The sequence below is a fragment of the Anaerolineales bacterium genome (assembly GCA_003105035.1).
GTDB lineage: Bacteria > Chloroflexota > Anaerolineae > Anaerolineales > UBA4823 > FEB-25.
In genome coordinates this window covers 57,672-115,342 of the sequence record PQAL01000014.1, presented here as the reverse complement: position 1 = coordinate 115,342, position 57,671 = coordinate 57,672, and the positions used below count along the sequence as shown (strand labels likewise).

Annotated in this window: 36 protein-coding genes (1 of these 36 only partly in view); 15 read left to right on the top strand and 21 right to left on the bottom strand. The window is 49.5% G+C overall.

The genetic code is table 11. The features are described 5' to 3' along the window. The 9 genes from C3F13_06935 to C3F13_06895 form a co-directional block, all read left to right on the top strand. Nucleotides 1-1,117, top strand: partial view of a hypothetical protein gene (locus tag C3F13_06935; GenBank protein ID PWB54482.1) — the 3' portion only. It extends 440 nt beyond the left edge of the window; the window shows 1,117 of its 1,557 coding nt (coding positions 441-1,557); its start codon lies beyond the left edge, outside the window; its stop codon occupies nucleotides 1,115-1,117. A gap of 293 nt (nucleotides 1,118-1,410) precedes the next feature. Beyond that, complete coding sequence (locus C3F13_06930; protein ID PWB54481.1) at nucleotides 1,411-1,644, top strand: hypothetical protein; 234 nt, start codon at nucleotides 1,411-1,413, stop codon at nucleotides 1,642-1,644. Between the two features lie 304 nt (nucleotides 1,645-1,948). After that, the gene (locus C3F13_06925; protein PWB54480.1) at nucleotides 1,949-3,454 is read left to right on the top strand and encodes a hypothetical protein; all 1,506 of its coding nucleotides are present in this window, start codon (nucleotides 1,949-1,951) and stop codon (nucleotides 3,452-3,454) included. Beyond that, nucleotides 3,444-5,348, top strand: a complete 1,905-nt coding sequence (locus C3F13_06920) for a hypothetical protein (GenBank protein ID PWB54479.1) — start codon at nucleotides 3,444-3,446, stop codon at nucleotides 5,346-5,348. Before C3F13_06925 ends, C3F13_06920 begins: the two co-directional genes overlap by 11 nt. After that, the gene (locus tag C3F13_06915) at nucleotides 5,341-6,309 is read left to right on the top strand and encodes a glycosyltransferase family 2 protein (GenBank protein PWB54478.1); all 969 of its coding nucleotides are present in this window, start codon (nucleotides 5,341-5,343) and stop codon (nucleotides 6,307-6,309) included. The genes C3F13_06920 and C3F13_06915 overlap by 8 nt, the downstream gene beginning before the upstream one ends. Further along, nucleotides 6,291-7,424 carry a hypothetical protein gene (locus C3F13_06910; GenBank protein PWB54477.1) on the top strand — a complete coding sequence of 378 codons (1,134 nt, stop codon included), beginning with the start codon at nucleotides 6,291-6,293 and terminating at the stop codon, nucleotides 7,422-7,424. The genes C3F13_06915 and C3F13_06910 overlap by 19 nt, the downstream gene beginning before the upstream one ends. A gap of 47 nt (nucleotides 7,425-7,471) precedes the next feature. Then, nucleotides 7,472-8,914, top strand: a complete 1,443-nt coding sequence (locus C3F13_06905; protein ID PWB54476.1) for a B12-binding domain-containing radical SAM protein — start codon at nucleotides 7,472-7,474, stop codon at nucleotides 8,912-8,914. A 37-nt stretch (nucleotides 8,915-8,951) separates the two neighbouring features. Then, a complete protein-coding gene (locus C3F13_06900) occupies nucleotides 8,952-10,559 on the top strand; it encodes a hypothetical protein (GenBank protein ID PWB54475.1) in 1,608 nt (535 codons plus the stop codon). Between the two features lie 487 nt (nucleotides 10,560-11,046). Then, a complete protein-coding gene (locus C3F13_06895) occupies nucleotides 11,047-20,976 on the top strand; it encodes a hypothetical protein (protein PWB54474.1) in 9,930 nt (3,309 codons plus the stop codon). A 443-nt stretch (nucleotides 20,977-21,419) separates the two neighbouring features. On the opposite strand, the gene C3F13_06890 is transcribed toward C3F13_06895, so the two are convergent. The 15 genes from C3F13_06890 to C3F13_06820 all read right to left on the bottom strand — a co-directional run bounded on the left by C3F13_06890 (nucleotide 21,420) and on the right by C3F13_06820 (nucleotide 37,089). Beyond that, nucleotides 21,420-22,751 (bottom strand): anaerobic sulfatase maturase, encoded by a 1,332-nt coding sequence (locus tag C3F13_06890; protein PWB54473.1) that lies wholly within the window; start codon nucleotides 22,749-22,751, stop codon nucleotides 21,420-21,422. 7 nt (nucleotides 22,752-22,758) lie between these two features. Further along, the gene (locus C3F13_06885; protein ID PWB54472.1) at nucleotides 22,759-24,636 is read right to left on the bottom strand and encodes a sodium-independent anion transporter; all 1,878 of its coding nucleotides are present in this window, start codon (nucleotides 24,634-24,636) and stop codon (nucleotides 22,759-22,761) included. Between the two features lie 28 nt (nucleotides 24,637-24,664). Further along, nucleotides 24,665-25,780 carry a hypothetical protein gene (locus C3F13_06880; GenBank protein ID PWB54471.1) on the bottom strand — a complete coding sequence of 372 codons (1,116 nt, stop codon included), beginning with the start codon at nucleotides 25,778-25,780 and terminating at the stop codon, nucleotides 24,665-24,667. Between the two features lie 300 nt (nucleotides 25,781-26,080). Next, a complete protein-coding gene (locus C3F13_06875) occupies nucleotides 26,081-26,914 on the bottom strand; it encodes a hypothetical protein (protein PWB54470.1) in 834 nt (277 codons plus the stop codon). After that, nucleotides 26,911-27,579 carry a hypothetical protein gene (locus C3F13_06870; GenBank protein ID PWB54469.1) on the bottom strand — a complete coding sequence of 223 codons (669 nt, stop codon included), beginning with the start codon at nucleotides 27,577-27,579 and terminating at the stop codon, nucleotides 26,911-26,913. The genes C3F13_06875 and C3F13_06870 overlap by 4 nt, the downstream gene beginning before the upstream one ends. 67 nt (nucleotides 27,580-27,646) lie before the next feature. Next, nucleotides 27,647-30,016, bottom strand: a complete 2,370-nt coding sequence (locus C3F13_06865; GenBank protein PWB54468.1) for an arylsulfatase — start codon at nucleotides 30,014-30,016, stop codon at nucleotides 27,647-27,649. 122 nt (nucleotides 30,017-30,138) lie between these two features. Continuing rightward, nucleotides 30,139-30,324, bottom strand: coding sequence for a hypothetical protein (locus tag C3F13_06860; GenBank protein PWB54467.1), 186 nt, complete (start codon nucleotides 30,322-30,324; stop codon nucleotides 30,139-30,141). Nucleotides 30,325-30,547: 223 nt separating this feature from the next. After that, nucleotides 30,548-30,847, bottom strand: a complete 300-nt coding sequence (locus C3F13_06855) for a hypothetical protein (protein ID PWB54495.1) — start codon at nucleotides 30,845-30,847, stop codon at nucleotides 30,548-30,550. 258 nt (nucleotides 30,848-31,105) lie between these two features. Then, the gene (locus tag C3F13_06850; protein PWB54466.1) at nucleotides 31,106-31,432 is read right to left on the bottom strand and encodes a hypothetical protein; all 327 of its coding nucleotides are present in this window, start codon (nucleotides 31,430-31,432) and stop codon (nucleotides 31,106-31,108) included. Nucleotides 31,433-31,444: 12 nt separating this feature from the next. Next, complete coding sequence (locus C3F13_06845; protein ID PWB54465.1) at nucleotides 31,445-31,876, bottom strand: hypothetical protein; 432 nt, start codon at nucleotides 31,874-31,876, stop codon at nucleotides 31,445-31,447. Nucleotides 31,877-32,002: 126 nt separating this feature from the next. Continuing rightward, complete coding sequence (locus tag C3F13_06840; GenBank protein ID PWB54464.1) at nucleotides 32,003-32,305, bottom strand: hypothetical protein; 303 nt, start codon at nucleotides 32,303-32,305, stop codon at nucleotides 32,003-32,005. 71 nt (nucleotides 32,306-32,376) lie between these two features. Next, nucleotides 32,377-32,925 carry a hypothetical protein gene (locus tag C3F13_06835; protein ID PWB54463.1) on the bottom strand — a complete coding sequence of 183 codons (549 nt, stop codon included), beginning with the start codon at nucleotides 32,923-32,925 and terminating at the stop codon, nucleotides 32,377-32,379. Between the two features lie 139 nt (nucleotides 32,926-33,064). Next, on the bottom strand, nucleotides 33,065-33,493 hold the full coding sequence (locus C3F13_06830; GenBank protein PWB54462.1) for a hypothetical protein: 429 nt from the start codon (nucleotides 33,491-33,493) through the stop codon (nucleotides 33,065-33,067). Between the two features lie 175 nt (nucleotides 33,494-33,668). Next, nucleotides 33,669-34,283, bottom strand: coding sequence for a DNA-binding response regulator (locus C3F13_06825; GenBank protein PWB54494.1), 615 nt, complete (start codon nucleotides 34,281-34,283; stop codon nucleotides 33,669-33,671). Between the two features lie 19 nt (nucleotides 34,284-34,302). After that, entirely contained in the window at nucleotides 34,303-37,089 is a 2,787-nt protein-coding gene (locus C3F13_06820; protein ID PWB54461.1) for a hypothetical protein, read from the bottom strand. A gap of 475 nt (nucleotides 37,090-37,564) precedes the next feature. Here C3F13_06820 and C3F13_06815 point away from each other — a divergent pair, with 475 nt between their 5' ends. The 6 genes from C3F13_06815 to C3F13_06790 all read left to right on the top strand — a co-directional run bounded on the left by C3F13_06815 (nucleotide 37,565) and on the right by C3F13_06790 (nucleotide 43,897). Then, a complete protein-coding gene (locus C3F13_06815) occupies nucleotides 37,565-38,338 on the top strand; it encodes a hypothetical protein (protein ID PWB54460.1) in 774 nt (257 codons plus the stop codon). Nucleotides 38,339-38,378: 40 nt separating this feature from the next. Further along, the gene (locus tag C3F13_06810; protein ID PWB54459.1) at nucleotides 38,379-38,753 is read left to right on the top strand and encodes a hypothetical protein; all 375 of its coding nucleotides are present in this window, start codon (nucleotides 38,379-38,381) and stop codon (nucleotides 38,751-38,753) included. Between the two features lie 136 nt (nucleotides 38,754-38,889). Then, the gene (locus tag C3F13_06805; GenBank protein PWB54458.1) at nucleotides 38,890-39,630 is read left to right on the top strand and encodes a hypothetical protein; all 741 of its coding nucleotides are present in this window, start codon (nucleotides 38,890-38,892) and stop codon (nucleotides 39,628-39,630) included. Between the two features lie 249 nt (nucleotides 39,631-39,879). Further along, nucleotides 39,880-40,545: a potassium uptake system protein gene (locus C3F13_06800; protein PWB54457.1), complete on the top strand. Its 666-nt coding sequence runs from the start codon at nucleotides 39,880-39,882 to the stop codon at nucleotides 40,543-40,545. After that, nucleotides 40,542-41,948, top strand: a complete 1,407-nt coding sequence (locus tag C3F13_06795; protein PWB54456.1) for a potassium transporter — start codon at nucleotides 40,542-40,544, stop codon at nucleotides 41,946-41,948. Before C3F13_06800 ends, C3F13_06795 begins: the two co-directional genes overlap by 4 nt. 68 nt (nucleotides 41,949-42,016) lie before the next feature. Further along, complete coding sequence (locus tag C3F13_06790) at nucleotides 42,017-43,897, top strand: hypothetical protein (protein PWB54455.1); 1,881 nt, start codon at nucleotides 42,017-42,019, stop codon at nucleotides 43,895-43,897. 8 nt (nucleotides 43,898-43,905) lie between these two features. Here C3F13_06790 and C3F13_06785 read toward each other — a convergent pair whose 3' ends face one another. The 6 genes from C3F13_06785 to C3F13_06760 form a co-directional block, all read right to left on the bottom strand. Continuing rightward, complete coding sequence (locus C3F13_06785; protein ID PWB54454.1) at nucleotides 43,906-47,856, bottom strand: hypothetical protein; 3,951 nt, start codon at nucleotides 47,854-47,856, stop codon at nucleotides 43,906-43,908. 220 nt (nucleotides 47,857-48,076) lie between these two features. Then, entirely contained in the window at nucleotides 48,077-49,510 is a 1,434-nt protein-coding gene (gene pyk, locus C3F13_06780) for a pyruvate kinase (GenBank protein ID PWB54453.1), read from the bottom strand. Between the two features lie 98 nt (nucleotides 49,511-49,608). Further along, nucleotides 49,609-50,919 (bottom strand): 4-hydroxybutyrate CoA-transferase, encoded by a 1,311-nt coding sequence (locus C3F13_06775; GenBank protein ID PWB54452.1) that lies wholly within the window; start codon nucleotides 50,917-50,919, stop codon nucleotides 49,609-49,611. A gap of 3 nt (nucleotides 50,920-50,922) precedes the next feature. Beyond that, a complete protein-coding gene (locus C3F13_06770) occupies nucleotides 50,923-52,017 on the bottom strand; it encodes an alanine dehydrogenase (protein ID PWB54451.1) in 1,095 nt (364 codons plus the stop codon). A gap of 65 nt (nucleotides 52,018-52,082) precedes the next feature. Continuing rightward, nucleotides 52,083-53,285: an ornithine--oxo-acid transaminase gene (gene rocD, locus C3F13_06765; GenBank protein PWB54450.1), complete on the bottom strand. Its 1,203-nt coding sequence runs from the start codon at nucleotides 53,283-53,285 to the stop codon at nucleotides 52,083-52,085. A gap of 522 nt (nucleotides 53,286-53,807) precedes the next feature. Next, nucleotides 53,808-57,665, bottom strand: a complete 3,858-nt coding sequence (locus C3F13_06760) for a hypothetical protein (GenBank protein PWB54449.1) — start codon at nucleotides 57,663-57,665, stop codon at nucleotides 53,808-53,810. Between the last annotated feature and the right edge of the window lie 6 nt (nucleotides 57,666-57,671).

Here is a 57,671-nt window from a genome sequence, read left to right as displayed (position 1 = left end):
CAGCGAGGCGGGGGTGAACATGATCGCAATCATCGACCAACCGCCGACCTGGGCAGGTGATCAAACAAGCTGCGAACGGTTTACGATAGCCCATGAAGCAGAGTATCTACAATTTCTAACCCAGGTTGTTACGAGGTATCGCAAGCCGCCTTACAATATCAAAACCTGGGAGATCTTCAATGAGCCAGATAATTGTTACGGAGGAGATTATTATCCACTTTATGTCGAATTCTTACAAAAAAGCTTCCAAAAAATAAAAGAAATCGACCCGAGTGCGACGGTCTTGATGGGTGGAATCGCGTATGATTGGTTTAAAGGTGAAGGAGACCCAAAAGCACCATTTGACCGCTATTTCCCCGACAATGTCATGCTTTTGGATGGGGGAGGCTACATGGATGCGTTTAATTTCCACTATTTCCCTGATTTTGCTCCTGAATGGGAACGCTGGAACATTCCACCCCGGCCGACCTGTTATGAAGACGGTATCTCATACACCGCTGGCGGAATTGATATTTTAGCCAAGAGGAACTACTTCAACAATCGGATGAACACCTGCTATCAGGTATACAAACCCATCTGGTTAACAGAGACAGGCCAGCACGGATATACTGGCGATGAGGGCTCACTGAGAAACCAGGCATATTATGTAATTAAAGGGTACACGCGCGGCCTTGCAGCCGGGATAAAGAACATCACCTGGTACGAATTAGCAGATAACCTGGATGGCTTCGGCCAGAGCCTGTTGTATCCTGATTTATCAATCAAGCCGGGATTCACCACCTACAAGACGATGGTAGAGGCCCTTAAGGGCTACCGCTACCTGCGGACGCTAGATATCTCCGGAGGCGAAGGATATGTGTTCAGCAATTCTTGCGGCCAGGAGAAAATCTTTGCTTGGGGCAGTGATGTCCCCATGATCATCCCCCAGGCGAAGATGGTAAAAATCACCGATTATCTCGGACAGGTGACTCAAATTTGGGATGGAGGACCGGGAGACGGTGACAATAAAACAAACGGCGCGATACAAATCCAGCTAGTGCAGGATGATATGGCGGGATCTACCCATGTGACGGGTCCGGTCCCAATCCCGGTGATCGTGTACGTAGCTTCGAAATAAAAGCATAATGGTGGACTACTTGAAACTTGGGAGAGCAACATCATTTAGCTAAGATACAGCGATAAGTACCCAGGTGGTAACCTACAACCGAATATCTTAATGGTAAATGAGTGACGGCCCTTAATGTTATAATTCTAGCTGCACCCGGATCTACATTGGGGTATAAAAATAGACCGCATCGATAATGCATTTACCAACCGTGTAAATGGAGGCAATTGAACTTTACCTGATGTGATTACTGCAGGTTTACTGCCAGCATTTCTCATGTGTCGCGTGGAAGCAATCACTCAGGTATGATCAAGAAAAATTTATCAATGGATATCCAGCTCATATACACCAACATGAAATTAGATCTGAGCAACAAACCGTCAGGTCTTCAGCTTGGGCTAAAGCGAGCTGGATTTATGTTCATCGCCACATCGCTGGTGGCTGCGATCAACTATTTTGTGCACTTTGCGGTGAGCCGGATGCTCGGCCCGACGGAATACGGCGCGTTTGCATCGCTGAACAGCTTTTATACACGCTGATCTATACACCGCTAGGCATTCTATATTTTAGAACTGATCCAAAACATGATTCAGCGAAGGAGCGCTGGTATCAGTCTGTAACCGACTTGAGTAAATATTCTTGGAAGATGGTTGCCCGAATATTTGAAACAAATACTGGCCCAATTGGCGATGATCGTTATGATTGATATGGCTGGGGTGAACCAAGATTATCAACACCATGAAGTAACCCGAGCGACGACCAAACACATCGTCAACTGATCATCGCTTCGCATTGTATCAAGGCAAAAGTTTTTGAGATAGATAGATTTCAGAATATCAGAAAATGCAACGAGATAACTATCGCGCTTCTTTGTTCGTCGGGCTAGGTTTCCTGGCTGCAACGCTGACTGGCTTTATGCGTCAGGTTTTTATTGCGCGTTTCCTCGGAGCGAGCCGAGTAGCTGATATTTATCTGGTGGCGTTTGCAGTCCCCGAGTTTTTTTTCATCGCCTTACCCATCATCATATCTCCGGCGTTTCTGCCCATATTTACCAAGATTCGTCAAGAAGAAGGTGAGGCGAAGGCGTGGCTGTTTGCGAAGAGGGTATTCCTGATCCTCGGTGTTGCGTTGTTCTTATTAACCATTCTTGCAGCATTACTAACCCCATTTTTCCTTAAATGGCTGTCGCCCGGTTTTTCTGCTGCAGAACAAGAACAAGCAATTTCCTTGTTCTACCCAATGTTGCCGGGCATTCTATTCATGGGTCTCGCCACTCTACTCGCAACTATTTTGCTGGTTTATCGACGATTCTTCCGCTCAGTGATCATCACTTCGGTATATAACCTGGTTTTCATCATCTCGCTGGGTTTCCTGCCTATTTCACAAGTTGAATTACGGGCCTCATGGGCAGTAACGATTGGCGCTGGGGCAGCTTTGCTTTGCCTTTTACCATTCTGGTGGACACAAACCCACACACACGTCATATCGACTACATCTGAGCTAAAAGCCCAAATTATACAGTGGGGTTACTTTACTTCTCAGCTCATTGTCGGATATGGCGTTCACCATGCCATTATATTTATCGATCGTGCGATGGCCACTTCACTTGGGACGGGTGGCGTGGCTGCACTAAGTTATTCCAATCAATTGACCCAGGTGATCATTACGTTGAGTGGTCTGGCGATATCAACTGCGCTGTTTCCAAGCCTGGCTGAGCAAGTGGCTGGTGGAGATTTTCAAACAGCTGGAAAGGAGCTCACTGGGGCTTTAATTCTGGTGTTTAAAATTGCCTTACCTGCATGTGCGGGTCTGGTCTTATTACGCACTCCTATCGTTCAAGTTCTTTTTGAGCATGGCGCTTTTGATGCACAAGCCACGAGCCTCGTGAGCGCACCAATTGTTTGGTATAGTCTGGCCGCACTCGCAGATTCCCTTTGTCAGCCTTTATGGCGGATTGTTTATATAAATCGTTCGGGATGGATGGTGGTTGGAATTAATGGCGTGCAAACCACAATTCGCGTAATCCTAAATTTGTTATTAACTCCCTGGTTAGGCTACATCGGCCTGGCGGTTTCAGCTGCTGTCGGTTTAGCGGTACAAGTAGTCGTCCTAGCATGGTGGACCAGGAGTACCTATGGCTTTAAACTTTCTATTCAAAATCGACGAGAAATTACTCGGACCATTCTCGCTGCATTCTTAGCCTTAAGTGTTTCTTTTCTGCTTTATAATGCTACGAAGTCTATCTCTTCGATATTAATTATCCTAATTTGCTCCATAACCGGAGCGCTGGTATATTTTCTAAGTTTATATTTATCACATAATTTTCGGAGAAGTTTTTATGGAAGCTGAGAAAATAACATCGACAAATAGTAAGCTAATTAACTGGTTAGAACTAATCATGGCAATTGGCTTATTTATTTTCTTAATTGGTTTACCATTCCAGCTGGTTATAAAATCCTTAATTCCAGGCCCTGTGGGTACGTATTGGAAAGAATTTCTATTAGGCGTTTTGCTTTTAATCTGGGCAATACTATCTTTATCGAAGCGCAAGCTCATGTTGAGTGGAACTGCCATGGATTTAGCCTTGTTGGTTTATATAGGCTATGTGATTGTGCTATTAATCGTCGATCGATTTGGATATCAAACCTGGTGGGGCTTTTATTCAGCAATTATGTATCTACCCATATTTTGGGTAGTACTGAGTGTTTTACGCAGATTTCCTGATTGGTTCGAAAAACTCATATGGTTGATCATTATTCTTGGATCAATCGTCGCATTTGGAGGGGTACTAGAATTTATACTCAACCGCTCTCTATGGCCTTCTAGCGAAATCATCCAACGACAGGGTTTTCCAGATGTTTTCATATACGGAACCCACCTAAGGCGAGTGTATTTTGTTTTTGATTCTCCAACCACCCTGGCGAATACATTAGCCCTGATTTTCCCGTTGTCCTTAGCGATGATCTACGCTTCAAAGAATATTACTCTCAAGATCCTGGCAGGTGCTGCGACCCTCATCATGATTACTTGTATTGGTTTAACCTTTAGTAGAGGGATCTGGGTGGCGTCTGCTGTCGGCTTGGTGGTAATTGGTCTGTTGGCAGGTATCTTCCAACAGAATAAAAAATTGACATTGAGTTTGGTTGGGCTGGTCATTTTTGGCCTGGTTGCTTGGGTCGTTATTACCTCACTACGGGCCAACCAATTACCCTCTGTACGCACTGGATTGGTTGAACTCACCTCAACACAATACCGGGATGCACCCGCGCTGGATGCCAATCAAAACATTCTACGAGTAAAACCCACTTATGGAAATTCGGAGCTTCAAACCTGGACGATTTTCGATCCCCTCCAAAACCAGAATGATCAGCGCACTGTCATAAACGAACCTGCAAATAATAGTGGTAAATCAGAGGTGATTTACCCAATCACAGTTCCTGATTCGGGGGCATTGAAACTGGCAATCGCACTTGACCCTCAAGTATGGTCACCAGAGAAAGGTGATGGAGTCGATTTTCAGGTGTACGTTACTCCTGTCGATACGCCAAATAATGGCCAATTCTTGCTAGACCGCTACATCAATCCAAAAATCAATCCAAGCGACCGGCGATGGAGAAATTACTTGTTGGATCTATCTCCGTGGTCTGGGAAAAAAGTCAATATTAGTTTGATAACTGGTTGTGGTCCAGCACAGAACTGTGATTACGACTGGTCAGGTTGGGCAGATGTGTCTGTCGTCAGCTTGCCTCAAGGGTACTTTAGCACCAAAATAGATTCAAATGAAAATATCATCCTCAAATACTTTCGCTCAATATCTGATTGGGCGCGTGATGAAACCAACTTAGATCGGTTAGCTGCCTGGAATCTTGCTTTTGATTCCTGGAGAAAATCACCTATCCTAGGTACCGGTCTGGGCTCGACTGGGTTTGCTGCATTGCGCTCGAATCCAACCTCTGCCTTCGTCACGGAGAGTCAAGTACTTAAAGTATTAACTGAGATGGGGCTTCCCGGGATTATTTTATGGGGTTTTGTCTGGTTTGCTATTGTAAAAATTGGTATTCAGACGTTTCCCCGTCCTCTAAGCTCAAGAAACAAAGCCATCCTGATTGGCATCCTTACCAGCCTTATAATTATTTTTATCGAAGGTTGGGTGTATCAAAATATGGAAGCCAAGCAAGTCAATGCTTTGTTTTGGACATTAACAGGGATGCTTGCATTTATCTCAACGACTAAGTATGAATGAAATCTCCGTATCTATCGTCGTCGTCAGTTGGAATTCACTCCCCTTCTTGAGGACATGCCTGGATTCTATACTTGGGCAAGTTTACCGACCAATTTCGGTTGTTGTGATCGATAATGCATCTGAAGATGGGACTCAAGAATGGATAACAAAAAATTACCCGGGGATTCTACTGAAGTGTTGCGATAAAAACCTGGGGTTTGCTTTTGCACTTAATGAGGGAATCCGGACTACTGATGCGCCATTCATCTTATCAGTGAACCCCGATGTTATCCTGCGACCTGATTGCTTGGGTCATTTAGTCAAGGTTATGCTTGAAGCGCCTAAAGTTGGGATCATAGCCCCCAAGCTCCTTCGTTCGGAAAATAACCAGGTGCTTGATTCTACCGGGCTATTTATCAACCGGTCCCGCTGTCCTTATGATCGTGGGCAGGGTGAGCTTGATCACGGGCAATATGACCAGAGCAGGAAGATCTTCGGTGCTTGCGGTGCCTTAGCTCTTTATCGAAGAGAAATGTTTGAGGAGCTGGCAGTTAACAACGAATACTTCGATGAAGATTTCTTTGCCTATTATGAAGATGCAGACCTGGCATGGCGAGCCCAATTGTGTGGTTGGCAGGCTATTTATGAACCTCTTGCTGTGGGTAGCCATGTGCGCGGGTGGGGCGATTCCCTTCGTAAACAGCGGAAGAAAAACCCTACAGGTCCTCGATTAGCCTTACGCAACCGGTATCTGATGTCTGTTAAGAATGATCGCGTTTCATCTTTTATTATTGACTTTCCAATAATTTTCGCTTCCGAGGTACCCAGGCTGCTTTATGCTGCCATATACATGCCTCCTGTTCTACTCGGGATTTTTGACTTTTTTAAACTATTTCAGAGAATGGTGCAAAAGAGGCGATACTTATGGGGTAAGGAAATGGTTAAGAAGTCAAATTTTCGGCCTTGGATAATGGAATTGTAGGGAATATCTTGAAGATCCTTCAGGTGTACTACGAACCCATGATTTCTGGGCAGACAACGCATGTTTTATCGCTTTCCAAGGAGCTTGTCTTGCGTGGGCATGATGTGACCGTTATCTTCCCAGATGCTATTCGAGAGGCACACAGAGAATTCAACGCTGCAGGAATTAAAGTTATAATACTCCCTATGGGGAAATTAATCTGGCCGATGCAATCCATGCGGGAATTCATGAGAGTAATTCAGCAAGAGAGATTTGAAATTATCCATGTACATAGCCAGGAGGCAGGGATCATTGCCCGATGGCTGTCAAAGGTAGGAAATGCTCCTAACATTTTTTACACACCGCAAACAATAGATATTCGACAAAGACGCTGGCACAAGCTATATATGATCTTTGAGCGGATGTTCGCTGGGATAACCACGCAGATATTTTCAGTCAGTCAGGTAGACGCTGCGCGCATGATTAGCTGGGGTATACCAGCTAAAAAGATCCAAGTTGTGCCAAATGGAATTGACCTGACGCAATTTGATAACTTGGAGGCACGTGATACGATATGTGGTCGATTGAGCTTAAGAACAAATCGCCCAGTGATTCTTCAAATCGGTAGGCTCAGTCCTCAAAAGGACCCGCTAATGTTTCTAAAAGGAGCTGGTCTTATTGTTTCAGGTAATTCAGAAGTGCAACTGGTCTGGATTGGAGAAGGTCCTCTATATGACCATGTAAAAACCGAGGTAGCGTCTTTACAGCTACAAGAGAATATATTCTTCTTGGGGCGAATTGAAAAAGCATATCGGTATATACCTGCTGCAGACGTAGTGACCTCTACCTCCCGCTGGGAAGGCTTGCCTTACTCAATTCTTGAAGCGATGGCTTGCTCAAAACCGGTAGTATCAACAGCTGTGAATGGCTGCGCAGAGGCTGTAATTGATGGTTCCACTGGTTATTTAGTCGATGCAGGTGATGTAAATGGTTGGGCAGAATCGGTTCTTCGACTGATAGCTCATCCTGATCAAGCCAAGTCAATGGGAAATTCGGGCAGGAAATTATTAGAAGAGCAATTTACGCTATCCAGGATGGTTACCCAAATTGAACAAACTTATACTGATTATCTCTAGGATCGAAACATAGGACTCAGGGGTTTAATGTGACCGGAGTTACTGGTATGAACATATATATACTTAATCCACCATTTCATCATAGATTTTCTCGCTCGCAGCGTAGTCCGGCGGTGATTAAATCCGGCGTGATTTATTATCCAATTTGGCTGGCATATGCAACCGCAGTCCTGGAAAAGGCAGGATTTACTGTCCGCCTGGTTGATGCCCCTGCGCGGGGATTTGATTTAGAAGACATTATTCATCAAATTGATGAATTCAAGCCAAGAGTAATTGTCTTAGATACAAGCACACCAAGTATTGAGAACGATATAGGGGTGGCAGAAGCAATCCACAACAGGTATCCTAAAGCATATATCGTAATGGTTGGTCCTCATGTCACCGCATTACCTGAGGAGGTGCTTAATTCCAGCTCGGCAGTCAATATCGTTGCCAGGGGTGAATATGATTATACATTGCGAGATCTTGCAATCCAATTGGATGGCAATGATGATCTCAGTTCCATTGATGGTATCAGTTACCGGAACAACGACGGATCCGTAGTCCATAATCCTCAACGAGAGTACATCAAAGAACTTGATGAGATCCCTTTTGTGAGCAGTGTATACAAACGACATTTGCATGTAGAAGACTATTTCTACTCGATCACGCGATATCCGGAAGTAGCGATACTCACCGGCAGGGGATGCCCTTATCAGTGTTCATATTGCTTATGGCCTCAAACCCTTACCGGTCATGGTTACCGCAAACGGAGCATTACCAATGTAGCGGATGAATTTGATTACATATCCCAGGAGCTTCCCCAAGTAAAGGAAGTATTTTTGGAAGACGATACATTGACAGTCGATCAGAAAAGATCTATTTCCCTGTCACAGGAATTAATCCGGCGTGGAAATCGATTACCGTTCACCGCCAATTCCCGAGCCGATGTAAGTTACGAAACCCTTAAGAACCTGAAAGAGGCTGGCCTCAGATTGGTGTGTGTTGGCTTTGAGAGCGGTGATGAATCGATATTAGATAACATTCATAAAAATATAAAAGTGGATCAGTTTTATCAATTCTGTGCATCGGCAAAGAAAGCAGGCGTTCGGGTGCATGGATGCTTCATGGCCGGGAATCCAGGAGAGACACGGCAGAGCCTGGATAAAACACTTCAGTTAGCAAAGCAGCTTAACCCAGATACGGCTCAATTTCTTCCAATCATGGTTTATCCAGGTACAGAAGCTTATGATTGGGCGAATGCAAATGGACTTCTAGATACGAACCATTTTCAAGATTGGCTGACTACAGATGGTCTTCACAAAAGTATTGTTTCACATCCAGGTTTATCTTCGGAAGACATAGTAAAATGGTGTGATGATGCTCGACGATCATTTTATCTTCGCCCAAAATATCTATTAGACAAGTTTTTGGAAATAATATATCATCCAGGTGAAAGGTATAGGATAATCAAATCAGCCCATAGTCTATTTCATTATATATTTCGGTAGGCTTTACGCAAGTAAGGAACAACGGAGAATACGAACGATGGGGTTAAACTTTCCCAAGATTTCAGTCATTGTACCTGCATATAACTCACAGAATACGATTTCATCTTGTTTGAGTGGACTTCTAGACCAAACAAATCTAGATGATTCCTATGAGATTATTGTTGTCGATGACGGATCTAAAGATAAAACCAAGGAAATTATCGAATCCTATCCCGGTGTCCGCTACCTCCAAATCACACATGGAGGTCCTTCAGCCGCAAGGAATGCGGGTGCGAATGTGGCAGCAGGGGAGATCCTGGCTTTCACTGACGCTGATTGTATCCCCTCTCAAGAATGGCTTTCCCAGCTGATACTACCTTTCCAGGACCCCGAGATTGTTGGCGTAAAAGGAGCTTACCGTACTCATCAATCTAGTATCGTCTCACGCTTTGTTCAACTAGAGTATGAATCAAAGTATCTACGCCTGCAAAGACAGAAATACATTGATTTTGTTGACACTCATTCTGCTGCTTATCGTAAAGATATCTTCATAGAAAATGGTGGATTTGATACAAATTTTAAAGTTGCCTCAGTTGAAGATCAAGAATTTTCGTTTCGCCTTGCCCGAAAGGGTTATCGAATGGTATTCAAACCATCTGCAATCGTATATCATCAACATGATAAGAATCTGCAGGAGTATTACCATCGCAAGTTTAATATCGGCTTCTGGAAAGCGTACATGTTACGCTGGCTACCTGAAAAGGGTATAAAAGACTCTCACACTCCACCTTCTGAGCGATGGCAAATTGCATTTTTAGGGATAGCATTACTTTTGCTCTTGCCTTCTGTACTTTGGCCAAATTTGTTATGGGTTAGCGCTGTATCAATGGTTTTATTATTTCTTACAACCATGCCATTTTTATCCTTCTTGTACCATCGAGATAAAAGCTTGCTCTTTCCGGGGATTATTCTCCTGATTATTCGTTCCACCGCTCTTGGCGCTGGTTTAATATCCGGTTTTATTTTTTCACCTGCCAGTATTACCGAAAATAAAACTTTATCGATTACCCAATGGATCATCAAACGTAGCCTTGATATATTGATATCTTTGCTTGGTATGATTTTGTTCATCCTACTATTCCCTTTCGTAGCAATCGCCATAAAAATTGATAGCCATGGCCCCGTATTATTTTTCCAAGAAAGGGCGGGAGAAAATGGGAAACCATTTACGTTAATAAAATTCCGTACGATGGTCAATGGTGCGGAAAAAATGTTAACGAAACATTTAAATCCTTACGACTTGAAAGAACCTGTATATAAAATTCCAAATGATCCAAGAGCAACCCGGGTTGGTAAATTCTTACGGCGATGGAGTCTGGATGAAATTCCCCAATTTTGGAATGTTTTGCGAGGCGATATGAGCCTTGTTGGCCCGCGTCCAGAAGAGACATGGCTGGTTGCTATGTATAACGATGAACAACGTCAGCGCCTGATCATCAAACCCGGTTTAACCGGTCCGATGCAAATCTCAGGTCGAGGTGAACTCACCTTATCTGCGAGAATACAACTCGAACTTGAATACATACAGAATTACTCTCTTAGAAAAGATTTCGTAATAATATATAAATCTATCCCTGCAGTAATTCGGGGTAATGGCGCTTCCTGAAGGAAATTTCGAGAGGGTTCTCTTTTTTTATTTTATAGGGTGGAGAAATCATAATACGTTAGTTTTCGCAGGAAATTTCTCTATTTTCCTTGTTGACTCTTAACTAATTATCTTTATAATTATTAACTAGGAATATGAGTTTTCCAATTAATAAACATTTCTAAATAACCGAAATCCGAGAGGCATCGTCAGTTCGCATTTTACTGGTGGGTCTCAGGCGCTTCAGGGGAGCGAGCTGGGTCAACAGAAAAATTCGGCTTATTTGGTTTTCCCCTAAATTATTCTTATCCCGACAAAACAATAGCTGTTCGCTTCCTTTTACAAGTGCCTTTAGACGGTAGTGTGAGTGAGGATATCAGCATCCATGCACAATCTTGTTTTTATGTTTTAAAAAGGAGGTGCGAATAATACACACGTAAATCCTAATGTTCTGACCATAGGAAATTCATTGTTTTCTGGTTTTTATCATGATACTGAGGAGAATCGTATGAAAAACCATGCAAAGCATCGTATATTATCAATCACCCTGATCCTTGCCTTCCTATTTTTCCTGTTTCCTGCTGCAGCGTTGGCAGATAGTGATTTTTCATCGCTGCACTTCAAAAACGATATCTTCTCCCCCGGCAAATCTTTAGATACACAAACGGGGGGATTGGTCAATGTCGAACAAGCCGTGATTGAACAAATGGAGACAAAAGGCAGCGCGGGGTATATGATCTATTTCCGCAGCCAGTCCAGCCTTGCAGCAGCAGAGCAAATGGACTGGATCGATCGCGGCCGTTTTGTCGTCCAACAGCTGCAATTCGTGGCTGAGAGCTCGCAGATGAACGTGCGAGCTTACCTGGATAGCATGGGTATCAGCTACCAGAGCTTCTGGATCGACAATATCATCATCGTCGACCAGTCAGACACAACGGTGCTCAACAGCATCACGAGCTTTCCTGAAGTGAGCGCGATCCGTGAACGCCGGACTGAAATGCTTATCGAGCCCACGGAAAAGGACCCCTTCAACACGGTTGATGGGATCTTGAGCATTGAGCCGAACATCGCCCATGTACAGGCACCTGATGCCTGGGCCTTGGGCATCAACGGGGCGGGCAGCGTGGTGTCGAGTATCGATACAGGCGTACGCTACACTCACCAGGCCCTGGTGGGAAAATACCGCGGCAACCTGGGCGGTGGCAGCTTCAACCACAACTACAACTGGTGGGACCCGTACGGCGACCACCCGACTGCCCCTGCCGATGACAACGGCCACGGCTCGCACACCATGGGCACCACGGTCGGCGATGATGGCGGAAGCAACCAGATCGGCATGGCGCCCGGTGCCAAATGGATGGCTTGCCGGGGCTGCAACACCAGCAGCTGTACCGATGCGGCACTGCTTGAATGCGCCCAATTCATTGCAGCCCCATGGGATCTGAACCAGGCCAATCCAAACCCTGACATGCGCCCCAATGTGGTCAACAACTCTTGGGGAGACTGCAGCCAGAGTTACGACCCTTGGTTCCGCGGCGTCGTTGATAGCTGGCGCGCCGCAGGTATTTACCCTGTCTTTTCCAATGGCAACAGCACAAACTGCGGCTATACATCCCCGCCACCCTGCGGCACGGTCGGCAACCCGGCGCGGTATGGCAATGTGTCAGGCGTCGGAGCTACGGGGCAATCAAACGGGGCCTACGCCACCTTCTCCAACCGCGGCCCAACTGATAACGTGGATACAGAGAATGGCGGTGACTTCCCCACCATCAAGCCTCAGGTGGCTGCCCCTGGAAGCAACATCCGTTCTTCGGTGAACACGAGTGACACCGCGTATGAAGGTGGCTGGAGCGGCACCTCGATGGCCGCACCGCATGTCACGGGCCTGACTGCCTTGATCTTCCAGGCAGGACCCTGCCTGGTAGGCAATTTCACCGCGGTCGAGAACATCATCCAGCAGTCTGCCGCTATAGCAAGCGGCGTGCCTGGCACATGCTCGGGTGAAGGTCCCGGGCAAGTACCCAACCAGTCCACCGGCTGGGGCGAGATCCGTGCCCTGGCGGCGGTGCAGCTGGCCTTGACCTCCTGCGGTCCAATGGGGACGCTCGAGGGCACGGTGACAGCTGCAGGCAGTGGTACCCCAATTGCCAATGCAATGGTCCAGGCAGTCGGCACCGAGCGCACCTTTGAAACCAGAACCGACGCAGCAGGGCAGTACTCCATGAGCCTGCCTGTAGGTACTTACACCATCAACGTCTCGGCGTATAGCTTCCTACCAGCGAGCATCCCGGGTGTTGTGATCCAGGAAAACCTGACTACAACCCTCAACGTAGCTCTTGACCCGGCACCCAGCTACACGGTCTCCGGTAAGGTCTGGGATCCAGCAGCCGGTTGGGGATTATATGCCAAGATCACCATCGGCGGCTACCCTGGGGTACCCATCTGGACTGACCCAGCCACCGGCAACTACAGCATCTCACTTGTTGCGGGACAGAACTACACCTTTAACGCGGAAGTATTCAGCGCAGGTTACCTGCCTACGGCACTCGATACCGGTGTGCTGGCAGGAGACCTGGTGCTCGACATCCCCGTGCTGGCAGATAACGACAACTGCGTGGCACCCGGCTACGTACTGGACGTTACAGGTGTGTACGAGACTTTCGAAAGTGCCACCTTCCCGCCCGCAGGCTGGACTGTGACGCAAAGCGGCGGCAACTGCACCTGGGTGGGCAATGACCCTGGTGTGCGCGGCAACCTGACCGGTGGAACAGGTCAGTTCGCCATCGCCGACTCCGATAATTGCGGTAGCGGTACGACGATGGATACGACCTTGACCTCCCCGGTCATGGATGTATCCACGCTGGTTAATGTCAACCTCTCCTATAACTACGATTACAACAACCTGGTCTCGACCGAGTCGGCAGACCTGGATGTGAGCGCGGATGGCGGCGCAACCTGGACCAATGTCCATCATTGGAACACCGACATGCGCGGGCCGAACACCTTCACCCAGGACCTGACTTCCCTGCTGGGCGGCTCGACCCAGGCCCAGCTCCGCTACCACTACATCGCTCCCGGATGGGACTGGTGGTGGGAGGTCGACAACGTCTTCGTGGGCGAGAAGGTTTGCCACCCGATCGGGGGAGGTGGTTTGGTGGTTGGCCGCGTGGCCGATGCCAATGACAACCATGCCCTGGTCGGTGCCAAGGTGACCGGTGATATTAGTGGCGAAGCCACTGCGGCTGCCACGGCTGACCCGGCTATGGGCAACTTCTATGCCCTGTTCCAATCAGCTGGCAGCCATACGCTGACCGCTACGATGCAGAAATATAGCCCGGCGATAGCTTCGGTGAGCGTCCCGACAGGCAGCACCATCCGCCAGGACTTCGCCCTGCAGACCGGGCACCTGACATATACGCCGGCCTCCATCAGTGAGACGCTCCCAGCGGGTAGCACCACAACCGTCCAGGTAACCGTCAATAACATCGGTGGTGGTGCTGCTTCGTTCGAGCTGCTCGAGCTGGACAAGGGTTCGGTGCCTTTCGGACCAATTGAAGATTCCCCGGCGCTTCTCGAAGCCAGCCAGCAGAACTCGGCCAACGCCGTAGATCTGGGTCTCCCCGCAGCACCTGAGATGGAACCCATGGCGGCAGGCGATATCCTCCAGAGCTGGCCTACCGGCATGGCGACCCCATGGGGCATCGCCTTCGACGGCCAAGATGGGACGGTCTGGATCGGTGACGGCTGGGGCACGCTGGACGCCGTCAAGGAGTATGCCCCTGACGGGACAGCTACCGGACGACAGTGGTCCTATAACTGGCCGACGACCAACGGCCCGGCTGACATGACCTACAACTGGAACACCGGCATGCTGTGGACGATGAACGTCAACACCGGCGTATCCAACTGTATCTATGAGATCGACCCGAACAGCGGCCCCACGGGCAACACGATCTGCCCGGGAGGCGGGACAGGTTTCAGCACCTCACAGAGAGGCCTGGCTTATGATCCCACTACCGACACGTATTATGCCGGCAACTGGACCGATCTGACTATTCATCATTTCGATTCAACTGGAACAATCCTATCCAGTGTCAACGTGGGCATCTCCATAGCTGGTCTGGCTTACAACCCGGAAACAGAGCACTTGTTTGTGGTCGATAGCGCCACGACCAGTAAGGTCTACGTGTTGGATGCGGTCAATAACTATGCACCGCTTGGCCAGTTCACCATCGCAGGCTTTGGAAGCGGTGGTGCAGGCATGGAACTCGACTGTGAAGGCAACCTGTGGCTGGCCAGCCAGAGCGATGATAAAGCCTACCAGGTCCAGTCAGGTGAGACTGCCAACCTGTGTGCTGGCGCAGACGTGCCCTGGTTAAGCGAAGCTCCAACGACTGCAACCGTCCCAGCGGGCGGGAGCGTGACGGTGGACGTCACCCTGGACAGCACATTGGTGGCACCTGGAGTGTATAATGCCCAGCTCAAGTTCTTGCATGATACACCCTATGACGTGCCCAACATGCCGGTGCAGATGACCGCCAGCATCCCGCCCACTATGGGCAAGCTGGCTGGCCATATCACGACCAACGGCTACTGCGATTCGAACCCGGCCGCCTTACCGAATCTACCTGTGACGGTCAACAGCGCTGCATTCACTGAGCCGCTGGTGCTGAGCACCGACGAAAACGGTTACTACTACGTCTGGCTTGACCAATCAACCAGTCCATTGACCGTAGATGTCGATGCGGGTGCTGACTACGCCACTGGCAGCGCAACCGGCGTGATCTTGAATGGTGGGCAGACGACCATCCAGGACTTCACCCTGCGCTACTTGCAGCCGTGCCTCAACGCAGCACCTCCCAGCATCCTGACAGAGATACCCTTGGGTACCAGCACAACCAAACCACTAACGCTGTGGAACCTGGGTGGCGCGGAAGCTGTCTTTAACTTCGTTAACACGGCCACTGGTTACACAGCACCCGCTGGAGGGCCGCAAGGTGGACCGACTAACCTGGTCACCATCGGTGACGTGGGTTTCAGTCTCAATCCTAATCCGCCCACCAAGAGCACCGATCCGAACGCAGGCTATGCGCATAAGGTCAACGCAGGCAGTACCACCATCACGCAATCCAACAGCCAGACGATCACATCCGGCAACTCGGTATCGTGCAATAATGGCGTTGCTCACACAGATAACCATTACCTGCGGGTGTTTGACTTGCCCACCTTCGGCATCAACGGCGACTTCGCCATCACCAATGTGTCGTTCGGCATCGAGACATCCGCTCCTGCTGGCGCGACCCAACCGGTTGAGGTACGCCTGTTCACCCTGAACGGTGCGTTCCAGTTTGCCAACCTGACCCCCATCGGCAGCGCGACCGCAGCCGTGGCAAGCCAGACATTGACGATTCTCGATGTGCCGGTGACAGGTACCGCCCCAGCGGGTTCATTACTGGTGGTGGACATCTTCACCCCCAACGGCCAGGCAGCCGGCAACTTATTCTTCATCGGTTCGAATGGCCTGGGTGAGACCGGCCCCAGCTACCTGGCAGCCGCAGACTGCGGCGTGACTGAGCCTGCGACTGTAGCCTCCCTGGGCTTCCCCGAGATGATGATCGTGATGAACGTCACGGGGATGGCTGGGGGTGGTATGGGCGGCCCGGCAACCTGGCTGAGTGAAGTGCCTGCTGAAGGCACAGTTCCTTCCGATGGTATGCAGCCCGTAGTGGTGACCTTCGACGCCAACATGGTGAACAAGCCTGGCACGTATAAGGCCTCGGCTACTGTGAACAGCAACGACCCACAGAACCAGGCGATCGACGTGCAGACCACCATGGTGGTTACCGCCCCAGCCAACTGGGGTATCCTAAAGGGCACCATCAGCAGCCTGGGTTACTGCGATGCAAACCCCGCCCCGTTGAGCGAAGCAACCCTACTCGTCACCGGAGCGAACGGGATGACCCGCACGATGACGACCGGGGCTAACGGCACTTACGAGTTCTGGCTACCTGACTATGGCAGCCCGTATACAATACTTGCGACTGAAGCCGATCATCTACCGGCAAGTGCCAGTGGCATCGTCGTGACCGGCCTGGGCACCACCACGCAGGACCTGAGCCTGCGCTGGATGGAGCCCTGCGTCACCGAGACACCCAGCCCCTTGAGCGCCACGGTGGAGTGGCAGCAATCCGCCACCTTACAGATGACCCTGGCGAACACAGGCGCAGCAGCCACACCCTGGAAGATCACCGAGATGTCCGGGACGTTCGTCCCCATGGGTGTTACGGGCAACCAGATCCTGATCGTCAACGATGGCGGCAGTAACGCCAACCCGACCAACGCTTTCAAGACGGCCATGGATAACCTGGGTTACACCTCTGACGTGGTCAGCTCGTCGTCCAGCACAGGTATCCCTGCCAACCCGTTGGATTACCTGGCGGTGCTCTACGCTGGAGTGCCAAGCACGGGTGCCGAGCAGAACCAGCTGGTTGCCTACCTGGATGCAGGTGGGCGCCTGGTGATTGCTGACAACGACTTTGGCTACAGCGACAAGACCACAATTCTATACCAGACCTACTTCCAAGCGACCTATGTCGCAGACTCCGGCTCGGATGGCGTGATCCACGGCGTGGACATCGAGGCTGGAACAGACGCAGATATCAGCAGCGACCCTTACCCCGATAGCTTCAAAATCGGCCCGGATGCCGTGGGTATCTTTGCCAACACCGCACCGAAGGTAGATTGGGCGGGCATGCGCATCGCTCGCAACGCCTACAAAGCGGTCTACTTCGCCTGGGACTATCACTATGCAGGCGGCAGCGCAGTAGGTGACGCGATCGAGACCGAGATCATGAGCAAGGTCATGCCATGGCTGACCGCCGCGGACGTTGACTGGCTCAGCGCAACACCCGACCAGGGCAACTTGGATGCCAACACCGGGTCGCAGGTCGTCCAGGTCACGCTCAACGGTGCAGCACCCAGTGTGCTGCAGCCGGGCACCTACACCGCCCAGCTGAAGATCGAGAGCGAAGACCCGCAGAACGACATCATCCTGGTGCCAGTGAGCATGGTGGTGAACCCCTCGCCGACGTATGGCAAGCTGTGGGGCACGGTACGCACTTTAGGTGCCTGTGACCTCAATCCAGCCCCGCTGGAAGGTGCCATGGTGCAGATCGTGGTGGATGCTCTACCAGTCATCGAGGTCGAAACCGATGCGAACGGCTATTTCCAGTATTGGGTTACTGCCGAGTATGTGACACTCGGTGTGAATGTATCTGCGTCTGGCCATTTGGGAGAGTCTCGAGCGATCTTCTTCTGGCCTGGAGCGGACCCGCGTAACCAACAGGACTTCGACCTGCACTGGCTGCAGCCTTGTGGCGCACTTACGCCCACCTCACTGGAAGCCACAGTTGAGCTCGGACAGAGTGCGACACTACCGGCTGAGATCACCAACACCGGCTGGGCTGCGCTCAACTTCAGCCTGCGTGGTCAAACCACCGGCTTTATCCCCATGGGTGGCACGCAAGCAGGCGAAGACGTCCTGCTGGTCGACAGCAACTCGACGGCCACGGATGCGTTAGCCGCTTCACTGACCCGCCTGGGCTACACCTACAACCGGGTATCATACTCCGCGCTGCCGCCTGTGGGGACGTGGACTGATTATGCCGCGGTGGTGTGGTCTGGCAGTCCGAGCGGAAGCACCAACACAGGGTATATCAAGACCTACCTGGATAATGGTGGCAGCTTCCTGATCGCCTACAACGACCTCGGTTACTTCTACGGCTCCGACCTGTTGTACACCGACTATCTCGAAGCTAGTTACACGGGTGTTGACGCAGGGTCGGATGGCTGGATCACTGGTGCAGACATCATGGCTGGTTTGCACATGGATATCAGCGCAGATCCATACCCCGACAGCTTCACCATCACCGGTGCGAATGCGGTAGCCATCTTCACCAACGACGCACCGAAGACCGATCTCTCCGGCCTACGCATTGAGAAGAACGCCTACAAAGGGATCTACTTCGCCTGGAACTTCAACTACACCGGCACCACCGATGCGGATAAAGACGCCGTGCTGGGCAGGGCGATGGGTTACCTGGCGGGTGCAGCCACGTGGATCGTGCCCGTACCGAGCGCCGGCACAGTGCCCGACCATGCAAACCAGGCAGTGGACGTCACCCTCACATCAGCTGTGCCTGAGATCAGCCAGCCGGGCACCTACCAGGGTCAGCTCAAGATGAGCAACAACACGCCTGGCAATGGGATGAACTCCATTCCGGTGACGATGACGGTCAATGCACCAGCGACCTGGGGTAAGCTGCAAGGCACAGTCAGTGGCCTGGGCTACTGTGATAGTGATCCAGCCCCGCTGACAGACGCCCTGGTGACCGTCACCACGGCAGGTGGGGCGTTTGTTGAGCTGACTACCGACGCCAACGGCTACTACTCCTACTGGTTCGACGAAGCAGCCAGCCCGGTGAGCATTGCTGTGAGTGCAGCTGACCATCAGGAAGGCAGCGCCACAGCGACCATCGTGGGCGGGCAGACCACCACGCAGGACTTCGGCCTGCGCTGGCTGAAGCCATGCAGCTCGGTCGATCCAACCTCCTTCAATGTCACCGTCCCGTTGTATGACACCCTGGACGAAGGGTTGACGCTCTTCAACCACGGCGCAGCTGCTACGGAATGGGAGATCGTAGCCATCCCGCACAACGAGTTCGCCCTGCCGATCAGCACGCCTCCGGTGGCCGGTGCTTCGCACAATGGTGCCGAACTGATGGCGGTCAAGGCGCTCGGCGAACCGAACCCGATCAAGGCGGGAGACTATACTCCGCAGGGTCCGATCCAATTCACATTGGATGATGGCTCAGCCGAGAACTCGATCGGCGTCACCGACGGTGTATCATCCTACCAGTTCATCTGGATGAACCGCTTCACCCCCAATGCGGCAGACTTCCCCTTCAACCTGGATGATATCTCGATCCTGTGGCCTGCAGGCCAGGTGTCGGTGGGTCTCCCGATTGAGTTGGTGGTCTACCAGGACGCGGACGGCGACGGTGACCCGAGCAATGCCGAGCTAATGGCGAACTTTGACGCAACCATCCAATACGCTAATGGCACAACCTGGGACGTCTACACCCTGGCTGACCCGCTCATACTGGGCGGCCCGGGAGATATCTTGATCGGTGTCATCAACCGCTGGGTTACCAGCGCAGTGACCCCCGCCCAGTGGCCTGCCAATATCGACCAGACAGCCAGCCAGGGCCGCTCGTGGATCGGTTGGTGGAATACTGACCCACCCGCACCACCAGCCTTACCGCCCGATAACACCTGGGGCACGATCGACTCACTAGGTTTCGCGGGTAACTGGATGATCCGCGCCAGCGGCACCACGGCATCCGGCGTAGCCTGGCTGAGCGTTGATCCGGCCTCTGGCAACCTGGCTGCTGACAGCCAGCAGGCTGTCATCGTACACTTCAATGCCGCAGCAGAAGGTATCGTCACTGGCGTGTATGAGGCCACCTTGAGGTATAACACCTCCGACCCGGTCCACCCAACCGTTTCTATCCCGGTCACCATGACCGTTGGAGACCTGCTCAGCCTCACCAAGACAGCCCTCGACCCGGCCTACTTCATGCCTGGCGAGACACTGCACTACTCTATGGTGGCGACGAACGAAGGCAACCGCGCGTTGACCGGCGTTTCGATTAGCGATCCGATGCTAGGCGCACTCACCTGCACGCAACCCGTCGACCTGCAACCTGGCCAGTCGCTGACCTGCACGGGCAACTATACGACCCAGGCCTCTGACGTCAAAGCTGACTTCACGGGTGCGGTGGTGAACACGGCCACAGCTGATGCTCTGAGCGGAACCAACCCCGTCTCTGCAACAGCCTCGGCCAGTGTGCCACAGACGACAACCCGCTTCGAGCCGACCTCGATGACCTGTGCGCAGTTCGCCGCTTCAGGCAACAAGGCAGGCCTGACGGAGCTCACCTACACGGTTAAGAAAGGCAAGATCAACGCGGTCACCCCCGGGACGATGACATTCTACGAGAAGTTCACCGCAACCGAGGCGGATTTCCCCTTGGTGATCGGCCAGTCGAACACCGGTGTGTGGGTGCCGTTAGCGCTTCCCAAGGGCACTGCAGTTACCCTGTATAACGCGAACTGCACCAAGTCGAGCGCGCTGGGTTCGGTGAGCTACAACCCGGCCAACGGTGCGCTCACGATCAACGTGATCGGGGCAGCACCCGACGCAACCTACTACGTGGCGGTGAAGTACAATCCAAACAGCCTGGTTGGAACACCTATTACCACTCCCAACCCGACTGTCACCTACAATTTCGTGACCAGTGCCGACGGAGTACATCTACCGACAGGCGTGGTCAACTTGATGGTGAAACCGAAAGTAATCACCACCGTATCACGCTAGTCCAGTATTGAAACCTGGGGAGCCTGGATGGCTCCCCAGGTAATTTTAATCGGTAAATCTTACGGAAGTGAAATTACAGTAGACCCAAGGAATAAGTCACCGGTCACCTACGGTGGCGTGATAATAAGAATTCGAGCAAATGGGACGATGAGTTACTCAAGCAGAACGGGACTGATCGAGATCTAAAACAAAATGGGCATTGCATCGGTCCGCGTTGTATATAAAAGGTACCCATCAGTATCTATAGAAGACCCCCAAGCAAGTGAACCAGCAATATTGGATGCGAGTCCCGTCAGGCAGCTTTGGGCACATGAGAAACCTGGCGAGGATTCCTTATCTACCTAGGGAAATTCTTGTAGACGGGAGCAATCAGCTCTGCTAGTTGCTATAAGTTTTTTTCTATATAGGTAAAAAAGAGATCTATGGGGTAATTTTATCCTGCCCTATTCGACCAACTTCCCGCGGCTAGAGCTTTGCAGCTCCTCCTGAGCCAGTATTTGCATCACCTCGTCAGCATAACGTCCTCGGCGGAGTAGATCGGCCATGATTCGCATGGGGCGATCGATATGCTTGAAGAAGGATTTATAGCCTGCGCATAGATAGTTCAACCCGGGCTCACCATCGGGCGTGTTGACAAAGCGATTGCGCGGGCATTCTCCGTAACAGGCAAACAACACTTCACACTGCCGGCAATATTGGGGAAGCTTATCGAACTTATCCTGGCCGAATTTTTGTTGTTTCTTCGACGCTACCAGGTCAATCATATGGGTATCGGTGATATTACCCAGCAGAAAGGTGGGCTCGACAAAGTGATCGCAGGCATATAAATCACCATTGTGTTCCAGGGCAAGCGCGGTACCGCAAGTGGGCTGAAAAATGCACAAGCTGGGCTGGCCCACCCAATTGGCCAATGCTGAGTCGAAGTATTGCACAAAAACCTGGCCCACATCCCTCCCTACCCATTCATCAAAGATGGAAATGAGGAAACGCCCAAATTGCTCTGGGTGTACCGAACGCTCGGTCACCAGATTGCCTTTTTGAGTATATAGTGGACGGTCACTTCCGGAATTCTCGCTCCAACCCTGGTTTGCCAGGGGTAAAGTGGCAGCAGTCACCCGCTCGACGATTGGGATGAATTGAATATACTGCGCTTTGAGCTCATCGCGGAAGTAGTGATAGATTTCCAGGGGGTGATCTGCATTAGCCGCATGGACTGTGCACAGGATGTTTGTATCCACCCCATGCCTGATCAGTGCTTCTCTACCTTTCATCACCTGGTGGAAGCTGCCCTGTCCACCTTTATTCACCCGGTAGGTATTATGCAGCTCTTTAGTCCCGTCCATGCTTAACCCGACCAGGAAATTGTGCTGTTTGAAAAACTTTGCCCAATCATCGTCAAGCCTTGTGCCATTTGTCTGTATCGAGAATTGTACCTGCTGCCCTGTCTTTCTGTACTTCTCCACGTATTCCACAGATCGTTTGAAAAAATCCAGGTCCATCAAGGTCGGTTCACCACCTTGCCAGGCAATGGTTACTTCAGAAATCGGCTGGGATTCGAGCAACTGTCGGACATAGGTCTCGAGCAGCTGATCGGTCATACGGAACTGGCTACCCGGGTAGAGCAGCTCCTTGGAGAGAAAGAAGCAATATTTGCAGTCAAGATTGCACACCGCGCCGGTCGGCTTAGCTAATAGGTGAAATGCCAGCGGAGTAGTCGGAGAACTCGACTGAAATGGCGAAGCCTTGGATGGCTTAATTTCGTTTATATCAACCATATCGGGTTTATTTTATTGAATTTAATTTAGTAGCCTTTAGCATTTCTGCCAGTTTTTGATGATAATTTTCCAAAACCTCCCGTCGCTCTTCGGTTGGATTTGTGAGCAGCTTTTCAATCACATCCTGGGTCATCTTCAATCCATCTCTTACCACTTCAATATCCTCAAATCCATCGATTATGTCTGCGGTAAGATACTCAAGCATACTATCGAGATTCCGAGGCCGAACGTTTTTAAGGTTGATCTTTTGGAAGAAATTTCCTCGTTCGAGAGCCCTGCGTACTGGTCCATGCAGCCTAGATAACCACATATCGATGTTTCGGTTTACTAGCTCCTCATGAAGCTCTACCAGCATGTCCATTGAAGGTACATCCAGCTGGTTACTCATTTCCAGGTCGAGCAGGACGACCTTGACGGGTGGCTGTGCAGAATCTACAAGAGTAATGATCTCGTTTCGGAGAGCATCAGCATTGGCGAAGAACAAGCCTTCATCTGGCCGCAGGATCATCAATCCTGGTATGGTGTGATTATCCGGATGCCAGCGATTATCGCTAAAGATAAGTCTGCCAGGTTCACGACCAAGGACGCTTAATTTCGATTGACTGGCACGCCATACCAAGGCTAACAGGGATAGGATCACAGCGATCATTAATCCTTGAAGTGCCTCAAAGGTGAGAACTCCGAATATCGCCACGATTGCCAGCGTAAAATCCATGCGGTTCAAGTGGTAGAGACGGCGAATTGCTTTAACTTTTATCATTCCAGTTATAGCAACCACCACCACAGCAGCAAGCACCGCTTCAGGCAGGGGGGCAAAGAGCGGGGTAAAGAAAAGCGCCACAAAGATTGTCAAAAATGCGCAAACAATCAAGGCTACTGGTGTCTTTGCTCCGGCTCGGTCATTGGCAGCCGACTTGGACAGGCTTGAACCGATTGAAAACCCTTGGAAGAATCCAGCACCTAGATTGGCAGCTCCCAAGCCAACTAGTTCCTGGTTAGCGGATATTTCATAACTATGCTTGGCAGAAAAATTACGTGCTGGACCGTACGCTTCTGCGAAGTTGACCAACGCCAGCCCGAGTGCGGCTGGAATTAGCAGTAACCATTGGTCCAAAGCTAGACTTGGCAGTATTGGTGGAGCCAACCCAGCTGGGATGTCGCCCACCACCTTTATTCCTAGCGCTTCAAAAGCAAAGAGGCTGGATAAAATGATCCCGAGTACCATGACAATAAGCGCAGCAGGTAGCTTGTGGAAACGGTGTTCCAGCAAGAAAATCAAGGCGATTGAGAATAATCCCACGACTAAGGTTAATAAGTGTGTTTCGTTCAAGTGTATGATAATCTCGTACAGCCGCTCCCAGAAGTTTCCTGCCCCACCTTCGAGTCCGAACAGCTTGGGCACTTGCTTGATGGCAATTGTCAAAGCCAGTCCAGTAACAAAACCAGCCAAAACTGATTCAGAGAAGAACGATGCGATGCGGCCGAGCTTGAAAAGCCCTGCAAAGATAGAGACCAAGCCTGCCAGGATAGCCAATCCAGCGGTCAGCGCGGCATATTCCGGTGAACCAGATGCCGCCAGCGGCCCAATTGCTGCTGCTGACATTGTCGCAATGGCTGCAGAGACAGCTACCACAAGCTGACGTGAAGTTCCGAAAATGGCGTACATCAACAAGCCAATCGGTGCAGCATAAAAGGCAGTTTGGGGGGGCATACCAGCAATTTCAGCATAGGCCATACCCTCAGGGATCAACAAAGCCAGCACGGTCAAACCAGCCAGGACATCCCCGCGCAGCCATATCCGCTGGTAATTGGGAAGCCAGCTCATGATCGGTAAGAAACGGGTGATGCTTAATCGATTTTTATTTCTTGTCGCTTGAGAGGCCATAGTTTATCCTCATGACATAAATAATGAATCACTCACTGGTATCTTTCTGCTCACGCGAAGGGATAATTGTCCCCTTTACCTTTTCCCAAAGGCTGCCAACATGCTTTGCGGCTTCTTCCCTTTCCTCTTTCTTCTCCCCACCGGTATAACGCATAAGGATGGCCACAGGCCGGGTACCTTCAAAATTCTCCATAAAGATCAGCACTAATAGCGTCATCGGCACAGCCAGAATGGCGCCGATCCCGCCTAGGAGATATCCCCATATGAGTAAGCTGACGAATACAACGACCGGGGATATTTTTAGCTTATCTCCCATGATCTTCGGTTGGACAAAATTTTGAATACCGCCATTAATGAGAACATAAACAATAAAGACAATCACAGCAGTCTTCAGACCATAAATTGCATACGCAAGAAGAACAGGGGGAATCAGGGCGATCCAGAAGCCAATGGACGGGATATAACCCATGAACCATGCGAGTAATCCCCAGAGTAATGCATAAGGCACGCCCATGATCCACAAGAATATCGTATTACCTATGCCTACCAACAGATTAATAAAGGTGAGGGTGGTCATGTATTTACGGACATCTTCGGTGAGGGATGACACCCGACCAATGATTGGAGTAGTCGGGTCCAGGCCTAAGCGTGAGGGGGTGGGTAATGCCATGGCAGCACTGATCATAAACAGGAAAATCACGAGCGCTAATCCGAAAGAGACCAGCAAGCCAAGTGTGGTTTCCAGCAGCCCCTGTGCGACTGTTCCCAGACCGGCAGTGACTTGTGCAATTTGGACATTTAACGATGTACCTTCGGGCGCCGAGAGCTCCTGGCTGGCTTCAGCCGCACCACTTGCCAGGTATGTTGGCAATTCTGTGCTTAGCTTAGTTACTGAGAAGAAAACTGTGGCAATGACCGCTCCCAAGATAACAACGACTGATAGGATACTCAGGACTAATGCCAGCCAACCGGGCATGCCGCGTTTTGTCAGCAGGCTGGGTAGCGGTAAGACCGTGATCGTTATTACAATAGCCAGTAATATTGGGTTGATGATAGAGGCGGATGATCGCACACCAAATAAGATCACAAATACGGAAGCAAATCCTACCAGATAAATAACCAGCCGCCCTCGAATTTCATTCATGACATTCTCCTAATAAATAATCTCTCCTGATTATCGCATATTTCAGCGCCAATGCCAGCCCAGGAGGTGGCATGTCTCTCGCAGAATGAGTCAGTCACAATGCCAAATAAGCAGGTACCCGCGTATAAAATAATTCGATTATAGCCATACCGAAATTGTTGGCACATTCACAGACAATAAGGAAAAGAATGCAACAAACAACAGAGCTCTTCGTTTAGCGGTAAGTGCCCCGATCATCATTGTTGAAACCGGTATTGCAGTTGGAAGTAGTGGATGTAGCAGTCAGGCAACCAGTATTAATTACCTGTCTCCTGGTTCATCCTTTTTTTCTAAGAGTTGGCGGATGGCAGCCAGCTCATTTTTGACCCCAGCCAGTTCCTGTTCGACTGAAGAGGTAGCAATGATCGAACTCTCTGCTTGAGGAGCTGCTTTCTCTTCCTCAGCTGCTGACTGACCTCCGACAAGCACGCTGGCGAGAATACTGGCCAAGGCACCGATAATCCCAACGCCCATAAACATGATGAATAAGGCAGTAATGCGACCCGCTGGCGTGACCGGGTAACGGTCACCATAACCTACCGTGGTGATGGTCACGATTGAATACCAGAAAGCATCACCTCCGCTCTTGATGTTTGCATCGGGTGATTTACTTTCAAATTGGAGTACTAGCACACTGGATATGGTCAACACGATGATCGTCAGTAAAATCGTCAGAAATGTGGCATACCGGCTGCGGTTAGTGAGGATATCATTCAGCAGCGCTTTTTTATTTTCGCCACGCAATAAACGGGTAATGCGTGCGAGGCGGCTCAGGCGAGCCAGGCGTAATAAGCCTGCGTATTTACCAACATTGCTCAAAAGACCGAGCGAAGGTATCGATCCAAGTAAGTCGAGCCATCCGCGTTGCCCGATAAAGTAGTCAGATTTTTTAGGGGAGTTTTTAAGGTTCAGAAAAAAATCGATCAGGAAAATGAAGCAGATAAGGTTGTCGTAGAATGTAAGCAATTTGATCGTTTCGGAAGATAATGGCAACAATAAGGCCACCATCACGAGTAAAGATAAGACCGTGAGCACCAGGATAAATATATTGTACGAGTTGCTGTGTTTCCGTGGAGATGTTTCTTCCTTTGTCATAAGCTCACCTTCATATTAGTTTTTAGATTTGACCACAGGATATGAATGCTGATCAATAACACCCACATCGGAAATAGCAGCGAGGCCCAATCAAAAAAGCTCATGCTTAATAATAAAAATAATGCCAGTCCGATCCCAAGGTATGCCATCCAGCGCGGGATAATCCCGGTACGGATTGACAGGGTACTGGTGGAGATCATGAACACCCCGGCCATTTTCATTGTATATACCGTCATTATCATAAAAACGATCGTACGGCCCAGAGCATACGTCCCAGAGTTGATAAAACTGTCGGGATTGATGCCGTACAAACTAATTACGCTGCCCGCTACCCCAGAAGAAGTGAACAGCATCGCTAAAAATAAAAGTCCACTACCCAGGAAGACAGTGGAAAAGAATCGATCTTCAGACGACCCCAAGCGATCACGGATAACGCCTATAAACCACAAAAAGGCTATCCCAGAGAACGGGATCAGGTTTAAAGCCAGGCTAACCTTGGCAGAATTATCAGCCAGCCAATTTCCTTCAGCTTGTGGATTGGCAGGCACAGAAAGCTTTATCAGAACCAGGCTGATTAATAGCAAAACTGAAAACAGGATTCCTGCAATCGCAGCGGCGCGCGGCGTGGTCAGGCTAGCTCGGGGATGTATGTCTTCTTTGATCAATGATTTTTTAGCCTTTCATACGGTGGGGGTGAGCACCTTAAAACGCCCACCCCCAACTAATCACACTTTATTGCCTTGCCATGGCAATTCGCAAGCGTTCCTCTGGATCAATAAAATGGTCATGATCATCTTTGCCTACGTCTAGTTGAACCCAGCGTATCTTACCGGTAAATTTACTCGTTGCGGGTGTGTAATCTGAGCACACAGGCGTGCCGGACTCGTATCCAATGTCGGTGGTTTCATCGGCTGAGAAGACCATCGCCTGTGTTACCGCAACGCGACCCTTTCCCACTTCCTTGCCGTCGTAGAAAAGTATGACATTGCCGCCTTTGGCAAGACCACCACCGTCGTAAGCGAATTCCATGCGCACCTGATGCTTACCCTGGGGTATTGGTTCTGTGGCTTCAGTAGTAAACATGTGAATACCCAGCACATTGTAAACGAATTTAAGCTTACCGTTCTTGGCATAAACGCTCCAACCCCCAAACTTGCCGCCTTGTGCTATTATCACACCGTTGGCGGGCTTTCCTTTTACTTCGATCTCGGCCGTGATGGAAAACGACTTATTCTTTATATTTACCACACTGTTCTCCGACAGGCGCCCCATACCTGAAAAGAACATCTGCGAGTTGCCATGCACGAGCGTTGGTCGTCCAGCTAAGTCAGGGTTAAGGCGTTCACCGGTGCGGTCGTCCATAGGAACAACGTTATACTTGACAGCCTCGATCAACCACAGTCGCTGGAGTTGACTCAGCATGTCTGGATTTTCCTTGGCAAGGTTATTTGCCTGGCTCCAATCCTTGCTGCCGTCATAAAGCTCCCACAAATCATTGTCAAAAGCTGGCGCTTTTTCTACCAATAGCCACGGAGTGCGATGCTTGGTAACTGCACTCCAGCCCTTATAGTAGATACCTCGGTTGCCAAACATCTCGAAATACTGCAGCGCATGACGTTCGGGAGCGTTTCCATCGTTGAAACTATACAGGATGCTGGTACCTTCCATCGGGGATTGCAGCACGCCATTGACCATGGTTGGTTCAGGCAATCCAGCAGCTTCGAGTATAGTGGGGGCAATGTCGATGACGTGGCAGAACTGTGAGCGCATACCACCGTTTTGCTGGATGCCCTTAGGCCAGTGAACAATCGTACCATTGCGGGTTCCACCCCAGTGTGAGGCAATTTGCTTGGTCCATTGGTAGGGTGTATCCATCGCCCAAGCCCAGCCCACAGAATAGTGGTTGTAGGATTCAGGAGAGCCGAACTCGTCCATCTTGGAGAGCATGAATTCAGGGGTTTCCAGAGCCGCCATGCCGTTGAAATTCGCCATCTCGTTGAATGCGCCGTTTATCGTGCCTTCTGCAGAAGCACCATTGTCACCGATAATGTAGAAAATCAACGTATTGTCCAGGATCCCGAGGTTTTCGATCGCATCGATCACACGCCCAACGTGGTAATCTGTGTGCTCCAAGAACCCAGCATAAACCTCCATTTCACGCTCCAGCACAGGTTTAAGATTAACAGGCATATCGTCCCACGCAGTTATCTCGGTGTGGCGTTTGCACAAATCAGCGTCTGGGGGGATGACGCCCAATTCCTTCTGACGGGCGAAAGTGATCTCACGTTGTTTGTCCCATCCATGAGCAAACTTACCCTTGTATTTGTCAGCCCATTCCTTGGATACATGGTGAGGCGCATGGGTGGCTCCGGGTGCAAAGTACATAAAAAAGGGTTTATCGGGCATCAAAGCTTTCTGCTGGCGTACCCAATTGACTGCATGATCCGCCAAGTCTTCCGTTAGATGGTATCCTTCCTCTGGAGTTGACGGAGGTTCGATGGGGGTTAGTCCTTCGTACAGTGCCGGATCCCACTGGTTATTTTCGCCGCCGATGAAACCATAGAAATACTCGAATCCTCCCCCACCTGCTGGCCAGGCATCGAATGGCCCAAGTGGAGAGCTCTGCCAGACTGGGACTTCATGGCATTTGCCGAATTGAGCAGTCGAATAACCGTTCAACTTGAGTGTTAGGGCAATGGGTGCCTTTGTATTAGGTCGTAGCGAGTTGTTGCCTGGGGCAGATGTAGCAGTCTCGGTGATGCTGCCCATGCCCACGGAATGGTGATTGCGTCCGGTCAGTAAAGCCTGGCGAGTGGGTGCGCACAAAGCAGTGGTATGAAAGCGGTTATAACGCAAGCCGTTTGCCGCCAGTTTTTCAGCCGTCGGGGTATTAATGGGTCCGCCAAATGCGCTTGATGCTCCAAAGCCTACGTCATCCAGCAGGATGATCAATACATTGGGAGCGCCATCAGGCGGGCGTAGGGGTTCGATGGGAGGGTATTTTGTATCCGGGTCTTTCGCGTCATAAGTAGTCAACCCTGGTTTGACTAAGTCCGGGATTGGCAATATCGAACGCAGGTGTCGATCAGGTTGCTTCGGCATCTTTTCACTCCTTCTTCTGTTTTTTTATATTTTCCTACTTTTGAATTGTGTGCTATCTTTTATGTTTTTCTACCGATCCTTTGCACCTGCAGTAGCTATCGATCTACTGCATAGTTGTGCGTTTATTCCATTGCTTCAAGCATGGCGATTTCCTGGTCGGACGGTTCCTGACCTTCAATGCCCAGGTCATCCATGGCTGCATCCAGCTGTTCTTCCGGCTGATCTTCTACTTTCTGACCGGTATGCTGCTCAACCTGCTGTACTTTTCTCGAACTCGTCCTCACAGCCGAGGTACCCGCATCATTCATTTCTGCACCAGCAATGACCAGTCTGCAATGCGAGCGTCTCCAAATGCGGCGCTGCCTGCGTACTCCCCGTATTATCGTCCTTATTCTCTACACAGGTAGATTCCTTCGAGAAATAGTTTTTTATATGACTAATTGTCTCTCCTGGTTGAGCTGCGAAGTCACACTCCACAGCCTAATCAATAATTCAGGGCAGAGTGTGCTTCTCCAGCTGGTGGAGTGAAATCTACAACCCGAGTAATTTGGCTTTTTGTGCTTGGAATTCCTCTTCAGTAAGGATTCCTTGTGCTTTCAGTGCACCCAATCGTTCAAGCCGGGAAATCAATTCAGCCTCAGACACAGGTTGGTTCACTTGAGTAGGCTGTGTGTTTTGATCTTCTGCTTCAAGCATAGCGATTTCCTGGTCGGTGGGTTCCTGTCCTTCTATGCCCAGGTCATCCATGGCAGCATCCAGCTGTTCTTCGGATAGGTCTTCGGCTTTCTGACCGGTATGCTGCTCAACCTGCTGTACTTCGCTCGGACTCATCTTCACAGCAGAAGTTCCAGCAGCAATCAGTACTGCACCGCCGATGATCAGTCGTCGACGCATGCGTCTCCTTATGCGGCGGCGCCTGCGTACTCCCCGTACCATTGCCCTTCGTCTCATCATAGATAGATTCCTCCGAGAATGAGCTTTTCCAGCCTGACACGGCAATCTCTACCAGGAAAGCTGGGAAAACACACATAGCTAATATACCAATAATTACTTGCTTTGCATGCTTCCCCAGCCCGGTTACAACAGAAGTTACATCCCTAGCAGTTTTGCCTTCTGAGCCTGGAATTCTTCTTCAGTTAAGAGACCTTGCGCTTTGAGTGCACCCAACCGTTCCAGCTGCGTGATCACATCATCCTGTGGGGCTGGTATATATTCTGGAGCCGGTGGGGCGTATTGCTCCTGGGGCGGCGGTGGAGCGTATTGCTGTTGAGGTGCTTGAGCATTGACAGTATTCATTGCACTCGCATAAGCCTGGGCATTTTTATCTGCCTGGCGGCGGTTCACTGCATTCCTTGTAGCGGTAGCTGTCCCAACCACGGCAGCTGTCCGTACCATACCTCTCATTAATCCTGGCATTCTTACCTCCTTTTACGCTCCAGCTTGTAGTGAGGCATAAGCCTCATCAATGACAAGCGCAGGAACGCGGAAATTCAACGCTACTTCTGCACCGCTTGCTAAGATGGCATTCGCCAAATCAACAGCCCAAGCATGCTCGATCGCCAGGGCTACCACAGCTGAACCGGGCACCATGCCTTCCCATATAGTGTCGGCATCGGTGCTGTCGAATAGGCCGCGCGTCGCGGTATCAATGAAACCCAGTGAAGCTTTATCTTTAGCAGGAAGGTCTTCAATATCGATGGACATACGTACCCCTGTCTCGTTTTTCACGAGGATCAGAGCATCCAGCACACGGATAACCTTATTGGAGACCTGTTTTTCTATTTCTTTGAGTATGCTGCCATCGAACTTCGGCTCTCCAGAAGCCAGAACGAGGACATCAACGGGTCCATGTTTCAACATTAGACTTTACCTCCGATATAGTTTCATCTTTAATAATGGATTTTTTCAGCCATACCCTTCCATCACGGCTTTGTCGATTCCAATCGATACTTTCTAGTACTACCCAAATTGCTGCTTTTAATTAAACTATGCAGCGGGAGTGTAGCCTGGAATCGCATTGCGATTGTTGTAAACAGTATGAGCGTAGTGTGAAAGGTCAAGGAACACCGCCAGGATGACCCAGAACCAGTCAAAGCCATTGATCCCACCGGCACCCACAGAGAGGATAAACCACATCAGGGTAGTGAATGGTAGGAAGACAATCCCCAGGACAGGCCACCACCACTTACCATTGAAGGCCAGCAGGAACTGATTTGGGCGGGCGATCCAGATAAAAATGTCCGCCAGACGGGGGAACATTCCAGCGAAAAGTGCGAATAGACAAGGCATTTTATTTTCTCCTTTTTTTATATGTACTTGCTAAATATTACAGCATCCATCACAAGAATGCCGATTACTACCTACCGGCCGCCATGGGCCATTTCATCGATACAGACTGCCACTGCCAGGATCAACACATCATCCTGACCAGTTTCGATCGCAACCCCGTAACTGTCACGCAGGCGGAACCACTTCTTTGAGACTTCTGCCACCTTATCGCGACCTTCACCAATGGAGTACTCATGATCTAAGATGTTTCCTTGCACCTCCAAGTCTGGACCATTCTTAACCTTAACCACCCACCTCTCACGGAGGGGAGTGATCAAAGCTTTCTTGACCATCGCCAGCTGTTCACCGCGCGGTCCTTCGATCTCCATGCTATCCTTGATACGCAGCATGCGTTCCTGGATCTTACAAAGTTCGTTGCCCCGCGCATCTTCGAAAATCAGCGTCTGGCGAATACGCAGAGCTTTTCCATCTACTTTAAATACTTTCTGTCCGCGTTCATCCTCGATCCAAAAATCATCACCGATCGCCACCATCTTTTGACGCATCTGGTAGCGTGTTCCTCCACCACCCGGCCGTCCTAGCTGGCGATCGTCACGTCTTTCTTCACGTCGACCTCGCATAATTTTGTCCTCCATTTACCATAATTTGCGGCTTACTCTCCGCAGGTCGTCAATTCAAGCAATCTCTCGTTCTTGCATCAGTAGATTTATTCTATTAGCAACCTCCTTATCATGGGTCGTGGGTAGGGTAGATTAAAAATCAAGTTACTCTGACACCACTATATTGCAGGTCATCTCGAAAACATCGCAGTATTGGTAAAAGCTCATCTGGTGGTTTATCCATGTCAATAAAGTGGTACACACCATAATTCTGGAAATGCTCTTTATTTTCCAACCTTCGCGAGAACATCACGATTTTTGGTGAATGGGTAAATTTTTGTAACTCTGACAGGAGTTCAATCACCAATTGGTCAGTCTGCTCACAGGCAAGCAGCAGTACATCAGGTTGAGAGCCTTCCAATTGGTTCAATAATCCGCGCATCCGATCTGACATACCGATTACTACCATACCTGGTTCATGGTCTATCAGCATTAGCAAAGCCAGTCGAAGCCCTTCATCCATACAGGCCAGGAAAATCCGCATGATTGCCAACTGATTCACTCCCAATGAGCGGATGCAATATCTCATCGGACAGTATCTCATAAAAGTCGAGCAACAGCATCCAACGTATGGTCTATCTATAAATAGGCCGAACGGCCTATTTAAAAGTTATCGGACGGAATTATGCGTGTTTATACTTTCAGGCTCTACAGGCAACAAGCTGTCAAGTCTTGTGAAGTAGGAATTATTCACCACAGATGGATCAGCTGACCAATCGGTATTTCACCGCAAGCGAGGCAGCTTGCGCACGGTTGGTCGCCCCTAATTTTTGGAGGCAGGCGCTGACATGATGCCTGGCCGTCGCTGGACTGATAACAAGTTTATCGGCGATCTGTTCATTGTTTAACCCTTGCACGATTAAAGCCAATACTTCAAGCTCACGCGGGCTCAGGTCCATACCGGGATTAAGAGGGCCTGTCTTCGAACGGATGAGAGCCATGGTAGCTTCGGATGCCAGGGTTGGCCGTCCAGCATAAGCGGAACGGATCGCATTTGCGAGATCATCAATCGGCGCATTTTTTAATGTGTAGCCTATAGCTCCCGCTTCCAAGGATTTATGCACCAGATAGTCCTCGGAATAACTGGTCAGTATAATAACTTTCACCTGTGGGTATTGCTTACGGATGAGCTGTGTCGCGCTAATACCATCCATCTCTGGCATAAGGATGTCCATCAGTATTACATCCGGAGTGTTTTTCTGGCAAAATTCTAGTGCAGCGCGCCCATTCTCTGCTTCACCGATTAACTCAAGGTCATTAAAAACGAGGAACATGCTCTTTAGGCCATCGCGAACGACCGGATGGTCATCCACGATCATCACCTTGATGGGTCTTGAATCATTCATTTTCTGAATATTCTCCCTTTTCAGGCCAACGGATCGCTATCACTGTGCCAATTCCTGGCTCACTCTGGATGTGTAAACCTGCTTGGATTTGGGCTGCCCTTTCTTGCATGATATTGAGTCCGAGATGCCCCGCAGGTATTTCTTCTGGAATAAACCCACAACCGTCATCCTGAATATGTAGTTCCAGCAATTCACCTGAGCTATCCATATTTATCTCTATTTGTGATGCATTGGAATGATTAATCGCGTTATTTAAGGCTTCTTGAGCAATGCGATAAATTGGTGTGATGACCTTGCCGGGGAGAAAATGATCTCGATTGATTGTTAAAGTAATTGTGGCAAGAGTCCGCGTCCGCCCTGCTTCAACAAGCATGGTAAGTAATTTGCCAAGCGTCTGATTCTGAAGCTCGCCTGAGCGTAGCTCAATGAATAACGAGCGCATTTCTGCTAATGCCCCGCGAAGGAGTGTATTCAGTTTCTCCATATTTTGCTGGGCAAGCGATACATCCCGTTTCCAAATGCGGGGGGTTGCCTGTGCAAGGATACTGGCGGTAAACAGGGTCTGAGTCACCGAATCATGCAATTCTTGTGCTAGGCGGTTACGCTCATCAGCAGCAGCACTCGCCTGAGCTTTGGTGAATAATTGATCATTCTCGATGACAATGGCTGCCTGGTTAGCAAACGTAGATGCAATGCTGATGCTTTCATCTGTGAAATCACTCTCAGAGGCACAACCAACGATGAACAAACCGATTAAATTTTCTTTTAAAACTATGGGGATCCAGCTACTTGAAAGGGATCCTTGTGTACAGGACTGTTCCAGCCAGGTGTATATCTTATTAACAACACTCAATTCCGCTACCATGCTTGTTAATGCATTTGTAATCACAGGTTTTCCTGATTTTAAGGCGGTGGTAAGTGCTAATTCTTCTTCAACGGATAAAACCAGGTCGTCTGATTCTCGGATGATGGTGGCAGGTGAGCATACTTTTATTTTCCAAAAACCTCGTTCAGCTAAAACAATCACTGCATAGTTGAAATCCACTACTGTTTTAAGTCTTTTCAGTATTTCATGGAGCTGGTTATCTAACCCTTTGGATGTGCTAAGCTCATGGGAAAGCTCCAGTAAAGTAGAAAGCTTTTTAGTGCGATCATTTACACGTTGTTCTAATAGATGACCAGATAATACTCTTTCAGTGATATCGGTTGCCACGACTACCGATCCTTTGTATCGATGGTCGTTTTCAAATAGCGGCATTGGGCTGATGCTCAGGTACAAATCCGATCCATCTTTGCGAAGCATCTTCAGCTCATAGGCAGAAGAAGCTCCAGACCTCCGCGCTTGAAGTTGCTCCGTGAGAATAACTTCATTTACTTTATCCATAAACTCAAATGCTTTATGACCGATGAGCTCCTCGGCTTGATAGCCCAGCATGGTACACATCCGTTGATTTACATAAGTGTAGCGCGCCTCCTGATCTGTAACTGCTAGACCGTCATTCATCGTTTCAACCAGCTGGCGATAGCGGCTTTCAGTTGCTTGAGACTCGTTAAATGCATTCTCCTTTTCGACTTTTAATAGATTAATTCGATCTGCAAGTGCGATGGACCAGCATATCGCCATCCATAAATATCCAATACGATAGGCGTTTTCACTAATTACGTTGCTGCTGGCAAATTGCAGTCGTACCAGAAGTACCCATACCATAGAGAGAAGCAACCCAAGCCAGGCAATCATGAAAAGGCGCACAGGTCGGAAACCGCGCAACCAGGAAATGATCCCCGCAATAGCGACTACAATGAGAGATGCAATCGCCCAAGGAACTCCCAATAAGGCCATCACGTGATAATCAATTAAAAGCGACAGGATCATGCATACGATCCCCACTGATATGATTCCGAGATCTACCCAATGGAATTTTGGTAGTCGATGTTTTAACTGTAGAAATGAATCAGCGAATGAAATCATAAAAGTAAACAGAAGGAAAAATGTTAGTGGATATATATGGTCAATTAGGAAATATAAATTTGGAATAATGTAGATTTCCAAATAACCATCATATGTTGCTTCTTCGATAATCAAACTGGCAAGTAAAATTACGAAAAATGCATAACTTCCTTCTCGCAAGGTAAAAAGCAAGAAAAGGTTATAGAATAATAAACCAATCAATATCCCATAAAAGATCCCATCCAACACTTGCTTCATCGTAGACTGATTTATGAATGCACTCGGAGCCCAAAGTGTAAGTGGTAAAGTCATCGATCCACCATTCTGGAAGCGCAAGTAGAACGTCTCTACACTCTGGGATGGGACGGGTAATTTAAAAATAATGAGGGGATAGACGAGATCACGGGATGCGACAGGCCTTAGCACACCGGTTTGTTTCCCGCTGAATCCCATATCATCGGGTAATGGTGAATATAAATCAACATAATGCATGTTAGCAAAGCCAACTTCCAATAACCAGTCAGTGATTTGTTGGGTTTGGTTATCAAGGGTGAAACTCACCCAATATGCACTTTGCGTAAAACCATAATTCGGCACCGATACATTACTGGGTCGAAACTGGGAAGAGTATTGATCCGAGGTTATATCCTGGATGGTTAGCTTACCAGTAGGATCCTCAAGGATTTGCAGGTCCAAGCCAAGCGGATAGTTCCCCTGCCCGCCGGTGAGTACAATGGATTCTCCTACTTGTTGTGAGCTGGTTTGTGCCAGGGCAGGTGTAATTAATGTTGCTAACAAGATCACAAAGAGGATAGGGATAAAGCGTTTCATAATTGCCTGGGAAGCAGATCAATGGAAATACTCGAGGCTATAAATGGCTATTATATTCGAGAATATTACTAATATCTAATTCGGCATTCCTTACTTTATAATTATAGAAATTTCCTTAGAATCCCTGCAGCGTGAGCTTTCCAGTGTAAATGGTGTATTCGCCAAATATCAGGTTGCAGTACCCTGGTAAACAGGTAGTTTTTATTACGCAAGAGTTGACTAATCCTTCTTCTCGAACACCACTTACCGGGAAATTTCCCGGAATGACTCCTTCCTTATCCGGTGTTTCTAATCCTTCCTAAGAACCGAACACACTTATATCCGTCTGGGATAGGTTGACCTTTTTAATTGAACCTACCGGTTCTTTTTTGAAATACTTTATTCCCAGTAGCACACTCTGCGAAACTAGTGGATTTTGATAAAATACATGGAATCTTCAACTTTTCGGAAATTTATATATTCCCTGGAGGAATGAGTGAAAAAAGTCTTGTATTCGCTTGGTATCTCTGTAGCTTTTATCGCACTGGCAGCATGTTCTTCTTCAAAAACCAGTAACGGAAGTGATATGACGGATCAAATTTGGATGCTAGCAGAGTTAAATGGAAATCAGCTAGTAGCAGGCTCCACTATTTCAGCCATGTTCACGCAGGATGGGAAGATCAGTGGATCAGCGGGTTGCAATCGATATATGGGCAGCTACCAAATCTCCGGTAGCACTATTTCGATCTCATCAACTCTTGCCACTACCATGATGATGTGCGAAAGCTCGCTCATGAACCAGGAAAAAGTCTACTTGAAAGCCTTGCAGGAGGCAAAGTCATATTCGATCAAGGCTGATCAGCTAAGCCTGATGGACGCAGGTGGCAAAGTATTAGTCACGTATCAAGCACAGAACCAGGGGCTAGCGGGTACCTCCTGGGAAGTGATAGCTTATAACAATGGGAAACAAGCAGTAACGAGCGTTTTAGCGGGAACGACATTATCTGCTGATTTTGGTGAAGATGGCACACTCTCAGGCTCCAGCGGTTGTAATTCTTATAGCGGCAGTTACAAGCTTGATGGTAAAAATATCTCTATTGGCCCTCTTGTTTCTACAAAGATGTACTGCGGTGAGCCTGCTGGTGCAATGGATCAGGAAACACAGTTTCTGCTCGCTCTTGAGTCTGGTAAGGCATATGTGGTCGAAGGGAATGCACTTGAACTGCGGACCCAGGATGGTGCCCTGGCAGTAGACCTGATACGTAAGTGATAGAGTCTCAGGCAATAAGATTATTTGGAGGAGACAGCACATGGGAGAGAAACAACGCACGAATCAAGAGGAAGAAATTGTTGTTAATCGGGTAAAGAAATACCAACCTGTCAGGAGCTTATTTTTATTAGATGTGTTGAGTGATCCCGATTCAAGGCCAACTATTTTCTATGCCCTGGCCACTCTGTTTCTGGGGGCACTATTCTACCATTGGTTTGAAGGCTGGAGTTTTTTAGATTCAATCTACTTCTGTGTTGTCAGCCTGGGCACGGTGGGGTATGGAGATTTCACACCCAAGACTCCCGTGGGAAAGGTTTTTACGATTGTCTATTTGATTAATGGTATTGTGATCCTGCTAGCTCTCTTCGACCGCATCCGCTTTGTCCGCTCGCAACGCGCTCACAAGCAATCCTAGCTGAAGCAGGTGAAATGATTAGGTAAACAGGAAATAATTGTGTAGACGAAGGACAAATTTTTATCCATCTCATCGTCAATCGTTAAGACCAAAGAAATCTAGAATTTTGCACTTATTTGAGCACAAGGACAGTATTATGGGACAAGCAGCTTTTTGGAGTTTTTTAGCTACGGTTACTTTGTTGATCGGCATGGTCTTGGCATATCGTAATTTAATCAACGATAAATGGACGGCATTAATCATGGCCTTCGGTGCAGGTGCGATTATCAGCGCGGCAACGTATCAGCTAATTCTCGGTGCTGTATTGGATGTGAAGGGAAAATATATATTAATAGCGGTTGGAATCGCCCTCGGTGCTTTGACCTTCTACTTTGCCGATCAATGGGTGGATAAACTCGGAGGTGAAGATCGAATGGACATGGAAGGCGGGCAGGCCAGTGGATCCGGGTTGGGTATCTTGCTTGGTTCCCTACTCGACGGTGTACCAGAATCCCTGGTGCTCGGGCTCTCCCTGGTTCACTCACCCCAAGTCTCCTTGGCCTTTATTTTCGCCGTAGCAATCAGCAACATACCCCAAGGCCTGGGAGGCACCGCAGGAATGTTAAAAAGCGGCTGGGCGAAAGCCAAGATCACACGCTTATGGTTGGCAGTTTGTGGTTTGAGTATTCTTGCAGCAGTCTTCGGATATGGACTGGCGACTGTCCTACCTGGTGCTACAGGTGCCATGGTTGACTCGTTCGCGGCAGGAGCATTACTGGTCATGTTGACTGATTCGATGATCCCAGAATCCTTTGAACATGGCGGAAAGGAAACCGGTTTATTCCTGGTCATTGGCTTCAGCGTAGCGGTTGCGATGATGCTGCTTCAGCCCGGCTGATTATTTCAATTATGAAAAGAAATCCTTAGGAGTAATAAGAAGATTACCGAATTTGGTCGAGATGATCAGGTTATCCTACTGATACTCTAGTGGGCTCAGCAGGAGATTTTCCTGCGATTGCACAAATTCGCATTAAGGATTAGCTTGATATTAGCCTGATGAAGAAATATTAGCTGCAAATTGGATATCCATCCTAAAAGTTGTTATAAAATCAAGAAGTTCGATTTTAATATACATACGGAGAGCAGCATGCCATCACTCGCAAAAAATAAAGAGAAGGAATTTGCCATTATCGGGTTGGGACGGTTCGGTAATAGCCTGGCACGCCGGTTGGAAGAACTCGGCCATCCGGTGTTGGGTATAGACAACGACTCGCAGAGGGTAAAGGCAATCACAGACGAAATTCATGAGGCTGTCATCCTGGATGCCACCAATGAAGCTGCTTTACGCCAGGTGGATATCACCGCCTTTCAGACAGTGGTGGTAGCGATTGGCAGGAATTTTGAAGCGAGTGCCTTGATCACCTCCACGCTAAAAAACCTGGGGATACCCCAGGTTATCTCCCTATCAAATACGGATAGACACCGGCAGATATTATTACGGATTGGTGCTGACCGGGTGATCCTGCCAGATGAAGAGAGTGGCCACCGGCTAGCAGAGGAGCTTAGCATCCCGGGAATTCTTGAAGAGCTTCCGTTAAGCCAGGATTATCACCTGATCGAGATAAAACCCTCGACCTGGTTGCTAGGCAAAGGGATTAAGGAATGTGAGGAATATGATGTGATTGTGGTGCTCATCCTGCGGGGCGATGAACTGATTATTAGTCCTGACCTGAACACCCACATCTTACAAAATGATATTCTGGTGCTGGTGGGTAATAAGGAACGATTGGTAGAATTCAGTAACCTGCAATGAAAATTTCGCGTGCTGCATCCAAAGCTAACAGGCAGCGTAGGATCCAAATCCGTCAGATTACTGGTACTCCCGAAGGACGACAATTCCCGGTAGCCCTTCAGTTGCTAGTGGGTTTACTCATGTTGATCGCAATAGGTACCGTCCTGCTGCTCATTCCCGGTGCAGCCAACCGAAGATTATCATTCATGGAAGCCCTTTTTACAGCCACTTCAGCCTCAGCAGTCACCGGCTTAAGCCTTTTCCCAATCAGCACCGAGCTGACCATATGGGGTAAACTGGTTGTCCTGGCATTAGTCCAGGTCGGCGGGGTGGGATTTATCGTGTCTGTTGCGCTATTCTTTCGCTTGATCGGGCACCAAATCTCTCTCGGTGATCGCCTGGCAGTGACCAGCTCTCTGGGTTTAGACCGATCGGAGGATATCATCAAGATAATGCTCCGGGCGATTGGGTTAATGCTATTAATCGAAGGTCTAGGTGCCGCATCGCTATTCTTACACTGGAAGCTCGCTGGAATTGTCCCAGCTGGGAAATCTATCTTTTATGCCATTTTCCATGCCGTTACGGCTTATTGCAATGCTGGTTTCGACCTCTTTTATGGTCTTCCCGAATACCCCAATGGGATTCCAACCGATAATCTCAGTATGCTTATCCTTGGAGGGTTGATCATCCTGGGAGGCCTGGGAATTCCCATTTATATGGACCTAATATTTCGCCGCCATCGACCATTTTCTTTGCACACCCGCATCACGATCAGTATCACTTTAATCCTTATCTTCATTGGTTGGATAGGATTATTGATCTCCGAGTATCGCCAGCCTGGCGTATTGAGTAGTATGTCTTTTGGTCAAAGGTCTATCCTGGCCTGGTTTCAATCGGTGTCGGCCAGGACAGCGGGCTTCGCAAGTTTACCCGGTTTCAGCGAGCTTAATTTCCCATCAATTTTATTATTGATCGGCCTGATGTTCATTGGTACTGCTCCCGCTTCGACTGGAGGTGGTATCACCACGGGCACCTTTGTGATCCTGTGGCTGGCAATTATCAGTTATGCCCGTGGGCTGGATAAAATTCAGGTTGGCAAACACTCGCTACCGAGTAACCTGATTATTCGTGCACTTGTTGTTTTTGTGATCAGCTTGATGTTGGTTATTGTGGGAACGTGGTTGATCCTGCTGACGAACCCGTTCAATTTAGAACAAGTATTATTCGAAGTCGTTTCTGCGTATTCAACCACGGGGTTATCCCTCGGTATCACAAGTGGATTGAACACCATCGGCCAATTCATTATCATGATCACTATGGTCGCAGGCCGTTTGGGTGCAATCACCATCATGATTTCCTTACTCGGACGTGATAGGCGAAAGAATCTGGTCGAGTACCCAGAGGAATCGATCCTAATTGGGTAAATTCTCAATCACATGATTCACATAGTTACTACACGTCAAAGTTAAGCTATGACCTGAGGAGAAAGTTTATGTCTCGGTATGTCACTCACACCGTTTTATTAGTAACCACCCTGATTTCTTTATTCGTACCACTCGGAATCGTTCTAGCTCAAGATACTCCGTCTATTCAGGAAGTTAACGGTACATTGGCACCTGATCAGGTGGATGTCTTCTTAGTGGAGAAATTACAAAAAGGCCAAACTCTGGATGTTTTCATGGAAAACATTTCTGGAAACCTCGATCCGTTTGTTGGAGTACTTATTGATGGCCAAAACTTGAACAACACATTGGAGAAATATAAAAAAGAGGTTACCACCCTGGTGGCGAATTCAACCACTCCACTGCTCGAATTACCCGCATTACGAGATAAGTATTTACTTGCATGGGACGATGACAGTGGTCCGGGATATTCGGCTGCACTGTCATTCACTGTACCTGAAATGGGAGATTACTACTTGATAGCTTCAAGCTCCCTTTCTGCAGCAGGACGGACTACATCTGGGTCCTACAGGTTGCTACTCGGGATCAACTCGCCAAATGTACTGGATGGCACTGTTGAATCTACAGATGCAGTCATCGCAGTGCAGGATCAAGCGGTGTTGGAAACCCAGCTGATCCAGACGATGAGTGGTAACTTGGGCGGAGAAAATCCACAAACAACTGTCAGGTTGAGTGACGTCAAACCGGGGGACACCTTGTATATCAACCTGCAGGCAGCCAGTGGAAACCTTAAACCCATCCTGATACTGCGCGATTACGGCAACAAGCCTGTCAATGCTACCAACCTGAACGGGCAGGCATCATCTCCAAAAATCGAACAGAACTTTCCTGATGGAGGACAAAATTTCACCCTGGATATCCAGGCAGCTATGATTAATGGGGAAACCACGAGTGGTGATTATCAATTGCAGGTTGGTTTAAATGCACCGGATGTGCTGTTGGGCCAAGTGCAAGCCAACACTGAAAGCTTATTGAAGCTAGCTATACCGGTTAAAGTAGGCTTCAAGCTGCAGCAGATCGTGAACATCGACCAACCTAATGAGATCATGTATGATGTTGGCACGCTTAAATTGGAATGGACCGACCCTGCACTGGCGTTTAATCCAGATGAATGTAACTGTACCACGAAGATATACACCGAGAACGACTTCAACAAATTCCTTGCCGATGTCAATGGAAACTGGCCAGATTTCACCTTTTTTAACCAACAGGGGAATCGCTGGACCCAAAACCGAATTGTTGAGATTGCTTCTAATGGGCACGCGACATACGGTGAACGGTTCACCACTAATTTCCAGTTGAATTTCGACTGGACGGCATATCCATTCGACAAGCAAGACTTTTATATCTATGTGGATATGTTTTACCCAGAAGACAGGTACGTCTTTGTTCCAATGGAAAACTTCAATGCCATCGACCCGGAGAATGGAGAAGATGAATTTGTGTTGAATGGATTCGACACACAAATCAGCACTGTGACATCGAGCAGGATCATGCCAACCTCACGATTCGCCTTTCACTTCTCTGCTCCTCGCCATTTGGATTATTACGTATTCCGTGTTTTCATCCCCATTTTACTGATTATCATTGTGTCGTATATCACCTTCTTCTTGAAGGATTACTCCCGGAGAATTGAAATCGCCACAGGAAACTTGCTGCTTTTCATAGCATTTAGCTTCAGCCTGGGAGATAATTACCCACGCATGGGATACCTGACCTTCATGGATGCGATCATGGCGATCACATTCATAATAAACACGATCGTCGTTGCCATGAATGTTTACTTCAAGTGGTTGGAGCAGAATGATCAGCGTGAGAAGGCTGACCGGTTGGAAGCACCGATGAATTACATCTATCCACTTGCGTACTTGCTTTCCTTTGGCCTGACGGCGCTGGTGTTCCTGAGATAGATGTTGGATTATTTCCCCAACACAACCGGCATAAATGTCAATTCGACGATCTTTACCGAAAGAGTACTGCCAACTTTACTCCCGATTACACGTCCATCCAGGTGATGGAGGCGAAGATAGACCAACCCTTCACGATCGGAAGTCCATAGGAGGAAGGAATCGTCGCCAAACTGTGCTGGGGTGACCTCCGCAAGGAGCGTGTGCCCATCCTGCGCATATAGGCTGATCACTGTAGCGCTTGGCAGACTGGTGTTCATACTTTTGACCAGGATATTCTGCCCAGGTGAAACAGAGAGCTTAACCCAGTCCTCATCATTTTGGAAATTTGGTGCGAGCGGATTACAGAAATTGTGAACCTGGCTGGCACCATCAGCGAAGATTTGGCTGGCATGCTCAGGGGTGTTATCATCATCACCAGAGCTATCAAAGGAGTCAGGAGCATAACACAGGACATTTGCGTCAGGAATGGAAGTTGCCGTTTCAGCAGATGATGGGTAATTCTCGGTATTCCCCGAAAGATCTACACCATGCATGCGATACGAATATGCATTTCCAGCATTCGCTATGATCCAGGATTGGGTTAAAGAACCATCTATCGGAGGCAAGGTAATCCAGGCGGCTCCGCCTATTTTCTGCTGGATCTCTACGTAATCAATGCCAGACAGATTATCTGATCCGGTCCAGGTCAGTAAAAAGGCATTGCTCGTCTGCGTGCCTGGCAAGGTGTTCATTGCAGTTGTCGGGGGAGTTTTATCTATCCCCAGGTTCCACACGCCACTGCCAACCCAGTTCCCTGCCATATCGATGACCTGGGCGAAGATCGCGCCTTCATTCCCCTCGGGTTGTCCAGCAGGATTGAAAACTACGCTCCATCCATCAGTCCCATCCCGATCAGTGTCAATCTTCTGCCAAATACCTGACAACCAATCTGATGAGTGCCAATAAAATTCGAGCCGGTTTACCCCATTCGTGACATCACTGACATTAGCTGAAAGGGTCATTTCAGAATCTGGCAGGTATATGTTCTGAGTAGGCCAGGTGATCGCCAGGGAAGGCGCATTATGATCTTCATATAGACGAATGGTATAGTTATAAGTATCGCCCCCCAACAAAGGATGTTTCCACGCTTTCAGCTTAAGGTAATACGTTCCATCGTCTGGTAGAGTGTAGCTGAGCAAAGGATCACGGAGTGTGGCGTATATCTCGTCGTCGTTCTCAGCCAGGACAGTCTTAGCATCGGTATCCAACAGGTAGAGAAAAGAGTCCAGGGGTGAACCGTTTACCATAGCATCAATGTCAGCAACGATGCGATCGCCTGCATGTCCGAAGAACTTATAGTAATCATAATCACCATTGGGACAAATCTGGCCAGGTACCTTGATGTTCGTATCATAAGCTAATAAATAGGCGTTAACCGGGGTCTCATCCAGTCGGTTATCAGAACAGGTAGGCGGAGGAGTATCCGTGATGCCTACATCATCAATTCCCCAACCAGCATAATTATTGGCAGTTGCATCCAGGGTTGAAAAATGGAAGCGGACACGGATGGTGTGACCGTTATAACCTGTCAGATCGATTGCCTTGCTACGCATCCAGCTGCCAGTTTCAGATATTTGCGGCTCATCAGATAGCTGCACAAGGTTTTGGAAACGCCCGCCATCAACAGAAATCTGTACCCAGCGTTGATCCCAAGCTGCGCCAGTAGTCTCAGTTTCAACGCGGTAATAAAAGCGTAGATAAAAACCCGTTCTGGGAATGCGGATTGGTAGCGAGGTCAATGAACCTGAGTTCGGCTGGCCGTTAGCATAATCACCAAATTCATTTTGGAACCACCAGCTGGCTGACCCGCTATGAGCCATAGTGGGATTGGTCTTGTACGCCCAGATTCCATCTGGTACCCAAGCCGATTCGGTATGCTCCATTGTATCGCTATAGGGGGCAGTTACATTGGGTGGGAATACAATCGGTGACTGGATGGAGAAGTCCGTTTTTGCAGTCCATGGGCTTATCCCAACCCCGTTTCTTCCCTGGATTCGCCAGCTATAATTCCCTTCAGCCAATGAATCTACAAATAAGACTGGATCTGATTGCCAGGGGAATGTTTTGTACAGGTCAGCACCTCTGAAAATCTGAATCTGGTATTCAGTCACCCCTCCTGCATTTCGCCATGAGAACGGGATGACATCACCATCTCGAATTAATGCCGAAGAGACCGGATAGACAATAATCGGCGTGAGTGGAGCGAGATTTCGTGATGCGACTTTCATCGATGATAGTGAGTTGGCGGGAACCCACCCATATTGGATAAACGCAGTGCCATCCAAAATTGCCAGAGAATGACCGGAATAGTTTTCATCTGAATACAGCGTAGTAATAACACCATTCCCCACGAGGATCGATTCAACATCGTTATCTCCTAGTGGATCAAGCGATTGGCCTGTAGGGTACTCTCCCACGCCAAATTTCACACAGCCTCCATGGTAAAAAGGATCTTCAAATAACGTGACCTGGTTTGCTCCAGGAATGCAGATTGTCGGTGGTACGGGGCAGGAATAACTTTTGGTGATGTTGGTTAAATCTACTCGTGGGGCAGAGTTGCCAGCCACATCAAACAAGAGTAGCGCCAGACTGATTGGCCCGTTAGGCACAGGTAACCCTGGGTTGCACAGATCCCAGGAATAGGTAAAGTCGGGGTTGAAGCGTGGGCCAAGATTGTGCCATGATCCGTCGAAATTCGCAATTAACTGCCCATAATCTAGTCCGGAGATATCATCAGCTGCCCAACCACTGAGCGAGATCGTCTGAGACGTGATAACCTGTCCGTAGTTTACCCCGATCAATTCACCAATTGGAGGTTGCATATCTCCCTGGAAATAATTCCCAGAGATGTAGGTTTGCTGAAAAACATTGCAAATATCAGTAGGCAGGCAGTAGGCTGCATCCGGTGGATTTACGCGGGGCCTGCCGCCATTGATCGAAACATCACTGAAAGTCACATCGAGGGCCCTATTCCAGTATGGATTTGCTTCAGGCCAGGTGGGCTGGCGTTCGATCTGGAAGTGCAGGTGTGAGCCGGTACTGTTGCCTGTGTTGTCCGCTAAACCAATGAACTGCCCTCTGGCAACAGGTGCACCAACCGTCTTCAGAGTCGCCGGAATGCTGCCCTGTGAGAGATGCATGTATAGCTGGTAGATACTGGGATCATCCACATTCCGTAGGACGATGAAATTCACCTTACTATGGTTACAATCCTCTACCGAATCATCCCATCCCCAGACGGTTGCAGCTCGAGAAGCATAGAGGCCAAAATTTAAACCCGTCGTTCCCGCACCGTTTAGGATGTTCCCTGCCCCTCCGCTTGGACAAACCGTAGTGCCAGGGACAAAAAAATCGAAGGAATAATGTGCGGTTGAAAAATCCGCATCATGACCGACACTGCGCGACAGGTATGCAGTCTGACCACCACGCCAGGGCAGGTAATATCCGCTCTGGGTTGGGAATGCTTCTTCCGTACCCTGGTTCATAGCCAACCACATGTCCTTTTCCTCTTTTGTTAACAGGTCATCGGGCACTGCTAAGAGGGCCGCCTGCCAGCCGGGATCTGTCGGCAGATACACAAACCATGTACCCTCAACATTATGCACAACTGCCAGGGCCGGTTCGGTGGGCAGGATGGCACCAATCTGTGGATCGTAATAGACTACCCAGGCTGTAGCCCACTGTTGATCCTGCGAAACTTTAATATCGGAAACCTGGAGATTATTAACCGCGTCGCCCTGAATATAGCGACTGTTTATACCAATCGCCTGTAATACTGCCTCCTCAATCTGATCGTTAATCGACTGGTTTTCCGGCCTGGTTGGTTCAGCAGATAAAGCAGAAGAAGCTGCTGGAATGGAAAATATGATAAGGCACACAAACGCGATGATGGTGTAAATGATAATTTTATTTTTACGCATCACACAATCTCCAGGCAACTGATCAAAGGCATCTTTTAATAAGTTTATCTAAAATAATTGCGCTTAAAAAAACTCTTCACCCTGTCCTTGGCCATTGTAGACATTGAGCAAGTTAGCGTATTGTTGCAAGTTTTTCACCACTTGTCGCCTGCTCTGGAGACAATTATGACCACCAACAATCATAAAAACCGATAATGACGATAGCGCCTTATCCGACGCCTTACTCAGGGATACAGTGCAGCAATACCAGGTTGGTGGGGCTAATCGTGGCCACGGGATAGCCGCAAGTCAGGGCGACACGTTGGCCGGGTTTTAGAATCCCAAAGCTTTTAATCACTCGATCGACATCCTCAAGCATGGCATCCAGGTTATTCGATTGTGGCACCATGAACGGGGAAACCCCCCAATACATCTGCATCTTCTGATAAGTTCGCGAATCCGGTGTAAAAGCTAAGATGGGTACGCCAGGGCGGGTTTTGCAGACAAACATAGCAGTTCTCCCGCTCATGGTGAAGACTGCGATTGCTGCGACACTTCGGTCGTGGGCTAGTTCCCTGACTGCCAGGGACATAAACTGTGTGTCATCCTCTTCGACATCCACGGAGGTCGGACCATGCCAATGGCCCCACTCCCCGACGTGCGCTTCAGCCTGGCAGATGATTCGGTCCATCATCTGCACTGTCTGGACAGGGTATTCACCCGCGGCGGTTTCACCCGACAGCATCACTGCATCGGTGCCATCAAAGATCGCATTAGCTACATCCGAAGCTTCCGCGCGAGTTGGACGTGGGCTGTGGATCATCGATTCAAGCATCTGGGTGGCAGTAATCACCAGTTTCGCATGCCGGTTTGCACATTCGATGATCTGTTTTTGGGCGATTGGTACTCTCTCGGGAGGCATCTCGACCCCCAGGTCGCCCCGAGCCACCATTACCCCGTCGGCGGCTTGTATGATCTGATCCAGATGATTAAGGGCTTCAGGTCGCTCGAGCTTGGCAATCACCAGGAGATTTTTTTGTGTAGAGTCGATCCGCAATATATTTTCTCGAAGAGCATGCACATCGTCTTCAGAGCAAACGAAGGATAGAGCTACTGCATCAACACCAAGCCGCATGCCGAACTCGAGATCGTTCAGGTCTTTTTCCGTCAGTGCTTGAATATCCAGATGGGCTTCAGGCAGACTGATCCCCTTGTGGGATCTTAATATCCCACCTATGACTACTGTCGCCAACACATTATCCTCGTCCACACGATCTACACTTAATTCCAGGGCGCCATCATCAAGCAATATCCGCTCCCCTGGCCTGACACTGCGGGGTAACTCGGGAAACTCAACGGGTATTTCAACGCTCCCGGTAACATTCCCTGAAGTCGTCAGCACAACCTTCTTTCCCGGGATGAGTTCCATTTGCTCACCCGCTAATTTGGCTATGCGAATTTTCGGCCCTTGTAAATCCAGCAGGACGCACACTGGCACTCCCAGCTCCTGAGCCAGCTTTCGAAGGCGACCATAAATAAGTTCATGCTCGGAATGGGAGCCGTGCGAAAGATTCAATCTGGCAACATTCACCCCCTTTTTTATCAGCTCACGCAGCACTTCTTCGCTCTGGCTGGCTGGACCAATTGTGGCAACGATCTTCGTGCGACGCTCCATAAGGCACTCTCCACGATTATTATACCTTCCCGTTTAAATAAATCAGCCAGCAGGCTTTGCTCACCTGCTGGCTGTATATTAAGGTTTTGATCTGGTTCTTACAGGTATTTCAAATCAGTCGCTTCCTTGCGCATCTCAGCACGGAAGTCTGGGTGCGCTACTCCGATGAGTGCTTCGGCGCGCTTTCGGATGCTCTTGCCATACACATCTGCCACTCCGTACTCGGTGACGATATAACGAACATGGTTGCGGCTGGTGACCACACCAGCGCCTCGCTTGAGCATGGTTACGATCCGTGAGATGACCGTGCCATCGCGAGTTGTCGTAGTGCTGGGCAAGGCAATGATAGGCACACCACCCTTAGAGCGTGAAGCCCCATAGATGAAGTCCAACTGGCCACCCACACCCGAGTACAGCTTGGGTCCGATACTGTCAGCGCACACCTGACCGGTAAGATCCACTTCGATGGCGGAGTTGATTGCCACCATGCGATCATTCTGGGCAATCACATAAGGATCGTTGATGTATTCGGTGGGATGCAGTTCAATCATGGGATTGTCATCCACCCAGTTGTACAACCGGCGCGAGCCAATGATAAACCCGGCTACGATCTTCCCCGTGTGCAGGCTCTTACGAGCGTTGGTCATGACCCCGGCATCCACCAGGTCGATCACGCCATCCGAGAACAACTCGCTATGCACACCCAGGTCTTTCTTGTTGTAAAGATATTTCAGAACGGCATCTGGGATAGCCCCAATACCCATCTGCATGGTGGCACCATCCGGGATCAGCTCGGCGATGTAGCTGGCGATCTTTTCTGTGGTCGGATCCGCGCCTTCGCCACCCATAGACATCTCTGCTAGCTGGTAATTGACCGGAACAATGTAATTCAGGCGGCTCAGGTGGATGAAGGAGTCACCCAGGGTGCGGGGCATTTGCTGGTTAACTTCGGCGATGATGATGCGCGCTGATTCAGCGGCCGACTTGGTCAAGCCGTTTTCAATACCAAAGCTCAGGAAGCCGTGCTCATCGGGGGGTGAGAGATGCACCAGGGCTACATCGATAGGCAAGTGCTTGTTCTTAAAGAGCAAGGGAAATTCTGACAGCAAAACGGGAGTGAAATCAGCTCGCCCTTCTTGAACAGCCTTGCGGATGTTCGCACTGATGAACATGGTATTGACCCGCAAGTGTCCTTCCATTTCGGGGCTGACGTAGTCAGCCGGCCCAACGCTGAGTGCCTGACAGATCTCAACATCCTTTAAATTGGGGGCATGCTTGACCAGGGCAGCCAGGACAGTCTGAGGTGTAGAGCAGTTACCAGTAAGGAATACCCGCTGGCCGGATTGGATTTTCTTGACCGCTTCTTCTGCGGTGACGACGCGGGATTGATATAACTTATTAAGATCCATTCTCTACTCCTCTTCTTCCAAGCCGGCGCGCATGCCAGGCAGACGACGTACCTCACCCTTGACAATCAGAGCGCCTGTCTCAATCGCAGGATTTTCATCTATGGCCAGCTCAGTTCCTTTCTCAGCGATTTCCTTGATAAATGGAAAAGCAGCATTCAGGAAAGCGTAGGTCGAAGTGCGTGCCACAGCACTACCCATATTCGGCACGCAATAATGAATAATTCCTTCCTCAATAAATGTCGGGTGCTCATGGGTCGTTGGGCGGGATGTTTCCACACAGCCGCCTTCATCGATACTTACATCCATAATCAAGGAACGCGGTTTCATACCGCGCAGCATTTCGCGCGAAATTACGATTGGTGGACGATCGCCTGGTACCTGGATGCAGGCTGCCACGATATCAGCATAAGATGTGGCACGGGCGATATTGTGTGGATTGGATACCATGGTGGCTACACCCGGGAACGTTTCGTGGATGAACTGCAGGGCATCCAGGTTGGTATCCAGCATTGTCAGGTGGGCACCAACACCCAGGAAAGAGCGGGCTGCAGCCGTACCACTGATACCGGCTCCGATGATTACGGCCTCAGCCGGGGGCACACCACCCATGCCTCCCAACATGATACCCTTACCCCCCGCATCGTTCTGTAACAGGTGTGCGCCGATCTGAGCAACCAGGCGACCACCGATCTGGCTGAGCGGCTTACGGACAGGCTGCGATCCATCAGGTAATTGAATCTGCTCGTAAGATATGGTGGTGAGGTTCTTTTCCTTGATGATATCGATCTTGTCCTGGCGTGAGGAAAACAAGTGCAGCAAGCCCATGATGGTGATTTCAGAGCGTAGCCACTCCAGCTCCTCGTAGGTCGGACGGGCAACCTTACACAGAAGATCAGCCCGGCCAAAAACTTCATGCGGGGTATAGACGAGTCGCGCACCAGCCTTTTCATATTCCTGGTCGCTGAATCCCGCGCCCACCCCGGCATTATGCTCGACATAAACGACATGACCTTCCTTGGTGAGCATCTGCACCGCACCAGGGGTCAGCCCGACCCGGAACTCAAAGGTCCGTCTTTCTTTTGGAACGCAAATGTTCATAGATTTCACTCCTTTGTAAACGATCTTGCGATTAATTATCCGAGCAGACGCACGGGTATGCCTTTTTATTTCAAATGTAAGACTTCCCGGATGCGTGGGATTGCCCAATCGATGGTTGGCTTGTCGATGATCAACGGTGGGGCGAAGCGGATGACGCTTTCATGGGTTTCCTTGGCAAGAATGCCAACTTTAACCAAAGCTTCGCAGAAGCGCCGGGCTCCACCAGCTTCTGGTTTCAGCTCTACGCCAATCAATAGGCCTCTCCCACGTACTTCCTTGATGTGCTGGCTTGAAATTTCAACCAGCTGTTCCTGAAAATACTCGCCCATACGGGCGGAATTCTCCACCATTTTTTCCTGCACAAGAACGCTTAATGCGGCGCGCGCCACCGCCATGGCGAGTGGGTTACCCCCGAAGGTCGAACCGTGTTCACCAGGTTGGAACAAGCCCATGATCTTTTCATCTGCAACCACAGCGGAAACCGGGTAAAAGCCCCCCGAGAGGGCCTTGCCGATGATCACCATATCAGGCCGGACGCTTTCATGTTCACAGGCGAATAGCTTGCCGGTTCGCCCCAGGCCAGTTTGGATCTCGTCCGCAATAAAAAGGACGTTGTTTTTCGTGCAAATTTCTCGCAGGCGCTTGAGATAGCCGGCTGGTGGGATATTCACACCAGCTTCCCCCTGGATCGGTTCAACCATGACCGCGGCGGTATGCGGTGTAATTGCAGCTGCGATTGCATCGGCATCCCCATAGGGAACGGTCACAAACCCGGGGGTAAAGGGGCCAAAATCATCCCGGTAGAGCGGTTCGGTGGAAAAGGATATGATGGATACTGTGCGACCATGGAAATTATTCTGGCAGGTGATGATCTCGGCATGGTGACGGGGCACGCCTTTAACCCGGTATGCCCACTTGCGCGCCAGCTTTATCGCAGTCTCCACGGCTTCTGCCCCAGAATTCATGGGGAGCGACATTTCGTAACCGGTCAATTCCGACAGTTCCTTGTAAAACAGAGGCAGCTGGTCATTGCGGAAGGCGCGCGAAGTCAGGGTGAGATTTTCCACTTGCTGGAGCAGGGCATTCAAGATCTTGGGATGCACATGTCCCTGGTTTAAAGCCGAATAGGCACTCAGGCAATCCAGGTAGCGGTTCCCGTCAATATCATAAACCCACACCCCCTCCCCACGGGTCAGGACCACATCTAGCGGATGGTAGTTGTGCGCTCCATATTGCTCTTCCAGTTGAATATATTCTTTTGAATTCATTGCGCCTCACATGCTCTTGGTACCTGATGGTTACCTGCCTTATAAAACAAGGAGGTAAACCGCGATTGTAAGAAAACGAATATGGCACTCAGCTCACCAGTAATCCCAGATTCTCCTATATAACCCCTCCAATCGGAATTCTCATCACATTTTCTTGCATGCTGAGATCAGATCCCTCGTAAACTTTCCCTGAACGAACCGACAGAGGCTTTTTGGAGTATAACACAACCCCAACCGCATCCATATTGCCATAATTCAGGGGATTAATTGACTAATGTCACATTTTACAAACATCCCGTTAGGTGAGGATGACGAAAATTATTGACGCTTTTGCCGGGCAGCCTTTAGGTATTGCGTTGACAGAAAAGCTAATGAAACCACCCAATGTGTGTCCTTTAACTATACGAACTTCCTTATTTATTGTTCGGTGCTATGGATCTAAGTCTCTTCTTTTAGTTGGATTTTAAAATAATGGGGCTGCCATGTTTCAGGCAGCCCCAATTTTATACAATCTTCTGGCTTTCAGCCTTTTGTGGCAAGAGGTAAGAAGATTTCGAGGTTCGATACCGTCAGGGTCACAGGCACGGTGACCGTGGGTTGATCTGGATCGTTGCTGTTAATATCCAGGCTGGCATGATACACGCCGGGTGGCAATCCAGTGGCATCGAAGGTCACATTAATGGTGACGGATTCAGCAGGGTCAAGTGAACCCCCGATCAGGTCTTCGCTCAACCAAGGAATATCTTGAGCTATTGAACCTTCGAGCCGGAAGGCATTATCATTCTGCTCAAGACCTATATCAAGCACTGTCCACGGCTGCCAGTCTGTGCCTTCTCCGAATCCCTCTCCTGGATTGATGAACTGGACCATGTAGCCATGGGTTGTATCGGCAGGCTGCCTACCGAATTGTCCCGCCTCTGAGAACGACAAACTGGGATAGAAAATGAACCAGTAGTGTCCAGGGGGCAGGACCAGTGGAACAGCCAGGTTCACCTGGGTGTTTGAAGGGAAGCCACCAGTCCCCGTAGTAATCACGACCTGGGGATCTGTGGGTGGTAGAGTAAGGGTCCAAAGTGGAGGATTGCCACCACCAGTAGGATCACCATCTGGGATACCTCCATCATCACTATAGATCTGCCAGGTGAGCGCTGTGGCATCCATTAAGGTAGCAAAGCCATTCCAGCCGTTACCGGGAACGAAGATGCTGTTGATCACCCAGGGATTCGCATTGATGAAGTCATCCGCCAGGAAGCTGCTATACGCAGGAAAATCAGAAAATTCTTGATTAACATAAGAGTTCTGGTTCACTGAGCTCAGTGGTTGATCCCACAAAACCGCATCAGGATTGGCAGCGGGCTGGACCTGTACCAAAGGAGCAGAAGGAGACTGTACGGTAAGCTGCTTGTTGACGACACCGCCGTAAGTTGGCGCGGGTACGAACGGGCTGGAACTGCCACCCACCATCAGACCTGGAACTTCTTCGAGTGACCAGGTTAAAGGTGCTGTGCCATTATTCGTAATCACAAGCTGCTGGGTTTCTGTACCATCGGTCGGTAACGTTGCGGATAAAGAAGTTGGTGCAACATGGATGTCAGGTTCTGCGATCAAATTTACCGGGTACCATTCGGGAGGTCCATATGGGGGCGTATCTGCACCCGAGCGACCACCGAACACCCACATCGCGCCAGGTTCTCCAGCATCGCCAGGGATAAAGACACCAGCATGGTCTCTACGGGCATTGTTGAGATCAGGGAACGCATCATCATAGGTATTACTGGCAACGTCATAGGCAATTACCTCATAGGTCTCAGCAGGCCATAACCCACCACCAGCGATGATGATCTGGCCACCTAACACATAGGGGCTATCAGTATCGAACCCAAAAGCACGCCCCTCAGCAGTCGCAACTGGCAGCTCGGCCACAGCAGCATCATTCCATGTTCCAGCACCCTCTGGGTTGGCCATGACTTCCGTACGAGACTGGGAAACCAGGCTTGCGCCGTCGAAAACTGTACCACCGAAGGCATAGATTTTTCCATCTACAACAGCGGCATCAATATAAGAGCGAGCCAAGCTCAGGTTACCCAACTGCGTAAACGTGTTGGTAAGTGGATTAAATCGATCGGTCCGGCTGAGCTCGTAGGGGGATGCAGCATTTCTAAATCCACCGAAAATATAAACCCTATTATTAAACACCACCTGGGCACCCGGGGTAAATCCGGTATAGGCAGCAGGGAGGTCAGCCACCTTACTGGTAGAATTTAGCCTCGGATTGTAGCATTGAACGTCCAATGTTGTTGCACCAGATGAAAGACGGCCGCCAAAAACGCACAGAAGGTTGTCGGTTCCGTTATTAACCAGGTTAATCGTGTAGTTGGAGACGGGATTCGGGATGTTGACACCTGTGTCAGCACACACACCAGTGTCCGTGTTGTAGGTGATGACATCACCATAAGTAACACTCCCATCCGTTCCGCCGCGCCCACCCAGGAAATAAACCAAACCGTTGTAATACTCCCCGTCAAAACGAGTGAGATCCTGGCATGGCGCAGGCAGAGCGGGCTCCTCCATCCAACTCCCCAAGAAATCAATGGTGAAGTCCTGGACGGTTGTTTGGGAAGCCACGATGACAACACCAGTTGCAGTCTGCGACTGGTAATTCACTTTCGAAGCAGTGACATCGTAGGTGCTCGGGACCAGATCCATTGAATAGAATCCCGACGGATCGGTGAATACATCGACGCTGTTACCTTGGGGTGCTAATTGAACAGTAACGCTCGCTCCCACAACCGGTGCAGCGTACTGGTCATATACATGCCCCTGCAATTTACCTTGCTCAACAGCACCACATGCCAGCTGCCCTGCTGCGAGTACATCCAGGTAGCCGTACCCAAATGTGTAATTGCCCTGCCCATCAGGAGGGGCTCCACAGTCTCCGGCGGGTGGTGCGTCCGCGCTATTCTGCAGCAGCTGGAAAGTCGCATCAACTTGGCCAATCAATGCAGGGTTGCATGACCAAAGCAGGGCGACTGCTCCGGCATTGTGCGGGCTGGCCATGGAGGTGCCACTCAAAGAACCCCAACCATTTGTCGGCACAGTTGAATAAATACTATCGCCAGGCGCAGAGATGTTGGGTTTTGTGTACGGATCGTGGCCGAAGGCACTCTCACCCCGGCTCGAAAAACCGGCAATCGTGCGGCTGTTTGCATGCGCAGCTGCTGCGAAGGACTCCTGATAAGATCCTGGATCACCCATACTACCGCAGGTGGGTCCTGAATTTCCCGCTGAAAATGCAGGGAATATGCCTGCCGCGCGCCAGCTATTTACATAGGATAAATACCAGGTATCGCCATCGGGAGTGCCACCCCAGGAATTGTTAACTACATTAGGACGATTCGCAGTGCTTCCACCCGGAGAAAGCAGCCAGTTAGCACATGATATTAAAGCAGAGTCAGAGCATGATTGACCTTCGCAGCCTTTACAGGCAATCCAGGTCGCACCAGGCGCCATGCCCACCGTGCGTTCTAAAGCGGGATCATTGCTGGCAACCATGGTGCCCATGGTATGGGTGCCATGGCCATTGTTGTCGCAGGCACCTCCAGCTCCACAGATATTACTTGGATCGCTCCAACAGGCGGGATTAGTCGGTTGCCCCGGACAGGCAAAACTATTCACCAAGGCAGTGTGATTCCATTGCACACCAGTGTCAATATTGGCGACCTTGATCCCGGCGCCAGTGGTACCATAGGCTGTCCAAAATTGGTCTGCCTTGGTATCGGTGATACCCCAATCCATGATCGCATCAGGCGCGCTACCTACAGTAACCTGGAGATTATTCGCAAGCAGGTCAGCTGCCCAGGTGATATTTTGATTGGGATTCACTACGGTGTATGGATCAAGCTGATAGACGCGTGTAGCACGGATGAAATACACCTCGGGAAGCGATGCAATGGCATTCGCTTCGACCAGGTTACCGCTCCACACATACAAATCATTACCACCGATCATGGTTTCGTGCTTTCTTCCAGAAGCATCCAGGATGGCAATCGCAGTTGCCTGGCTTTTTGCGGCTGTCTCGGTCAGGGTGTTATACACAAACTCACCCCGGGCATCCCAATCCATGGAATACGCAGCCGAAAGGTCGGCTTGATCCACGAAGCGGATAATGAAATCTGCACTGCCTTCTGTTGAAAAACTATTCAGCAAGGTAGCCTCGACTTTTTCTGGGCTACCCTGGGCAGCCATGACAGCGTCATGTTGAGCCAATCCCAGCAACGCTACACAGATGATCAGGGCCGTAGCCATTAAACTCGATATCCATTTTAACTTCATAGTACTCTCCTCTATCAGATCTAATAAGAGTTCTTGTAAATGATGCATAAATTA

Bases quoted from the DNA above. Each gene is read 5' to 3' on its own strand.
- C3F13_06885 (PWB54472.1), bottom strand. From the start codon at position 24,636: ATGGCCTCTCAAGCGACAAGAAATAAAAATCGATTAAGCATCACCCGT.
- C3F13_06865 (PWB54468.1), bottom strand. From the start codon at position 30,016: ATGCCGAAGCAACCTGATCGACACCTGCGTTCGATATTGCCAATCCCG.
- C3F13_06760 (PWB54449.1), bottom strand. From the start codon at position 57,665: ATGCATCATTTACAAGAACTCTTATTAGATCTGATAGAGGAGAGTACT.
- C3F13_06810 (PWB54459.1), top strand. From the start codon at position 38,379: ATGGGAGAGAAACAACGCACGAATCAAGAGGAAGAAATTGTTGTTAAT.
- C3F13_06905 (PWB54476.1), top strand. From the start codon at position 7,472: ATGAACATATATATACTTAATCCACCATTTCATCATAGATTTTCTCGC.
- C3F13_06820 (PWB54461.1), bottom strand. From the start codon at position 37,089: ATGAAACGCTTTATCCCTATCCTCTTTGTGATCTTGTTAGCAACATTA.
- C3F13_06860 (PWB54467.1), bottom strand. From the start codon at position 30,324: ATGAATGATGCGGGTACCTCGGCTGTGAGGACGAGTTCGAGAAAAGTA.
- C3F13_06830 (PWB54462.1), bottom strand. From the start codon at position 33,493: ATGAGATATTGCATCCGCTCATTGGGAGTGAATCAGTTGGCAATCATG.
- C3F13_06775 (PWB54452.1), bottom strand. From the start codon at position 50,919: ATGGATCTTAATAAGTTATATCAATCCCGCGTCGTCACCGCAGAAGAA.
- C3F13_06875 (PWB54470.1), bottom strand. From the start codon at position 26,914: ATGACAAAGGAAGAAACATCTCCACGGAAACACAGCAACTCGTACAAT.
- C3F13_06915 (PWB54478.1), top strand. From the start codon at position 5,341: ATGAATGAAATCTCCGTATCTATCGTCGTCGTCAGTTGGAATTCACTC.
- C3F13_06855 (PWB54495.1), bottom strand. From the start codon at position 30,847: ATGAGTCCGAGCGAAGTACAGCAGGTTGAGCAGCATACCGGTCAGAAA.
- C3F13_06850 (PWB54466.1), bottom strand. From the start codon at position 31,432: ATGCCAGGATTAATGAGAGGTATGGTACGGACAGCTGCCGTGGTTGGG.
- C3F13_06800 (PWB54457.1), top strand. From the start codon at position 39,880: ATGCCATCACTCGCAAAAAATAAAGAGAAGGAATTTGCCATTATCGGG.
- C3F13_06895 (PWB54474.1), top strand. From the start codon at position 11,047: ATGAAAAACCATGCAAAGCATCGTATATTATCAATCACCCTGATCCTT.
- C3F13_06930 (PWB54481.1), top strand. From the start codon at position 1,411: ATGATCAAGAAAAATTTATCAATGGATATCCAGCTCATATACACCAAC.
- C3F13_06840 (PWB54464.1), bottom strand. From the start codon at position 32,305: ATGCCTTGTCTATTCGCACTTTTCGCTGGAATGTTCCCCCGTCTGGCG.
- C3F13_06805 (PWB54458.1), top strand. From the start codon at position 38,890: ATGGGACAAGCAGCTTTTTGGAGTTTTTTAGCTACGGTTACTTTGTTG.
- pyk (PWB54453.1), bottom strand. From the start codon at position 49,510: ATGGAGCGTCGCACGAAGATCGTTGCCACAATTGGTCCAGCCAGCCAG.
- C3F13_06890 (PWB54473.1), bottom strand. From the start codon at position 22,751: ATGGTTGATATAAACGAAATTAAGCCATCCAAGGCTTCGCCATTTCAG.
- C3F13_06825 (PWB54494.1), bottom strand. From the start codon at position 34,283: ATGATCGTGGATGACCATCCGGTCGTTCGCGATGGCCTAAAGAGCATG.
- C3F13_06880 (PWB54471.1), bottom strand. From the start codon at position 25,780: ATGAATGAAATTCGAGGGCGGCTGGTTATTTATCTGGTAGGATTTGCT.
- C3F13_06795 (PWB54456.1), top strand. From the start codon at position 40,542: ATGAAAATTTCGCGTGCTGCATCCAAAGCTAACAGGCAGCGTAGGATC.
- C3F13_06770 (PWB54451.1), bottom strand. From the start codon at position 52,017: ATGAACATTTGCGTTCCAAAAGAAAGACGGACCTTTGAGTTCCGGGTC.
- C3F13_06900 (PWB54475.1), top strand. From the start codon at position 8,952: ATGGGGTTAAACTTTCCCAAGATTTCAGTCATTGTACCTGCATATAAC.
- C3F13_06920 (PWB54479.1), top strand. From the start codon at position 3,444: ATGGAAGCTGAGAAAATAACATCGACAAATAGTAAGCTAATTAACTGG.
- C3F13_06790 (PWB54455.1), top strand. From the start codon at position 42,017: ATGTCTCGGTATGTCACTCACACCGTTTTATTAGTAACCACCCTGATT.
- C3F13_06925 (PWB54480.1), top strand. From the start codon at position 1,949: ATGCAACGAGATAACTATCGCGCTTCTTTGTTCGTCGGGCTAGGTTTC.
- C3F13_06785 (PWB54454.1), bottom strand. From the start codon at position 47,856: ATGCGTAAAAATAAAATTATCATTTACACCATCATCGCGTTTGTGTGC.
- C3F13_06845 (PWB54465.1), bottom strand. From the start codon at position 31,876: ATGTTGAAACATGGACCCGTTGATGTCCTCGTTCTGGCTTCTGGAGAG.
- rocD (PWB54450.1), bottom strand. From the start codon at position 53,285: ATGAATTCAAAAGAATATATTCAACTGGAAGAGCAATATGGAGCGCAC.
- C3F13_06835 (PWB54463.1), bottom strand. From the start codon at position 32,925: ATGCGAGGTCGACGTGAAGAAAGACGTGACGATCGCCAGCTAGGACGG.